This window comes from uncultured Sutterella sp., assembly GCF_937923675.1.
In the GTDB taxonomy this organism is placed as follows: domain Bacteria; phylum Pseudomonadota; class Gammaproteobacteria; order Burkholderiales; family Burkholderiaceae_F; genus Sutterella.
Genome location: NZ_CALDXB010000100.1, coordinates 1 through 43,048, shown reverse-complemented (window position 1 = coordinate 43,048; position 43,048 = coordinate 1). Strand labels below are relative to the sequence as shown.

At 54.6% G+C, this 43,048-nt stretch carries 37 protein-coding genes and 1 tRNA gene; 20 read left to right on the top strand and 18 right to left on the bottom strand.

Annotated elements, in window-relative coordinates; genetic code table 11:
• The coding region (locus Q0106_RS11835; RefSeq protein WP_297613270.1) for a glycosyltransferase at window positions 1-934 on the top strand (934 nt) is incomplete at its 5' end.
• 29 nt (window positions 935-963) lie between these two features.
• Entirely contained in the window at window positions 964-1,992 is a 1,029-nt protein-coding gene (locus tag Q0106_RS11830) for a glycosyltransferase family 2 protein (protein WP_297613267.1), read from the top strand.
• Here Q0106_RS11830 and Q0106_RS11825 read toward each other — a convergent pair.
• From Q0106_RS11825 to rng, 9 genes are all read right to left on the bottom strand, one after another.
• Window positions 1,981-3,045, bottom strand: a complete 1,065-nt coding sequence (locus tag Q0106_RS11825; RefSeq protein ID WP_297613264.1) for a glycosyltransferase family 8 protein — start codon at window positions 3,043-3,045, stop codon at window positions 1,981-1,983. The genes Q0106_RS11830 and Q0106_RS11825 overlap by 12 nt on opposite strands.
• A 6-nt stretch (window positions 3,046-3,051) precedes the next feature.
• Window positions 3,052-6,459, bottom strand: a complete 3,408-nt coding sequence (gene dnaE / locus Q0106_RS11820) for a DNA polymerase III subunit alpha (RefSeq protein ID WP_297613261.1) — start codon at window positions 6,457-6,459, stop codon at window positions 3,052-3,054.
• A gap of 101 nt (window positions 6,460-6,560) precedes the next feature.
• Window positions 6,561-7,691 carry an FAD:protein FMN transferase gene (locus Q0106_RS11815; protein WP_297613258.1) on the bottom strand — a complete coding sequence of 377 codons (1,131 nt, stop codon included), beginning with the start codon at window positions 7,689-7,691 and terminating at the stop codon, window positions 6,561-6,563.
• A 121-nt stretch (window positions 7,692-7,812) separates the two neighbouring features.
• Window positions 7,813-8,142 (bottom strand): FMN-binding protein, encoded by a 330-nt coding sequence (locus Q0106_RS11810; protein ID WP_139688600.1) that lies wholly within the window; start codon window positions 8,140-8,142, stop codon window positions 7,813-7,815.
• A 219-nt stretch (window positions 8,143-8,361) separates the two neighbouring features.
• The gene (locus Q0106_RS11805) at window positions 8,362-10,434 is read right to left on the bottom strand and encodes a glutamine--tRNA ligase (RefSeq protein ID WP_297613254.1); all 2,073 of its coding nucleotides are present in this window, start codon (window positions 10,432-10,434) and stop codon (window positions 8,362-8,364) included.
• 99 nt (window positions 10,435-10,533) lie between these two features.
• A complete protein-coding gene (locus Q0106_RS11800) occupies window positions 10,534-11,436 on the bottom strand; it encodes an NAD(P)-dependent oxidoreductase (protein WP_297613250.1) in 903 nt (300 codons plus the stop codon).
• 90 nt (window positions 11,437-11,526) lie between these two features.
• A complete protein-coding gene (locus tag Q0106_RS11795; RefSeq protein ID WP_297613247.1) occupies window positions 11,527-12,963 on the bottom strand; it encodes an amino acid racemase in 1,437 nt (478 codons plus the stop codon).
• A gap of 53 nt (window positions 12,964-13,016) precedes the next feature.
• Entirely contained in the window at window positions 13,017-14,534 is a 1,518-nt protein-coding gene (sbcB, locus tag Q0106_RS11790; RefSeq protein ID WP_297613244.1) for an exodeoxyribonuclease I, read from the bottom strand.
• 34 nt (window positions 14,535-14,568) lie between these two features.
• Window positions 14,569-16,026, bottom strand: coding sequence for a ribonuclease G (gene rng / locus Q0106_RS11785; RefSeq protein ID WP_297613241.1), 1,458 nt, complete (start codon window positions 16,024-16,026; stop codon window positions 14,569-14,571).
• A 77-nt stretch (window positions 16,027-16,103) separates the two neighbouring features.
• Here rng and rfbB point away from each other — a divergent pair, with 77 nt between their 5' ends.
• Together rfbB and Q0106_RS11775 are read left to right on the top strand one after the other, a co-directional pair.
• Window positions 16,104-17,117, top strand: a complete 1,014-nt coding sequence (gene rfbB / locus Q0106_RS11780) for a dTDP-glucose 4,6-dehydratase (protein ID WP_297613238.1) — start codon at window positions 16,104-16,106, stop codon at window positions 17,115-17,117.
• 2 nt (window positions 17,118-17,119) lie between these two features.
• Window positions 17,120-18,178 (top strand): glycosyltransferase family 9 protein, encoded by a 1,059-nt coding sequence (locus tag Q0106_RS11775; protein ID WP_297613235.1) that lies wholly within the window; start codon window positions 17,120-17,122, stop codon window positions 18,176-18,178.
• Here Q0106_RS11775 and Q0106_RS11770 read toward each other — a convergent pair.
• The gene (locus Q0106_RS11770) at window positions 18,164-19,114 is read right to left on the bottom strand and encodes a DMT family transporter (RefSeq protein ID WP_297613232.1); all 951 of its coding nucleotides are present in this window, start codon (window positions 19,112-19,114) and stop codon (window positions 18,164-18,166) included. The genes Q0106_RS11775 and Q0106_RS11770 overlap by 15 nt on opposite strands.
• Window positions 19,115-19,191: 77 nt before the next feature.
• On the bottom strand, window positions 19,192-20,949 hold the full coding sequence (gene msbA / locus Q0106_RS11765) for a lipid A export permease/ATP-binding protein MsbA (RefSeq protein WP_297613229.1): 1,758 nt from the start codon (window positions 20,947-20,949) through the stop codon (window positions 19,192-19,194).
• A 131-nt stretch (window positions 20,950-21,080) separates the two neighbouring features.
• On the opposite strand from msbA, the gene Q0106_RS11760 reads away from it, so the two are divergent.
• The 3 genes from Q0106_RS11760 to Q0106_RS11750 are packed head-to-tail and all read left to right on the top strand — an operon-like array spanning window position 21,081 to window position 24,249.
• Window positions 21,081-22,133, top strand: coding sequence for a glycosyltransferase family 4 protein (locus Q0106_RS11760; protein ID WP_297613226.1), 1,053 nt, complete (start codon window positions 21,081-21,083; stop codon window positions 22,131-22,133).
• A 19-nt stretch (window positions 22,134-22,152) separates the two neighbouring features.
• Window positions 22,153-23,301 (top strand): glycosyltransferase family 9 protein, encoded by a 1,149-nt coding sequence (locus Q0106_RS11755; protein ID WP_297613223.1) that lies wholly within the window; start codon window positions 22,153-22,155, stop codon window positions 23,299-23,301.
• 60 nt (window positions 23,302-23,361) lie between these two features.
• The gene (locus Q0106_RS11750; RefSeq protein ID WP_297613220.1) at window positions 23,362-24,249 is read left to right on the top strand and encodes a glycosyltransferase family 9 protein; all 888 of its coding nucleotides are present in this window, start codon (window positions 23,362-23,364) and stop codon (window positions 24,247-24,249) included.
• Here Q0106_RS11750 and recN read toward each other — a convergent pair.
• The 5 genes from recN to Q0106_RS11725 form a co-directional block, all read right to left on the bottom strand.
• Entirely contained in the window at window positions 24,244-25,905 is a 1,662-nt protein-coding gene (recN, locus tag Q0106_RS11745; protein WP_297613217.1) for a DNA repair protein RecN, read from the bottom strand. The genes Q0106_RS11750 and recN overlap by 6 nt on opposite strands.
• Window positions 25,906-25,932: 27 nt before the next feature.
• Window positions 25,933-26,841 carry an NAD(+)/NADH kinase gene (locus tag Q0106_RS11740; RefSeq protein WP_297613213.1) on the bottom strand — a complete coding sequence of 303 codons (909 nt, stop codon included), beginning with the start codon at window positions 26,839-26,841 and terminating at the stop codon, window positions 25,933-25,935.
• The gene (locus Q0106_RS11735; RefSeq protein WP_297613211.1) at window positions 26,841-27,602 is read right to left on the bottom strand and encodes a glycosyltransferase family 2 protein; all 762 of its coding nucleotides are present in this window, start codon (window positions 27,600-27,602) and stop codon (window positions 26,841-26,843) included. Before Q0106_RS11735 ends, Q0106_RS11740 begins: the two co-directional genes overlap by 1 nt.
• 102 nt (window positions 27,603-27,704) lie before the next feature.
• Window positions 27,705-28,496, bottom strand: coding sequence for an enoyl-ACP reductase FabI (gene fabI / locus Q0106_RS11730; protein ID WP_152158420.1), 792 nt, complete (start codon window positions 28,494-28,496; stop codon window positions 27,705-27,707).
• Window positions 28,497-28,631: 135 nt separating this feature from the next.
• Complete coding sequence (locus Q0106_RS11725) at window positions 28,632-30,683, bottom strand: LysM peptidoglycan-binding domain-containing protein (RefSeq protein ID WP_297613208.1); 2,052 nt, start codon at window positions 30,681-30,683, stop codon at window positions 28,632-28,634.
• 206 nt (window positions 30,684-30,889) lie between these two features.
• Between Q0106_RS11725 and Q0106_RS11720 the strand changes: the two genes are divergently transcribed.
• From Q0106_RS11720 to Q0106_RS11710, 3 genes are all read left to right on the top strand, one after another.
• The gene (locus Q0106_RS11720; RefSeq protein WP_297613206.1) at window positions 30,890-31,663 is read left to right on the top strand and encodes a class I SAM-dependent methyltransferase; all 774 of its coding nucleotides are present in this window, start codon (window positions 30,890-30,892) and stop codon (window positions 31,661-31,663) included.
• A complete protein-coding gene (rnhA, locus tag Q0106_RS11715; RefSeq protein WP_295488966.1) occupies window positions 31,663-32,136 on the top strand; it encodes a ribonuclease HI in 474 nt (157 codons plus the stop codon). The genes Q0106_RS11720 and rnhA overlap by 1 nt, the downstream gene beginning before the upstream one ends.
• Window positions 32,137-32,225: 89 nt before the next feature.
• Window positions 32,226-32,300: transfer RNA gene (locus Q0106_RS11710), tRNA-Val, on the top strand.
• Window positions 32,301-32,426: 126 nt separating this feature from the next.
• Here Q0106_RS11710 and fur read toward each other — a convergent pair.
• Window positions 32,427-32,885, bottom strand: a complete 459-nt coding sequence (gene fur / locus Q0106_RS11705) for a ferric iron uptake transcriptional regulator (protein WP_174857863.1) — start codon at window positions 32,883-32,885, stop codon at window positions 32,427-32,429.
• A 114-nt stretch (window positions 32,886-32,999) separates the two neighbouring features.
• On the opposite strand from fur, the gene bamE reads away from it, so the two are divergent.
• From bamE to Q0106_RS11680, 5 genes are all read left to right on the top strand, one after another.
• Complete coding sequence (bamE, locus tag Q0106_RS11700) at window positions 33,000-33,569, top strand: outer membrane protein assembly factor BamE (protein ID WP_297613204.1); 570 nt, start codon at window positions 33,000-33,002, stop codon at window positions 33,567-33,569.
• Entirely contained in the window at window positions 33,505-33,708 is a 204-nt protein-coding gene (locus Q0106_RS11695; RefSeq protein WP_226960224.1) for a hypothetical protein, read from the top strand. Before bamE ends, Q0106_RS11695 begins: the two co-directional genes overlap by 65 nt.
• 21 nt (window positions 33,709-33,729) lie before the next feature.
• Entirely contained in the window at window positions 33,730-34,125 is a 396-nt protein-coding gene (locus Q0106_RS11690) for a cell division protein ZapA (protein ID WP_297613202.1), read from the top strand.
• A gap of 339 nt (window positions 34,126-34,464) precedes the next feature.
• On the top strand, window positions 34,465-34,971 hold the full coding sequence (locus Q0106_RS11685) for an EVE domain-containing protein (protein ID WP_297613200.1): 507 nt from the start codon (window positions 34,465-34,467) through the stop codon (window positions 34,969-34,971).
• A 51-nt stretch (window positions 34,972-35,022) separates the two neighbouring features.
• Entirely contained in the window at window positions 35,023-35,838 is an 816-nt protein-coding gene (locus Q0106_RS11680) for a sulfite exporter TauE/SafE family protein (RefSeq protein WP_152158414.1), read from the top strand.
• A gap of 75 nt (window positions 35,839-35,913) precedes the next feature.
• Here Q0106_RS11680 and lgt read toward each other — a convergent pair whose 3' ends face one another.
• Window positions 35,914-36,714 carry a prolipoprotein diacylglyceryl transferase gene (lgt, locus tag Q0106_RS11675; RefSeq protein ID WP_297613196.1) on the bottom strand — a complete coding sequence of 267 codons (801 nt, stop codon included), beginning with the start codon at window positions 36,712-36,714 and terminating at the stop codon, window positions 35,914-35,916.
• Between the two features lie 142 nt (window positions 36,715-36,856).
• Between lgt and thiM the strand changes: the two genes are divergently transcribed.
• The 5 genes from thiM to Q0106_RS11650 are packed head-to-tail and all read left to right on the top strand — an operon-like array spanning window position 36,857 to window position 42,909.
• Window positions 36,857-37,657, top strand: coding sequence for a hydroxyethylthiazole kinase (gene thiM / locus Q0106_RS11670; RefSeq protein ID WP_297613195.1), 801 nt, complete (start codon window positions 36,857-36,859; stop codon window positions 37,655-37,657).
• Window positions 37,657-38,298 carry a thiamine phosphate synthase gene (gene thiE, locus Q0106_RS11665; protein ID WP_297613194.1) on the top strand — a complete coding sequence of 214 codons (642 nt, stop codon included), beginning with the start codon at window positions 37,657-37,659 and terminating at the stop codon, window positions 38,296-38,298. The genes thiM and thiE overlap by 1 nt, the downstream gene beginning before the upstream one ends.
• Window positions 38,295-39,956 carry a phosphoethanolamine transferase gene (locus tag Q0106_RS11660; protein WP_297613193.1) on the top strand — a complete coding sequence of 554 codons (1,662 nt, stop codon included), beginning with the start codon at window positions 38,295-38,297 and terminating at the stop codon, window positions 39,954-39,956. The genes thiE and Q0106_RS11660 overlap by 4 nt, the downstream gene beginning before the upstream one ends.
• 52 nt (window positions 39,957-40,008) lie before the next feature.
• On the top strand, window positions 40,009-41,397 hold the full coding sequence (locus tag Q0106_RS11655) for a DUF2868 domain-containing protein (protein WP_297613192.1): 1,389 nt from the start codon (window positions 40,009-40,011) through the stop codon (window positions 41,395-41,397).
• A 51-nt stretch (window positions 41,398-41,448) separates the two neighbouring features.
• Window positions 41,449-42,909 carry a GTPase domain-containing protein gene (locus Q0106_RS11650; RefSeq protein WP_297613191.1) on the top strand — a complete coding sequence of 487 codons (1,461 nt, stop codon included), beginning with the start codon at window positions 41,449-41,451 and terminating at the stop codon, window positions 42,907-42,909.
• Window positions 42,910-43,048 lie beyond the last annotated feature (139 nt).

Genomic DNA, 43,048 nt, shown 5'->3' with positions numbered 1-43,048 from the left:
GAGTACAAAATTAACAGTTATAATGCCAATTTATAATGGAGAAAAAGAATGGATCGACATTTCAATAAAATCAATACTAACTCAAACATATAGAAAATTTCATTTTCTCATCATAAATGACGGATCCAATGATGAAATATCTAATTATCTTGAACACTACACTCAAGATGCTCGAATAAAAATTCGACACCACCATAAAAATCAAGGATTAACACATACTCTTAATGAAGGATTAAATTTATCCAATACGACATGGGTCGCCAGAATGGATTCAGATGACTGGGCTCATCCCGATAGATTTAAAATACAAATGGAATATCTTGAATCTCATCCTGAGACCACTGTTTTGGGGACCCAAGCGACTTATCTTGAAGATAATAAATTACTTCACCCAAACTTACCATTGTTTTATGATCAAGTTGCCGCCACTCTACCATTTTATTGTTGCATTTGCCATCCATCTACAATATTAAATAGAAAGCAAATTATTGCAGGCAATTCATATCCTGACATCAAAAATGCGGAAGACTATGGCTTATGGTTAAATCTTTTATACGATAAAAAGGTAATAATAAATCTACCCAATATTCTCATAAAATATAGAAAAGGCATTAAGAGACCAAATTACCATGATCAACAAAAAATAAACACCATCAACATTCAAAAGGCATTTGACCAGAAAATAGGCATGCAAAATATACGCCCTGAATTCATACAAGATTCCACATGGGATTATATAGATTTGTGGTATGCCGAATACTATCAACTACTTATCAAACATATACCCTATATAGATCGACACTCATTAACGAGACTTATAACTTATCAGAAAAGGGTTGCAGCAAAAAAGCTTTATAGAAAAAATCAATTACCATTATTTAGATATTTACGACAAAAAATGATATATTTATATTATAAAAACAAGCCTTTTTGATTAACTCAGCCTCTAACGACATACGCTTTATGAACAAAGTTACAGATCTTGCTTTAGCGGTTGTAATACCGGTATTTAATACTGAAGCTTATTTGAAACAATGCCTAGATTCCATATTAGCGCAAAGCTTCCGCAATTTTATAATATATGCTGTTGACGATGGCTCCACAGATAACTCTTTAAGCATTTTAGAGTCTTATGCTAAACGAGATAGTAGAATTAAAGTAATCCGGAAAGAGAATGGTGGAGTCTCATCAGCTCGAAACATAGCTTTAGATCACATTGAAAGCGATCGCATCTGCAACTGGGTTACATACATAGATTCCGACGACGTTATTAGTCCAGATTATTTTTTAAATTTTTATAAAATAGCAGTCAAAAACATTGAAATAGAATATATCTGCACATCTGCCATATACTTCAACAATCAAGGAGACTTTCCTCTAACATATCATTTTCCCGAAGAAACAATATTAAATAAGGATCAATGCTTTGAACACTACTTCTCAGATGCTGCTAAGCAAGAAATTGATCCTACTATTCATTTATTCATTGGGAATAGATTTTTTAAAGTAAAATTAATTGAGGGACTACGTTTTCCAGAAAATGTTCACTGCGGTGAAGATCAAATTTTTATGATTCACGCACTTAATAACATCAAAAAATATGGGGCTCTTTCTCCGCGATCAATTTACAAGTATAGGATGAGGAGTTCATCTCTAACGCACACACTCGGAAAACAAGCCGACACGAATTTTAATCTATATAGCAGAATTTATTTTGCACAAAAAAATATTATACCCAATCAAATCATGCAAAAAGTCTACGAAAAACTTATTGTGTATTGGTGGGGCCTCGTAAAATATAGCGTCTTAAACAATAAGCTAGAAAAACAGCAACAACTAAAATCGGTCTATTCACAAATTATATCAGATAAGCATTATCAAAAACTAAAATTTATTTATAGACTGGGCGATACAGCGGTACGCCTATATTTAAAGTACATCTCAAAACAACAAAAAACGAAGCCGCCAGTTGAAGAATCATTATTCAAATAACTTCCCTGCCCTAATCGCGCTCTTTAGTAAGCACCGCTTTTTCAGCATAAACTTGTAGCAAAAATTTTCTCTAAACAAACTAAATCTAATATTAAATAAATTTACAGTAAAGAAATTCTTGTATTTTGCATAATTACTCTCAATTCTTTTTAATTCTTCTAGCTTATCTGCGTCGTTATGACTAGCAAAAGAGGTCATTATATAATAACTCCACCAAGTAGAAAATCTTTGTCCCATTTCTTGAGGACGCCAGGGTTTAGACTTTCCAGCATAATGAATAATCTTCGGGGAGATATTACATTTCCGGTATAAAATATCTATTTCCGAATCGTCAAACGTCCCCTCTTTATAAAACGGGAAACTATTCCAAGTAGGATCTAGCGGTAATACATCATTCGCAAAGACCCTATTCAAAATATCTTGATCATGATATATGAAAGGTGAATATTCATTTGCAATATTAAAAATCTTCTCATCCAGCTTATATTTTTTTATTTTGTCAATATCCATAAGCAAGACCCCAGCATTAAAATAACGATTGGGATCAACTTTTAGATAGTCAGAAATATACTTTTGTAACGTACTTTCATTATACCCATTCGGTGTAATGGCACCTTCATTAATTAGCTTCTTGATTCCTGGATCCACCACAGCCCCAAGACTATTCTTTTTTAGGTCACAAGCAAATAATTTTCCTAAATCATCTTCCACGACCAAATCAGCATCGAGATAAATCACCTTGCTGCAGTACGGAGAAAGTTGAGGAATGAATAATCTGAAATAGGTCTCTATCGGGAGCGGTCCTCTTCCATCTTCCTTTACCAGTTTTTTAATTTTTGGAACACAACTATGCATATCTAAAATAGTGATCAATGCACGTTTTCCATATTTTTTACAAACAAAATCTCTCAAATCTTCAACCAACTTAGCATTCGGAGAGTCAATTAAAATTATAAAATCGAATTCTTCGCCTGAATTCTCCAGAATAGAAACAATCGTAGTTTCAACTTGAGGAAAATAACTATTATTTATAGCAAAAAATACTGGTATCATATTAATTCACACAATTTCAATATTAAAGCCACGATTCGTCAGCAATGAAATTTGCTCCAAACCCAATCCATTTGGAACATTGAACCCTACTTCGCCGACACTTCCTGCTTTTACACTAAAGAAACAATTAATTAGATTCTGAATCTTAGGCGATTTTTCTGTTTGAAATAAAAGACTTTTTAGTAACTTAAGATTTGTTTTTCTATCAATAAATATGCACAACCTAAGTCCAGCGTTGCTAATATAGTCGCTTAAGCCAGCTATCGAATCTGCAATTACAGATATTTGTTTAGTATAGTCATCAAATTTGACTCGCCCGGCGACAAAGATAAATTGGCCGTTATTTAATTTATATTTAACTTGTTCCCACAATTGACTATAGGCTATGATTTCAACAGCAGAAGTTCCATCATCTATTTTCAGAATACCAAATGCTCCTTTTTTCCCCATAACTTGCCTGACATCTACAAGCAGCCCCGCGCAAGAAATATTCGCCTTTGTAGGTACTAATTCACTAAGCTTTTCATTCTCTAATTGACGAATTGTTGTCCTGACTGAGTCATATGGGTGTCCACTCACCCAAAAGCCATAAACATTTTTCTCCCATTCCAGGTCTTTTGACTCTGTCGTTTCAGCATCTTGAAGCACAGGAGTAGCCACTTCCTCACCAAAAAGCGCATCCTGACCTAAATGGTCCTGAAGCCCTCTCGAGTACTGAATAGCATCACTTACGTTGGCGAGCAGAACATTTCTTCTACGATCGATGGAATCAAAGGCGCCGGCCTTGATCAGGCTCTCGAAAATCTTCTGATTAATCTCCGGCACGCGCTTGGCAAAGTTGAAAATGTCCGTATAGGGACCTTCCTCCTTGCGGCTGCGAATGATGCTTTCGACCACAGATCGATTGATGCCTTTGATGGCGCCGAGACCAAACCGAATCTGCGCTTCATTTGGAACCGAGAAGAACCAGTCACTCTTATTGATATCGGCGATCAGGAAATTAATGCCGTTGTTTTTAGCGTCGGTGACAAGCGCGTTCATCTTGTCGCCGTCGTCCATCACCATGCAGAGGTTGGCCGCATAGAAGGATGAGGTGTGATGCACCTTCAGATAAGCAGTCTGATAGGCGACGTAGGAATAAGCGGCTGCGTGAGATTTGTTGAAGCCGTATCCCGCGAATTTTTCCATCAAGTCGAAGATTTCAGTTGCAACCGATTCCTTGACGTTGCGTTCAGCAGCGCCCTTCACAAAGACGGCGCGCTGGCGCTTCATTTCCTCGACGTTCTTTTTACCCATGGCACGACGCAGAAGGTCTGCGCCGCCAAGCGAGTAGCCGCCCACCACCTGAGCGACTCGCATCACCTGTTCCTGATAAACCATGATGCCGTAGGTTTCCTTGAGCACAGGCTCCATGCGCTGGTCAAGGTATTCCACTTTCTCTCGACCGAACTTTCGATCGATAAAGGACGGAATCAGATCCATCGGGCCCGGTCGATAGAGCGCGTTTAAGGCCACCAGGTCTTCGAGACGATCGGGCTTAGCCTGCTTAAGAAGCGTGCGCATGCCTTCCGATTCAAACTGGAATACGGCAGCGGTATTGCCCTGCTGGAAGAGCTCATACGTTTCGACGTCATCCACCGGAATGCGTTCCAGTTCGAAATGCTGTTCCGGATAGAGCTTGTCGATGAACTCAACTGCTTTTGCCAGGATGGAAAGCGTGGTGAGGCCAAGAAAGTCGAACTTCACGAGGCCGACATTTTCCACGTCCTTTTTATCGAACTGGCTGATCGTATTTTCTGGGCGTCCGTCTGAGTTGTAGAGCGGACAAAAGTCAGTCAGTTTCCCCGGCGCAATCAGCACGCCGCCGGCATGCATGCCAAGGTTTCGCGTGAGGCCTTCAAGAGGCTTCGCGATTCGAATGATTTCCTTATATTCGTCGTCGTTTTCGATCGCATCCTTGAATTCCGGCACTTCGGCAATCGCTTCATCAAGCGTGATGTTCCTGCCGGGCTGCATCGGAATCAACTTCGAGAGCGCGTCCGTTTTCATGTAGGGGACGTCCAGTGCGCGGCCGACGTCCCGCACCACCGCCTTGGCGCCCAGAGTACCGAACGTTGCAATCTGGCTCACCGCATCCGCGCCGTACGCGCGCTTCACATACTCAATCGTGCGGTCGCGGTTGTACTGACAGAAGTCCACGTCAAAGTCAGGCATGGACACGCGTTCCGGATTGAGGAAGCGTTCAAAAAGGAGGTCGAAATGGAGCGGATCCAGATCCGTAATGCCAAGGGAATAAGCGACAAGCGACCCTGCGCCTGAGCCGCGCCCCGGCCCCACCGGAACGCCGTTTCGCTTCGACCAGTTGATGAAGTCCTGAACGATAAGGAAGTACCCCGGGAACTTCATGCCCTTGATGATGCCGAGTTCGTATTCGAGACGCTTGTCGTAAGCCGGTCGCTTCTCTTCCAGAACCTTGGGATCCGGATAGAGGAACTCGAGGCGCTTCTGAAGGCCTTCCTTTGAAAGCTTGTCGATGTAATCGTCAAGCGACATGCCGTCGGGAGTGGGAAAAAGCGGAAGCTGCGGCTTGGAGAGGACGCCGTCCAGATTGCAGCGCTTCGCGATTTCAACGGAGTTGACGAGCGCAGCTGGTATGTCCCTGAAGAGCTCGCACATTTCGTCTTCGCTCTTAAAGTACTGCTCTTCCGTAAAGTTTCTGCTCCTTCGCGGGTCCTGGAGCGTATAGCCCTCTGCAATGGAACAGCGCACTTCGTGCGCTTCAAAGTCTTCCTTGTTGAGGAACTGAATCGGATGGGTCGCGACGACGGGAATGCGGTGTTCGGCGGCAAAGTTCGCGAGACGCGCGGTTGCGAGCTCGTCGGAAGGCCTTCCGGCGCGCTGGAGTTCGACATAGAAGCAGTCCGGGAACCATGCCTTATAGCGCTCGAGCGCCTCTTCTGCGAGCGCCCAGCGCTTCGAGAGAAGGAGCTGACCGAGTTCGCCCTGCGAAGCGCCGGAGAGGCAAATCAGCCCCTTTCCTCCGCCGTTATCAAACCAGGCGGGGTCAATCAGTCCGCGGGCAGCGTCGTTCTTCGTGAGGAACGCTTTCGTGAGAAGCACGCAGAGTGAATGGTAGCCCTCATGATTCATGCAGTAGACGCCGAGCCGGTAAGGCTTCTTCAGGTCCTTCGGATTCATGACCCTCAGGTCGCATCCGAGAATCGGCTTGATGCCGGCGGCGAGCGCATGCGTATAAAAGCGCAGCCCCCCGAAAATATTCATCAGATCGCAGATGCCGATTGCCACGCCTCCGCTCTTTTCCACTGCATGGATCATGGGGTCCACGCGAACGATGCCGTCTGTAATTGAATATTCGGAATGGAACCTGAGGTGGATGAAGCGAGGATCGGTCATGAGGATGCTTGAAATTACGGATGCAAAAAACGGCGCCAGGGTTCAGAACCCAAAGCGCCGTCATGTGCGCCGGTATCGGCGCCTCGCGTGCAGGAAAGGAATCAGCTTCCTTGCTGCTCGACAAAGTGCATTCTGAGGTTCGAATCGTATGGCTGAATTTTATTGCGCAGAGCCTCAGAAACGAGCGCATCCTCAAGATTCTCTTTGAGGAGCACCGCATGCACTTCCGGATGGGCCCTGAGGAAGGCTTCCGCCTTATCCCAACCCATAGCGAAGAGCGCCGTGCAGAGGGCATCAGCGCGAGCCCCATGGCTGTCGACAATCGTGACGGAAGCGATGTCCGTCGTCACCGGGCGCCCCGTTACGGGGCTCAGAATATGGCCGTACCGGCGGCCGTTCTTTTCGAAATTGCGTTCATAGGCGCCCGAGGTAATAACGCTCTCGTTCGCAGCAGAAATGACGGCGAAATAGCTGCCGCGCTCCTTGTCCGGGCTCTGGAGCCCGATGCGCCAGGGCTGCCCGGGGAATTTTTCACCGATGGCGACGACATTCCCGCCGAGATCGAGGAGTCCATGCGTAGCGCCCGCTTCCACGAGTTTTTCAGCAAGCTTCTGGCCGATGTAGCCCTTGGCAATGGCGCCCATATCGACGTTCTGGCCCTTACCGATCTGCATGAACCATTGCCCGTTTTCTTCCCAGACACGGACCTTGCGGTGGTCGACGAGTTCAATGGCCTTTTTGATCGCTTCGTCAGAGGGCACCTCATTTCCGCCGAAGCCGATCTTCCAGAGGTTGACGAGCGGACCGATCATGGGCTCAAAGGCGCTCCCGGTTTCATCCGCAATCTTCAGCGCCATCCTCGACATTTCTGCGATTTCAGGCGTCACCGGCACGGCTTCGCCTGCACGGCAGTTGACTTCGTTCAAGGGCGTTTCCTTATGCACGCTCATCATGTCGTCATAGCGCTTTACTTCCGACTCCACGATTTCGGCATAGTGCTTCACGGCTTCAGGCGTTTTCCCGAGAAGCTTCGCGCTCACCACCGTTCCCATATGAAGGGTCGTCGTGTCGAGCTCGTATTCCGGTGCCTGAGCTTCCTGAGATGCGGCAGCAGGCGCCGCGAGAATGCTTTCCGAAGGGAAGGAAAAGCCGATTGCCGCAGCAGCGGCCAGGGAAACGGCTAGCTTTCGAAGCTTAGTTCCGTGGATAAAGAAAAGAGAATGACGAAGCATGGTTTCCCGCAAAGTGCGGCAGTTCTTCCAGAGAGCAATAAAAAAGGGGGATGGCGCTTTTGTAGCGGTCCCCCTTATGACTGATGAGGCGCTTTAAAAGCGTCTCAGCTCAATCCCGAGATTACTGGGCCTTCGAGAGAGCATCCTTAACGGCAGCCTTGATGCCCTCGGAGGAGAGCGTGGCGCCGCCGACGGAGTCAACACCTTCAACGCCGTTCTTCTTGACGATTTCCGGGATCATCTGTTCGATCGGAGCAGCGATGATCATTTCGGTTTCGCCGTGCTTCACAACCTTGACGTCGGCAATCTTGCCGCCCTTGACATCAACCTGAACGGTGATGACGGACTCACGGCCCTTGCCTTCACCCGTGTAGGAGCCATCCTTGTAGGTGGCAGCCTGGGCGCCGACGGCGAGAAGAGCAGCAGCAGCGGCAACAATAATCTTCTTCATGATATGCAGTACCTTTCAAATGAAATGCGCTTTGGGCCATAGGGCGCCGTGAGAAGAGGAAAATCATTTATCCCTTCGCCTGCGCCCGATCGGCAGAAATGAACCTGGGAGGGTTTTATCCTATCTCCCGGCGACGGCTCATCATATCACAGGGAATTTTCGGAATTTCAGAGAAGCCTCTCCCATTAGAGAGACTTCTCTCGGCTTAGGCAAAACGCCTTATTTCCCCCAGGAATCGCGAAGTCCGACGGAAAGGTTGAAAACAGGGTGTTCCGGCGAATGATCCTTGCGATCGGCCACAAAGTAGCCGCTGCGCTCGAACTGGAACTTTTCGTCAGGGTTCGCAAGAGCCGTGCAGGGCTCCACAAACGACTGAAGAATCGTCTTCGAATTGGGCGTGAGGCGATCGAGGAAGCTTCCTTCACCCGCTTCCGGATTGGGTTCGCAGAAAAGCCGGTCGTAGACGCGCACTTCCGCGGCCTTCGCCGTCCTGGCGTCAAGCCAGTGAATGGTGGCCTTCGTCTTCACGCTCATCGACCCTTCGGTGCCCGAACGCGTTTCAGGAAGGTAGTTTGCATGCACGGCGATCACCTTCCCCGAAGCATCCTTCTCAAACGAGGTCGGGACGATGACGTAGCCGTAGCGCAGACGCACGGGCTTGGCGGGAGAACCGTCGGCCGGAATCGTGAGACGGCGGAAGCCCTTGAGCGGCACTTCCGCAAAATCGCTCTCCTCAATCCAGAGCTCGCGCGAGAACGTGATTTCACGCGTTCCCATTTCGGGCTTCTGCGGATGATTTTCCGCGATCAGCGTTTCGGACTGGCCTTCCGGATAGTTGTCGATGATGAGCTTCAGGGGATGAAGCACCGTCATGCGGCGCTCCGCACGGGCTTCGAGGTCCTCGCGCAGGCACTGCTCGAGGACGGAATAGTCGATCCAGCCGCCTGCGACGCGGGAGACGCCGCAGCGCTCCGCAAAAGTCTGCAGGCTTTCCGGCGTGAAGCCGCGGCGGCGCAGACCCACGATCGTGGGCATGCGGGGATCGTCCCAGCCGTCGACGTAGTGTTCGGTCACGAGCTGAATGAGCTTGCGCTTGCTCACCACCACGTAGGTGAGGTTCAGGCGATTGAATTCGTACTGGTGCGAGAGGAGGAAGAAGTTCTTTCTCACCGTCGCCGAGAGCGCAGCCTGAAGAAGCGGCGTGAAGTTTTCCGGGTGCGCGGAGAGTACTTCAAAGAAGCGCTTCACGGACGCATCCGAGAGGTCGGCGGGGACGCCTTCCTTCCAGCCTTCAAAAAGCTTCGCGAGTTCCGCTTCCGGAGCGCTCTGCCCGAGCTTCTCGCGCGCTGCATAGGCGGCCGCTGCGAAAGCCATGGCTCTCGCGTCCTCGCCCTTCGCCATCGCGGCAACGAGCTTCTGCGCTTCCTCGTACTGGGGAGTACGGAGCACCGGAACCACGCGCTCGAGCGCCCAGTCGTAGAACGCACGCTGGTCTTCGAATTCGAGCGTGCAGATCGAATGAGTGATGTTTTCGAGCGAATCCTCGATCGGGTGCGCAAAGGTGTACATCGGATAGATGCACCACTTGTTGCCCGTCGAATGGTGTTCGGCAAAGCGGATGCGGTAGATCGCCGGATCGCGCAGGTTGATGTTGGGGCTCGCCATGTCGATGCGGGCGCGCAGAACCATCGAGCCTTCGGCGTGCTTGCCGTCCCTCATTTCGCGGAAGATGCGCAGATTCTCCTCAACCGAACGATCGCGGTAGGGAGAGTTCTTTCCCGGTTCCTTGAGCGTTCCGCGGTTGTCGCGCATTTCGTCTGCCGTCTGCTCGTCAACATAGGCATAGCCCGTCTTGATGAGGTGCTCGGCAAAGGCGTACATGTACTCAAAGTACGAGCTTGCAAAATAGAGGTTCTTTTCGTTCCCGTGCTCCCAGGAGAAGCCGAGCCAGCGGACGCTGTCGAGAATGCCGTCGACGTATTCCTGATCCTCCTTCACGGGATTGGTATCGTCGAAGCGCATGTGGCAGCGGCCGCCGTAATCGCGGGCAAGGCCGAAATTGAGGCAGATGCTCTTCGCATGGCCGATGTGAAGGTAGCCGTTCGGCTCCGGCGGGAAACGCGTGCGGATTTTCGCCGTATCAGGCTGGCCCTTCTCGAGCTCCTCGGAATAGGGAGCCGGATAGCCGCACCAATAGCGCGGCTGATTGGCGCCTTCAGCCAGATCCTCTTCGATGATGTTGCGAATGAAGTTGGTTGCACGCCCGGTCTGGGCTTCCGTGTTGTCGCTCATCGCGTTTCTTGAATCCTGGGAAAGAGAGAAAAAACCGACGCCGACCTATGGGCGCCGGTTGAAGATGAAAGTATGAATTTTAGCGCGGCGTTTGTTTTCTTACGCTTTGCGGGGAAGACGCAGAATGAGGCTCGAGGTGTCGAGCCTTCCGTCGCCCTTGGCGCTCAGCTCGTCATAGAAGCCGAGAACCTGGCGCGCAACGTCGAGCTTCGAGCCGTTCCTCTCCGCTTCATCGAGCGCAATGCCAAGGTCCTTCCTCATCCAGTCGATCGCAAAGCCGAAGTCGAACTTCCCTTCGACCATGGTTTTGCTGCGGTTGACCATCTGCCACGACGACGCAGCGCCCCCCGACAACGCGGAAATGAGCTTATCCATGTCAAGTCCGGCATTCATGCCGAAGGCAAGGCCTTCGGCAAGCCCCTGCACGCACCCTGCGATGCAGATCTGATTCACCATCTTGGCGAGCTGCCCGGAGCCGACGGCGCCGAAATGCGTGATCTGACTGCTGTAAGCCCGGAGCACCGGATCAATCCGGGTGCAAACTGACGCTTCGCCTCCGAGAAGAACCGTGAGGCATCCGTTTTCGGCGCCTGCCTGACCGCCCGATACCGGAGCATCCACCCACTCGACGCACCTCTTCTGCGCTTCCGCTGCGAGCTCGCGCTCGACCATGGCGCTTGCCGTCGTGTGGTCCACAAACACCGCACCTTCCGCCATGCCGGCGAGCGCCCCATTTTCACCAAGGACGACGCTTCTCAGATCATCGTCGTTGCCGACGCAGGCAAAAACGATCTGAGCGCCTTCTGCAGCCTCACGCGGCGTTTCTGCGATCCGACCTTCGAACTCAGCCGCCCAGCGTTCGGCCTTAGCCGTCGTGCGGTTGTAGACAGCGACTTTGTGGCCTGCGCGCGCAAGATGACCGGCCATGGGATACCCCATGACGCCGAGTCCGATGAAGGCAACCGTCATGGGTTCGGTCTGAGGATAGTTTTTGGTCTGCATAGGAATCCGTCCGGGAAACCGGCAAAAGGGAGTTTCCGCCGTACGCTAGGCCACTGACCCCGCGTGCGGCGGCGGTAATTTTCGAGTCGATCAGCGAATGCCGGTGTGCTCGAAAGCTTCTTCGGCGGTCTTCACGACCTTGCGCGCAAGCGCAGCAGTCGGGTCAATAACCACAACATGCGCGCCCGCGACTTCAAAGTCGTCCGATTCATCGAGAATCAGCGGGAGTTCCGTGCAGCCGAGGATCAGGCAGTTGCAGCCGTGGTCGCGCACGAGCACTTCTGCCGCTGAAAGCAGATCATCGCGGCAGACGCCGTCGGTGAAGCCCGCCTTCGCCCCCTTAGGCCCGTAAATGGCCGCCATGACGCGCTCCTGATGTTCTGCATCGGGCGCAAACATGGCAAGTCCCATGGCCTTCGCCTTGTCGGAATAAATGCCCGTCTGAACGGTGCCGGTCGTGGCAAGAAGTCCGATCCGGGCCTTGTCGCCAAGCTTCGCCTTGATTTCATCGAGCGCAGCCTGCTGCATGTTAATGAAGGGCGTGCGGATGAAGCGCTGGAGATAGGGAAGGAACGCATGCGCCGTATTGCAGGGAACGATGATCGCGTCGCATTCGTCATCCTCGAGGCGCTTCGCGCAGTTGAACATCGCGAGCGTCGGATCCACGCCGCCGTGAAGAAGCGATGCCGTACGGTCGGGGATCTGCGGATTCTGCTCAACCACGACCTTGATGTGTTCCTGGTCCGTCTTCGCGGGCGTCGCCTTCACGATCTTGTCGTAAAGGTCCACCGTTGCCGCCGGCCCGAGACCGCCGATGAGACCCACCTTGAAGGGTTTAGGAAGGCGCTTGGGCGTAGCCTTGACCGCTTCCACTGCGGCATTTCTCAGGAGGTCGATGACGGGGAGTCCGCGCAGACGCAGCTCTTCGGCAAAGCGCGCCATCTGCGTGCAGTTGGGGATGAGCACTTCAGCGCCGGCTTCAAGGAGCTTTTCGCCCGCCTTCATCATCATCTCTTCGTTTTCTGACGAGAAGCCGTGCTTTTTGAGCGCGTTGCCCGGGCTCTGGAGGATGTCGTAGATCGGCGTCAAGTCTTCCACAGGCTTCACGAACTCAAAGTCGGCACCGAAAAGCTTCTCGTAAAAGTCCTGCGGGACGGCGCGCCCGAGGAGACCAATCCTGCGGATGCCTTCTGCCTTAAGGCTTTCCGGAAGTCCTGCAAGGAGCGAAATCACCGGCACCTGAAGCTCCTTCTGGAGTTCAGGAAGGAAGGGCTCCGTTCTGACGTCCGGAATGATGACGGCTTCGCAGCCGGCTTTCTGGAGTTCCGAAGCCGCGAGGAAAGCCGCAATCTTGCGGTCGCCCAGAGCGATCCTCGGCGTCGGAGCCTCAAGCGGCATTTCCTCAGCGGATTCGACGACCTCGACTTCCATATCGAGGTCGGAACCCGTTGCAATAAGCCAGGCCTTGATCTTCAGCCCCGGGAGCGGATTGATTCCGCACGCGACGCCAATTTTTTTGAATCCCATGTTGTCTCTCCTCAACAAACTACTTTCGGCCTCATACGGGCTTCGATCTCACTTTAGTCCTCGCTCGCGAATTCGCCAAGGCGTTCGCCCCACTCATAGAGGGCGCCCAGGATTTCCTGGTGCATTTCGTCGTCAAACTGACCGCTTTCCTGAGCCCGATCAATTTCTTCAAAGTATTGGCTCACGGTAAGCGCCCGGTCTTCTCCTTCCATCAGGCGTCGACGGCAAAACGCCTTCCAGTGCGCTGCGTCCTCTGGAGACAAGGTTTCCGGCCAGTTGCGGGCGCGGTAGCGAAGAAGCATTTCACTGAACTGCGGATCATCAAAGTGAAGCGCTCCGCTTTCAGCGAGGTTTTTGAGTTCTTCTGGGCTCGATTCGCGAATTTTTGCGAACTGCACCTTGTCGTTTGCACTCGCAAATCCTGACGAATAAAGCGACGTATCAGGATCCGGATGGACATCAAGCTTTTCATCGGCAAAGCGCATCCCCAGGACTTCCGCAAAAACCGTCTGAATAAGCGGAATGATTTCCCGGAGCTTGGCAAGGTTCTGCTGAACCACCTCGAAATCGATGCCGTACTGCTTCGCCCGGTCCTGCGAGAGCACGCGAAGATTGGAGCAGACAAAAGGCGACGCATTTGCCTTCAATTGCTTGATTGGCAGGCGCACTGTGCCTGCCGCACGATCCTCAGCCGTCGGGAAGGCACGCTTGCGGAACTCTTCGAGCGACAGCGTGCGCAGAATCGTGGGATCTTCCATCAGATCCCACATCCAGCAATCGTTCTTGTCCTGATAGAAGCAGGCGGCAATGCCGGTGCATCCCCGCGCAATGCCGAAGCGGGGCGTCACCCATACGACGGGCTTTGCGCCGCTGATGGCGGCAAGGACCTTCTCCTTCGTTCGATTTTCAAAGGCCCACTGCCAAAGGCGCGGTTCTTTTTCCGCGAGAAGTCTCGCGAGGCCGATCGTCGCCTCAACGTCTGAAAGCGCATCATGGGCATGGCCATGTTCAATGCCGTTGGCCTTGGTCAGAAATTCGAGCTTGAAGCAGACGCCGCTTCTGCCGGCAGCCTTCGGGTACACCGCCGGATCAATTTCTTCCCACTTCGGCCAGTTGATGGCGTCGCCCCGCAGCGCCCAGGCAGCGCAAACGACAGGAAAGAGATCCCACCGGGAGCAGCCGTTCGCCCAGCTGTGCTGATAGGCGTCGAGGAAATTCCGCCAGAAGAGAAAGCGATTGACTTCATCGTCGAATCCGAGCGTGTTGTAGCCGATGCTCACCGTACCAGGGGCATTAAGCCGCTCCCAGACGTCCTGCGCGAACTCGGTTTCCCTCAATCCCTTTTCTTCGCAGAGCTGAGGCGTGATTCCGGTGAGCAGAGAGCTCTCCGGGCTCGGGAGCTGATCCATGGCCGGGCGGCAATAGAAAACCTCGCCCTCCGACACGGGTTCAAAATTGAGGCCCGTGCGGCGGCCTGCGAACTGTGCGGGGCGATTTCTCTTCGGATCCACACCGAAGGTTTCGTAGTCGTACCAGTAGAAAGTGGGGTTCCGGGGCTTCATTTGCGTCATCTGCTTCAAGTTTCCTGTCTTTTGCTCTGTCGACTTAGGCGAGGATCACGTCCCACTCTTCCTGCGAATAGGCGGCTTCCACTTCGAGAAGAATGGGTCTTTCAACCGACTGCTGAAGGAGTTCGAGCGCCTGGGATTCCTCTTCGAGGAGAAGGTCGATCACCGTCTGACTGGCCAGAATCCGGTACTCCTTCATGTCCTTATATTGCTTCGAAAGCCTCACGATCTCACGGAGGATCTCATAGCAAACCGTCCTTGCCGTCTTGATTTCGCCGCGTCCCCCGCAGATCGGGCAGGTTTCACAGAGCACATGCGCAAGAGACTCCCGCGTGCGCTTTCTCGTCATGGCGACAAGTCCGAGCTCATTGAAGCCGCTCACGGTCATCTTGGTGCGGTCGTGCGCGACCGCACGCCGCAGCTCGCTCAACACCGCCTCACGGTGCTCGTCCTTCGCCATGTCGATGAAGTCGACGATGATGATGCCGCCCAGGTTCCTGAGCCTCAGCTGCCGCGCGATGACCTGCGCCGCCTCAAGATTGGTTTTGAAGACGGTGTCGCTGAAATCGCGCTTTCCGACGTAGGCTCCGGTATTGACGTCGATCGTCGTCATCGCTTCCGTCTGGTCGAAAACGAGATAGCCGCCGCTCTTCAGATCCACCCGGCGCCCGAGCGCTTTCTCGAGCTCAGCGTCAATGCCGTAAAGCTCAAAGAGGGGCGTCTCGCCTTCATAGAAATGAAGCTTCTCAGCCGCCGTCGGCACAAACTGCCGGGCAAACGTCTGAAGAGCCTTGAATTCGCCTCGTTCATCCACTTCAATTGAAGCGGTTTCTTCGTGCACAAGATCGCGAAGCACTCTTTGTGAAAGCGTGAGATCCTGGTAGAGGAGTTTCGGCCCCTTCGCTTCACGCGCCTTCTGCTGAATTTCCTTCCAGAGGTGCGCAAGGTAGGTCATGTCCGTGCGGAATTCCTCTTCCGTCGCGCCTTCCTCAGCGCTCGTTCGGACGATGTAGCCGCCTTTTTCTTCCGGAGGCCGAAGCGCCGTCACTTCTTCCCGTAGTCGTTCTCGAAGCGCTTCGTCATCAATGCGCTGAGAGACGCCGATGTGCGTGTCGTTGGGAAGGTAGACGAGTTTCCGGCCGGCAAGCGAAATCGTTGTCGTGAGCCTCGCTCCCTTCGTTCCGATCGGGTCCTTTGCGACCTGAACCATCAGGCGCTGCCCTTCGTGAAGAAGGGTTTCGATCGGGCGAAGCGCACCGGTTTCGGTGCGCGCTCCTTCTATTTCAGCAATATGAAGGAAGGCCGTGCGCTCGAGGCCGACATTCAGAAATGCGCTCTGCATGCCCGGAAGCACGCGGACCACCTGACCGTAATAGACGTTTCCCACCAGACCCCGGGCGCACATGCGCTCAACGAGGATGTCCTTCAGGATGCCGTCCTCTAAAATGGCAACTCGCGCTTCCTCGCGGGAGCTGTTGATAAGGATTTGTTCCACGAATTTTTCAGCGCTTTACTAGAAGCGCCCCTTGATTTTCACTGCTGCGCTCATTCTATAGGCGCCCGACATCCTGCATGATCCTCATTACCGGCGGAGCCGGCTTCATCGGCTCAAACTTCATTCTTGAATGGCTTCAGCACCACCAGGAACCCGTGGTGAACCTTGATGCGCTCACCTACGCCGGCAACCTTGAGAACCTGAATTCCGTCAGAAACGATCCGCGCTACCGCTTCATCTTTGGGAATGTGGCCGACGCTGATGCGGTTGCCGAAGCGTTCGACCGCTTTCATCCGAGAGCCGTCATCCATTTCGCGGCGGAAAGCCATGTAGACCGCTCTATTTCGGGCCCCAAAATCTTCATCGAAACCAATGTGCTCGGCACGGCCACGCTCCTTGAAGCGGCGCGCCGCTACCGGGATTCATTGAGCGAGGAGGAGCGTTCAGCCTTCCGCTTCATCAACATTTCAACGGATGAGGTCTACGGGTTCCTAACGAAGGAAGCCCCGCCCGCTGTTGAAGATACGCCCTTCGACCCGAGCAGTCCCTATTCGGCAAGCAAAGCTGCGCAGGATCAGCTAGGCCGCGCCTATGCCCGGACGTACGGCATGCCCGTCATCACCGTACGCTGCACGAATAACTATGGGCCGCGTCAGTACCCCGAGAAGCTCACGCCGAGCGTGATTCAAAAAGCGCTCTCCGGCGAACCGATACCCGTTTACGGAAGCGGCCTTCAGATCCGCGACTGGATCCATGTTTCGGACTTCTGCCGTGCAATCACGCTGATTCTCGAAAAAGGTCTCCCGGGAGAGATTTACAACGTGGGCGCAAACAACGAGCTCACGAATCTCGACTACATCGAGCGCATCTGCACTCGTCTCGACGCGCTGAAGCCCAGCCCGCAGGGGTCTTATGCTGAACTCATCAGACATGTTTCCGATCGTCCGGGGCATGACGTTCGATACGGGCTCAATGCCGCGAAGCTTCGCCGGATGCTCGGCTGGAAGCCGCAGGTAGACTTTTCAGCCGGCCTGGATGCAACACTCCGCTGGTACCTCGCTCATTTCTCCCTGCAAGGCAAGGAACAATAAAAATGAAAATCCTGATCGTCTCCCTGCGTTATCTCGGCGACTGCCTTCTCGCGGCAGCACTTGCTCCGGCAATTAAGGAGAAGCTCCCGGATGCTCAGGTTGACCTTCTGACCTTCAAGGACAATCGCGGAATTCTTGAAGGCATTTCAGCCATCGACAACGTCATCGGCGTTGAGCACCATCCCAATAAATTCCGGCAGGCGCTTGATCACATCCGGTCATGGAACAGCTATGACTGGGCGCTCTCCACCATGAACAGCACTCGCTGCACGTTTTACAGCTGGTCGAGCGCCAAGCATCAGGTGATGCCTCAGACCTTTAATAAAACGAAAGATCTGTGGATTCATCTTCTCATCAGCAAATTTGTTCCATGGGCGCCTGGACATATGCTGGACACCTTTACAGCATTGGCAGAACCTGTTGTCGGGTCGATCCCTCCCCTCAAGCCTGTTGCGCCGGATGCCCCGCTCTCTGATGATCTATCACAACTTTTAGCTCCGTTAGGAGACTATGTCGTCTGCCATCCCTGTTCACGCTACCAGGATAAAAACTGGTCTAAGAATGAATGGCAAAAGCTCTTTGGCAAAATTCTGGAAAGCGGAAAAGGAATCTGCCTGACGGGCGGTCCCTCTGCTTTTGAGCGCGACTACATCAGTGAAATTTCTGCCGGGTTTCCCTCTGACAAGGTGGTTTCCATTGCCGGGAAAGCCTCTTTCGGGCAAACCGGAAGACTCATCAGGAATGCATGCGCCTTTGTGGGTGTTGATACTGCAACGGCTCACGTTGCTGCAGCCACTGGAACACCGTCGTTTTTCCTTTTTGGTCCCACATCTGCTCGGGTATGGGGACCCTCACCCAAAGATGGGCGACCCGCTCATTTTTCCGGCCTGCAGGATATCCAGACTGTTCTCAACGTAACCATTATCCGACAGGATCAACCACAGCCCTGCGACGGTTGCAGCAATCACCGCTGCGCACATTTTGATCCGCCAGAACTGTCCCGGTGCATGCAGAGCATTTCTGCCGAAAAAGTCTGGCGAGCACTTTCAAATGTCCTTTGAATGCTGCTGGAACACGCGAACGGACATAAAGACCCCAACGAGAAGCAAAATCATGCCGACGCTCATGAGTGTCGTCGGCATTTGCTCCCTCATGATGTGCGCGTAGATGACGGCAAAGATCGTTTCAAAAATAATCATTTGTCCTCCAAGCGCTCTCGGCAGACGCTGACTCATGGCATTCCAGAAACAAATCGCAAGCCATGAACAAACCACCCCCAGAAAAAGAACGCCAGCCGCAAACTTTTCGGGGGTTTCTCCGAGCGCATGCATGATCCCGCCGTCATTCCAGACATACCAGACCAGGCCAATCAGTGATGCCGGCAACGCTGCTGCGCCCTGAGCGGCCGTCCAGAACATCGGCGACATCTTGCCTCGATGACGAATAAGCCATTCCGCATTGCTTAAGGGATACCAGGTCCAGACCAACAGGCTGAGAAACGCATAGAAAACGCCCAGCCAGAATCCTGAAGGAGGTTCAGACGATGTCTGAAGAAAGTATGCAAACTCCGTCCAGTTGAGGCATACCATCCCGGCACCCACCACTGAAAGCGGAAGGACGAGCTTCCCCCACGCAACCCCGTGTCCGACGCGGGCTGCGGAGAGATTCGCAACAATTGCCACGCTGATGGGAATAACTGCCGTAAAAGCTCCAGCGATCGGAGCGCCGGCGAGCTGTACAGCTGAAGCCAAAAGCCAGTAGAAAAAGAGGTTGCCGATGACGCCCAGAGCGATTGCGCTCCACCAGTCCCCTGCAGTCATCTGACGCACATACCGCAGGTTGAAGAAAAGCAAAACTGTCGACAGCGCCCCGAAAATGGTATAGCGCGCAAGTGCAATCAGCAGGGGATCATAGGCGGCAAGCCAGAGCGGGATCATGTAGACCAGCCCCCAGAGCGCGCAGGCGACCACACCGTATATGAAACCGGTCAGCATCATGATTGTGTCTAAGGATCCCTTACAGAAAAAGGCGCGCCTCTCAGAGCGCGCCCTTCGAACATTACCCGTTCTTTGCGTCAGCTGCTTTTGCTGAACTGAATCGTGTAGAGATGATGGTAGAACCCCTGACGTGCGAGGAGCTCTTCGTGACTGCCGATCTCGGCAATGCCGCCGTCACGCATGACCACAATACGGTCTGCATTGATGATCGTCGATAGTCGATGAGCAACCACAAAAGACGTACGTCCTTTGAGAAGCGTATCGAGCGACTTCTGAATATGCTTCTCGCTTTCCGTATCAAGCGCACTGGTCGCTTCGTCAAGAAGCAACACAGGAGCATTTTTAAGGAAAGCTCTTGCAATGGAAATGCGCTGGCGCTGGCCGCCCGAAAGCATGCTGCCGTTCGCGCCGACCTGCGTATCCAGACCGTCGGGCAAAGTCTTGATGAAATCCGTAAGCGCTGCAGCATCCGCCGCTGCCTCAATCTGCTCACGCGTCACAGTGTCTTTGCAGCCATAGGCAATGTTGTTTGCGATGGTGTCGTCAAAGATCACTACGTCCTGACTCACCAACGCGATCTGCCGCCTCAGACTTTCAAGCGTCAGCTCCCTCTGCGGAATACCGTCAAAGTAGATTTCACCTTCAGTCGGATTCCAGAATCTTGGGATCAGGTTGATGAGCGTCGATTTGCCCGCGCCTGAAGAACCCACCAGAGCGATCATTTCGCCGGGCTTCACATCAAGCGTGAAGTTTTTTAGAGTCGCCTTTTCTGCCCCAGGATACGTAAAGCCGACATGGTCGAAAATGACCTCGCCTTTAATGCGCTTGACGTCCCGAGTACCCTCATCCTTCTCCGGAAGCTCGTCAATCATTTTGAAGAGGCTTTCCGCTGCCGCAGTCATGGCTGCGGTCGACCCCATCACATTGGAAAGGTGCTTGATCGGCGGAAGCAGAAGCAGCATCGCAGAGAGGAACGTCGTGAACTCGCCGATTGTGAGAATGCCGGCCTGCGCCTGAAGAAGCGCAAACACCACGACGATGGAAACGCCGCACATAGAGACCAACTGAGTGAGCGGAGTGCCCGCCGCCTTGATCTGCTGAGTCTTCAGCGTCAGATCCTTGAGAAGTTCGTTGACCTTGCGGAAGCGCTGACGCTCGTATTCATAGCCGTTATAAATTTTGACGACGCGCTCACCGTTATACGTCTCCTGAATAGTGCCGATAAGCTTGCCGAAACTCTGCTGCTGCTTTGTTGTTAGCTGCTTGATGTGTTTCGTGATCCAGCGAAGAATGATGTAGAGCAACGGACACGTCACAAAGGTAACGATCGTCAGCATCCAGTTGTGCCAGATGAGAACGCCAAGCAGACAAGCAATCTGAATGCAGTCGCGAATGATGGTCGTCATCACCGAAGCGGCATTCGAAAGCGCCGTAGCGGCCTCATTGATGAACTTTGACTGGACTTCGCCGCATCGGTATTTGAAGAAAAGCTCATCGCCCCAGCGGAGGATGCGATCGAACATCAGGGTGCGGATCTCGATTAAAACGCCCTGAGATACGCGAACCAAAAGATACTGGCTCAGATACTGCGTACCGCCGTGCAGAATCGAAATGCCGATGAGTGCCAAAGGCGCCAGATAGAGAACAATCGTGTCCTGCTTGTAGAACCCCATATCCGTTAATTTGCCCAGCACTAAGGCAATCAGAGAAGAAGCTCCGCCCCCCAGAATCATGCTGACCGCAGCGCCGATGATGTACGCCTTATAAGGAGGCAAGTACCGGAAAAGCCTCATAAGCTGAGGATTGCCGAAGATGGGAAGTTGCTTAAGGTTCATGGCCGCTCTGCATCTTGAGAATGCGCCATGATACTAGGCCTCGGGGTACAATGTGAGGCCATTATAAATTTTTCTTGTATTTCAAATAATTTGCTTAAACAGCAACATTGCATCCGCACCTGGGGCGACTGATGAGAATTGGCATCTTTTGTAATACTTTCGGCCGCTCGGGCGGCATGGAGACTTATGCTCTGAATATGGTCAAGGCCTGTCTGCAGCTGGGCCACACACCCGTAGTCTTCTGCAAAAAAGCCGACCGTTCACTTCCCTTTGCGGATCAGTGCGAAATTCATGAATATTCGCTTCAGCTCCTCCCCAACAAACTCTACCTGTGGCTATTCCATCGCTGGCTGAGCAGAATAACGAAGCAAGTGCCCGTCGAGTTTTCCATAGGCTGCTGTTTGGGAGGGTTCCCCGAAGTCATTGCATGCGGCGGAACTCGAATCGGCTACCTGAAGGCAATGAGGAAGCCTCTTATGCCGTGGGACCGCATGCTGATCAGCATTGAACGTGCATCGTATGGCAACGCCAAATTTGTGGTGGCCCATGCCCAAACGATGGAACGTGAACTCACAGAACTTTACGGCATTGATGCTTCTAAAATTTCCGTAATTTATCCGCCCCAACATTTTCCGGAAATCAAGCAAAGTCCAGATATTGCTGCACTCCGTAAAAAATATGGGCTGCCGGAAGACAGAACAATTTTTCTTTTCCCATCTTTGAGCCATAAAAGAAAAGGGTTTGATCTTCTTAAGCAATACTTCACATCCACAAAACACAACGAACTTCTTGTTGTAGCCGGGAAGCCTGTACCTGCAGGCTGCCGGAATATTCTGCATTTAGGCTTTTGCACCAATATGCAGGAAATTTATCAGCTATCTGATTACACCATTCTGGCGAGCTTTTATGACCCGCTAGGCACTGTTGGCATTGAAAGCATCTGGAATGGAACTCCTGCGGTTATGGCTAATGGAATTGGATGCCACGAAGTTATTGATCCATCTGTTATCAGAGGTTTTGACCCTTATAACTACGAGAGTCTCTGCCAATGCATGGAAGACCTGCAGCAGCATCCTATTCCCAAACTAAATCAACCCTACCAAAGATACCTGAATTATCCTGTCGATAAAACACCTGAGCTTCATCTGCAGGAAATTATACAATTAGTGTCAGCATCGAAATGATGAACAGAGCTTCAAAGTCATGCAAGATTACATCTCGAAAGCTCTTCTTCAAATAAAAAAATTAGGGAATCACAGAATAGCGCGGCGTAAAAAACAAAAATGTGATTCCATTATTCAAAAAATAAATTCCGACAGCAGTATTGTGGACAATAGATTGAAATCTATTCCACAAAATGTATCTTCCATTTTATTTCTGGACACCTTGGATTGTTTTGGCGATGCTCTTTTCATTAACAGCATCATTCATCAACTCAACCTAACGCACCCTGAAATTGACATCACTGTTGCCACTAGTCATAAACTAAACGCAATCTACGCTACATCGATTTGCAAAATCATAGATCTATCCGCGCAGCTGCCGCCAGCAGACATCATCATAGATCTCTGTTATTCGGACAATGCGTTAATCGATTTTCGTTTAGACAAACTAAAATCTTCCACCTCGTTCATCATAACTTGCTCCAAGTTGGTGTCCGCTGCAAAAATATACAGCGCATATTTCGATTTTTCTAAAACCAATCATTTTGGCGAAAGAACTCAGCAGATTACTTCCGTCATTCAAAAGTTATGCACGCATAAAATTCAGCCGACGCAGAAGAACATTGCCATCAATGCAACAGAGCCAGATAACGTCCTTCCTCCTTACATACCTCACATTAAAGCCACAAAAGATAGCCATAACTATATTTACATAAATACCGAAGGGCGCACTAAGGATCGAAATATCTCTCCAGATCAGCTATCTTATTTAGCAGAATACTTATCGCAACATTATCCTAATCTGCACGCTGTCGTTTATTCGAATAACCAAGAATCAATTGAAATAATAAAAAATAGTTCAAACTTATCCCTAGCTCACACTCAAAATTTCTTAGACGCCTGCATTCTGGTAGAAAATTCTCTCTTAACGATTACTCCAGATACGTCGATTGTTCATGTTTCTTCAGCCTATAACATCCCCGTAATTGCTTTATATTGCGGCAATGATCTTGAATATTTCAGAGAATATTCTACCTCTCAAATCTGGGCGCCCCTTTCTAAACAGCACATTTTGCTAAAACCTCCTGTTTATTGGGTAAAGCAAGTTCCCATCAAAAGAATTAAACCCGCTAAAATAACAGAAGCGGTGGACATTCTCCTGACTCAACTCATTTCAAACCCTCATTAAGCTTAGTTACCCATGTCGGATATTTTGTGCAGACTTCCCAACCATGTCGGCGACTGCTGCATGGCACTGCCTGGTCTCAGGCTTCTGGAGGCGAGCGGCCTCACCCCGGTTCTGACCGGCAAGCGCTGGGCAGAAGATCTTCTTGCGGGTACAGGATGGCGCTTCGAACCGATTGAAGGTCATGTCACCGAAGACTTTTCGCGCATCCGGAATATTGCGCGGCACTTTGGTCCGTCGCCCAGGGGATTGCTTTTCCCTAACTCTTTGAGTTCTGCACTTCTCTACGCTCTAGGCGGCATTAAAAGCGCCGGCTATCCGACCGACTGGCGCCGCCTGTTCCTCGATAAGTCCGTCCCCGAACCCGGGAAAATGCACGAGGTAGAACGGTTCTTTACTCTGGCTCACGGTGCACTCGAAGCGTGGGGCATCAAACCCGCATGGGATAAGGTTCCGCCGTCTCTTGGCCTCACGCCGCTGAAGCGCCATGAAGCGGGCGCACGCAATCTGATGCAGGAACTCAAAATCCCCGAAAACTTTGCGCTTCTTGCGCCTATTGCCCGCGGCCTCCATCACGGCAAAAAGAAGCATTGGGAGCACTTCAATGCACTCTGCGCGCCTTTGAGAGATCTTGGCATTGAACCCGTCGTCTTCCCGTCAGTACGCGAAGCTGATTTAGCCCGTGCCGCATGTCCGGATGCCATGATCTGCCCGCCTACTACGCTCGGCACGCTTGCCGCGCTTGCCAAGCGCTCCCGCATGGTTATTGCGAACGACTCAGGTCTCAGTCATGTGGCAGCGGCTGTCGGTGCTCCCCAGATTACGCTGATCGGCGTCACGGATCCTTCCCGCACCCGTCCCTGGAACCCCAGAGCAATTGTGCTCGGCAAGGAAGGCGCCTGGCCGACGTTGGACGAAGTGCTGGCAGCCGTCAAGAAGCTTGCTTCATGAGACTTCGCCCGCCTTCACCATTTCCTCTGCAAGGACTTTCGTTTTCTGCGTGATGAGAAGCCCGCCCAGCATGCGGGCTATCTCATCCACACGCGCCTGACCGAAAAGCTCCTTAAGGTAGCTTACCGTCTCAAATCCATCAGATATTTTTTCAACCTTGAGATGATGGTCGCCGCAGGCGGCAACCTGAGGGAGATGCGTCACGCAGAGCACCTGACGCGATTCCCCGAGCTTCTTCATCATTCGGCCGACCACTTCGCCGGTTGCGCCTCCAACACCGCTGTCCACCTCGTCAAATATGAGCGTTGGAACCGTGGTATTACGCGAGGAAAGCGTAAAAATAGCGAGTCCGATGCGTGAGAGCTCGCCGCCGGACGCTACTTTAGCGAGCGGACTCACATCCACACCCGGATGCCCGGCCATAAGAAACTCGCATTTTTCCGAACCATGTTCCGAAGGTGCACACGCCTCGAGCGCCACTTCAAAGCGGCCGCCCTTCATTGAGAGCTGCTGCATTTCCTCTGTGACGGCTCGAGCAAACTTCTCAGCCGCACTGCGGCGAACTTGAGTAAGAAGCTTCGCCTTGGCGTCGTATGCCTTGCGCGCAAGCGCTTCAGCCTTGCGAAGCGCTTCCAGATTTTCTTCCCCCTTAAGCTCCTCCAGACGCTTTCTGCTCTCGGCTTCGAGCTCATAGAGCATTTCGGGCTCCGTCCGGTATTTCCGTGCGAGGTTGAAGTAGCGCGAGACGCGCCTGTCGACTTTTTCAAACCTTGCGCCGTCAGTATCCGTGCGATCCAGAATGTTCTCTAGGTCTCCTGCCGCATCATCAATAAGTTCCGCAGCAGTCGTCAGCGTTTCACTGATATTTTTGAGCCGCACGTCATATTCGGACAGCGACTCAACCCGCATCTGAGCCTTTGTCACCAGGTCTCCCGCAGCATTTTCCCCCTGCGTCAGCCATTCAATCGACTCATTAAGTCCTTCGGTAATGGAAACAGCATGTGCGAGGCGAGAATGCTCCTGATTGAGTTCTTCCCATTCGCCTTTTTTGGGGGAAAGCGCATCCAGATCCTCAAGGAGCCAGTTGAGCTGCTCAATCCTTGCGGTACGAATATCCGCCCCTGAAGTGGCCTCTTCTAACCTGCGCGCAGCTGCGCTCCACTCTGCATGCGCGTTTTTAACTTCGCTGAGAATCGCCGCATCGTCGGCATATGCATCGAGAAGCTTCAGCTGGCATTGAGATTTGAGAAGGAGCTGGTGCGCATGCTGCCCCTGAATGTCGGCAAGCGTGTCGCCAAGCTCCCGGAGCTGCGAGAGCGTCACGGAAATGCCGTTAATCCATGCCCGGGAGCGTCCGCTACGGTCAATGGCGCGACGCACCAGCACGCTCCCGGCACCGGACTCAAGAAGATCATTTTCCTCAAGCCAATGACGGGAGGCGTCGCCCAGGGAAAATTCCGCAATGATGTTCGCTCGCTCGCATCCCTGCCGCACCAGATCCGCATCGCCTCTGCCGCCTCTAATGAGCTGAATGGCATCAATCAGAATTGATTTGCCGGCACCGGTCTCGCCCGTAAGCACCGTAAAGCCTGAAGAGAGATCAAGCGAAAGCTGATCAACAATGACGAAATCCTTGAGATTGAGCGTTGTGAGCATGAAGGGCCCCTCAGGCCGAAAAAGAGATTACTGAGCAGGCTCCGCAGAGTCCTTTCTATGCACGCTCGCCGGGGAGAAATTCCATTTGAGCTTGCGACGAAGCAGCTCGAAATAGTCGTAATTGAGCGGATGAAGGATTTCAATCGTTCTCGACGACTGTTCGATTCTCAGTACGTCGCCCGGGATGACGTCGCAGAATTCCTGCATATCGAAGTAGGCAACGGCATCTCTGGCGCTCACAAGCTCAATTTCGATTTTGAGGTTGGCAGGGAGAACAATCGGGCGGTTAGAAAGCGTATGCGGAGCAACCGGCACCAGCTGCACGGCTTCAAGAGACGGATGCAGAATCGGGCCGCCTGCTGCAAGCGCATAAGCCGTGGAACCCGTTGAGGTTGAGCAAATAATGCCGTCAGCAGACTGACTGCTCATCTGACGCCCGTCTACATAAATGATGAAGTCCACCATGCCGCCGGCACGACCGTGGCTGAAGCCAATGTCGTTGACTGCAGAATTGCCGCAAATCTCTTTTCCGTTGCGAAGAACAACACCCTCGAGGAGATGTCTGCGATCAGACGAACATTCCCCGCGGAGCATTGCCGGAAGAACGGTATCCACGTCCTCCAGCACCACGTCGGTAATAAAGCCCAGACGCCCGGCATTGACGCCGATAAGCGGGCATTCGCAGCCGGCGATTTCTCGCGCGACCCCGAGAATCGTCCCGTCGCCGCCAAGCACGACTGCCGCGTCGCAAAGTTCTCCAAGCTCTCTGCGCTCATAGCCTTTGAAAGCCATGCGGCCTTCAAGGGTTTGAGCCGCACGCTCTTCAAGCAGAACTTCATACCCCTGAGAAGAGAGCACCCTGACAATATGCTCGAGAGGAACGCAAAGACTTTCCGTAGGCTTGACGAATACGCCGATCTTCTTCATGTCGTGCATCAGAGTTCACCGGAATAATTTTTAAGGAAATAGTATTTGACGTACTTGTTCATCGTATAGACGGCATTGTTGACTGAGAACATAAAGCCAACCTTGCCGTCAAGGAATCCCTTATTAAGGAAATAAATCTTGATGAACGACCAGAGCGGACGGCAAACAATGTCTTTAAACACCGAAATGCTCTTCCCCTCTGACAAATACCGGTCCGCAGAAAGTTCGCTGTAAGTATTGAGCTTGTTGAGATACTGCCCCCAAGTTCTATAAGGGTAGTGAATCATCCCGTCGCCCTCGATTTTTTCCTTGGTACAGGAAACTCTCACTTCTTCATGAACCTGACCATAAACCGTAACGAGCGCTTTAGGCACAAAGCGGCAAACCCAGTCAGGGCGCATGTTTCCATGTTCAGCGCGGATATGCTTGAAGCGGTTGTGCCTCTGCACTTCATAAGCACGATCGCCGCCCTTAGATCTTTCAAGAATTTTGGCAGCGAGATCCGGCGTCACGCGTTCATCGGCATCAATCAAAAATACCCAGCGGCAGGAAGCCTGCGCGATTGCGAAGTTTTTCTGCTGCGCCCAGTCTCCGTTGAGCGCGCGATGAAAAATCCGGGCGTTGTGCTTTTCTGCAATTTCTATCGTGCGATCGGTACTGCCGTCATCCACAACGATGATTTCATCAGCAAAAGTACAGGATGAAAGACACGCATCAATGTTGATTTCCTCATTGCGAGTGAGAAGCACAACCGATATCCCGTTTTCCACAGCGCACTCCTTCCATGAAGCATGCGTTATTAAAAGAAAGGCCCCAGAGAATTGCTCCGGAGCCTTCCTCTGTCAGCGAATGAAGCGCTTTCAGCCGCTCAATTACTCTTCGTCAACGACGCCCACGGCCACAGCGTGGAAGCCTGCGTCAACGTAGACGATGTCGCCCGTAATGCCGCTCGAGAGATCCGAAAGCAGGAAGGCAGCCGTGTTGCCGACTTCCTGAATCGTCACCGTACGGCCGAGAGGCGCCGTCTTTTCCATCACATGGAGGAGCTTCGAGAAGCCCTTGATGCCGGAGGCGGCAAGCGTCTTGATGGGACCGGCGGAAATGGCGTTCGCGCGGATGCCTTCACGGCCGAGGCTCGCAGCCAGGTAGCGGGTCGAGGATTCAAGCGCCGCCTTGGCAAGGCCCATCGTGTTGTAGTTGGGAACAACGCGTTCGCCGCCAAGATAGGTGAGCGAGAGGATGGACGCCTGACGGCCCTTCATGAGGGGAAGGAACGCCTTCGCAAGGGCGGGATAGGAATAAGCGGAGATGTCCATCGCGACGCGGAAGGCTTCGCGCGAGATGCCTTCAAGGAAGTCGCCAGCGATCGCTTCGCGCGGCGCAAAGCCGATCGAGTGAACGAAGCCGTCGAGGTAGCCCCACTTTTCTTCAAGCGCCTTTACAGCGGCGTCAATCTGCTCATCCTTCGACACATCGATTTGGAGGACGATGTCGCTGCCGAATTCAGCGGCAAAGTCCTGGAGACGCTCACGGAAGCGTTCGTCCGAATAGGAGAAGGCAAGTTCCGCGCCTTCACGATGGCAGGCCTGAGCGATGCCGTAGGCGATGGAACGGTTGGAAATCACGCCCGTAATCAGAATCTTCTTGCCGGTGAGGAAGCCCATGCTGGATCTCTTGGATAAATATTGTTTAGGAAACTTTATTCCGGCAGAAAGATGCTCTGCCGGAGAATGATCAGTCTTGAAACAATCAATTTTAGGCGGACGAGGACAACATTCGCCATACTGAGCGGCAATCGATCAGGGGAGCTTCAGCTCCTGGCCGACCGACAGGCGATTGCTCCGAAGGTTGTTCACACGCCTCAATTCCGCTACAGACGTGTTGTTTGCCGCAGCAATCGCCGAAAGCGTATCCCCTGAACGGACGATGTAGACGCGATCCGCGGATGCGTCATTCTGAGCATCCAATCGGCTGGCTGTAGCCGGAATCACGAGGCGCTGGCCGACGGAAAGTCGATTGGAGCGCAGACCGTTTGCGGACCGAAGCTTGGCAACGGTCGTGCCGTAGCGGCCGGCAATGCCCGAGAGCGTGTCGCCGGAGCGCACGACGTGTTCAGTTGTTCTGGGGCTCGAAGCCGTAACCGGCTTCGGCGGTTCTCTCGGCTCATCCCCTTCAGGAATCTCCAGACGCTGACCAACCTGAAGCCTTGACGAGGAAAGGCGATTCACGCGGCGAAGCTTCGTCGCGGAGACGCCGTAGCGGCCGGCGATGTTCGAAAGCGTATCTCCTGAGCGAACCGTATAAATCACGCTCGAAGGCTCCACGTTCGCTTCACCCGTTCTCGGAATGCGCAGGCGCTGACCGGCACGAATGGTATTCCCGGAAAGCCTGTTCGTCATTCTGAGGTCATCTACGGAAACGCCGTAGCGGCGGGCGATGTTGAAGAGTGAATCACCACTTCTCACGGCATAAATAATATGACCGCCCGAAGCCTGACTCTTCGAAGACGTTTTCGAGGAGGCAACAATCGGCGAGCGCGCCACATTGGGAACCGTGAGGACAAGGCGCTGGCCGATGCGGAGGCTGTCGGAGCGGAGGCGATTGGCCTGCACAATCGACTTCACCGTGATGTGCCAGCGTCGCGCAATGGTGGAGAGCGTATCGCCGCTTCTCACGCGGTAGGTCACCCGGCGCCAGGTCGTAAGCGGCGAAAGCCGCAGACGCGCATCGGCTTCCTCTGCGGAAATATCCGCCTGCTCATCGCCTTCGGCAAGGACAAGGAGCGTCGAATTTTCGAGCACCTTCCGGCCTTCCGGAATGCCGTTCACTTCGCGCAGGAAAGACTCCGTCATGCCGGAGCGTTCGGCCACTTCGGCAAGCGATTCGCCGCTCCGAAGGCGATAGGTCGTCCAGTGCGAAAGGGGCTGCCCGGAATCCATCCAGCTCGCGAGGTTGTCCACGAAAAAGTCGAGCCGATCGGCCGGAAGCAGCATCACGTTGTTGTGTGAAGCCACGATCACCGGAAGCTTAAAGCTTGGATTCAGCGCCCGGAAATCCTCTTCGGACATTCCAGCGAGCTCGGCCGCAGTCTTGAGATCAATGTCGCGGGGTTTGGTAACGCGAACGAAGAAGGGTTCGTTGCCGACATCAGGGAGTTCAATGCCGTATTTGCCCGGGTCGCTCACGATGCGCTTGATGGCTTCGAGCTTCGGCACATAGTTTGCCGTTTCCCGGGGCATTCTCAGATGCGCATAATCCGTCGCTCTCTTCTGGCGCTTCGCGCGCGAGATAGCGCGCTGCACGCTCCCTTCGCCCCAGTTGTAGGCAGCAAGCGCAAGCTGCCAGTCGTTGAAGAGCCCGTGCAGATATTCAAAGTAGTCAAGCGCCGCACGGGTGCTTTCAAGCACATCCCGGCGGTCGTCGCGCCAGAGATTCTGTTCAAGCGCGTAGTTTTTGCCCGTTGCCGGCATGAACTGCCAGAGGCCGGAGGCCTTGGCGCGCGACAGGGCTTCCGGCTGGAAGGCGCTCTCAACAAAAGGAAGAAGCGCGAGTTCGGTCGGAAGGCGCCTTGCCTCCACTTCCTCGACAATGTTGTAGAGGTACCGGCTCGCGCGCAGGGCCATGCGCCGGACATAATCCGGGTCCTTCGCGTAAAAGTCCGTCCAGCGGTCCACCGCAGCGGAATTGAGATTAGGAATGGCGAAACCCGATCGAATGCGCGCCCAAACATTCGCCGGGATGTCGGACTCGCGCGAAAGCGCCGCTTCGCTCGCTGTCTCCTCTACCTGCACCGCACCTTCCTCGGGAGGAATGGTTTCATCCGTCGTCGCAGCCGCTGTCGAAAAACTCAATGAAACGAGCGCGCCCAGAAGGGTCAATGAGCGAAGTGCATAGAAACCAGAAGGCATGGCGCTGAAAAGAAAGAGAGGAAAAACAAATCGGGTCAATAAGCGATTAATCTTAATGCCTGCATGGATGCGGACTTCGACTGAAGCCGCTCAGGATTCCTGGGAACCACCCCAAATTACGCAACGAATTGTTATTCCCGCCTACTCTGATGCCCGCACTCACTTTTCAGGATTTTCTGCTTTCCGCCCCCGGCAAGCTCCTCCTTGAATGGGAGAAAACCGCCTACAGCGAGCTGACGGCAGATGTCTTCGGCTCCTGCGCGCTTCAGGTCGGCATGCCTCAGCTCGATACGCTCGCCGCCAACCGCATGCAGGCGCACTGGCTGATTGACCCCCGGGGAGATCTCTGCGACCCGAAATTCACGCTCAACCGGATCGTTGCGGATCCTGTGCAGCTGCCGATTCAGAGCGAATCCATGGATCTGGTAACGCTTCCCCATACGCTCGATCTTGCCAAAAATCCGCAGCAGGTTCTTCGCGAGGCGGTGCGCGTCCTGGAACCCGAAGGCAGGCTCATCCTGACGGCCTTCAATTCGCTCGGCCTCTGGTGGCTGCGGCAGCAGACCGTGAAGCTCGGCTGCAGGCCCTATCTTCCGACGGAGCTCGTGCCGATATCGCTCTATCGCCTCAAGGACTGGCTTACGCTCCTGGGTCTTGAGGTCGACCGCGGAATCTTCGGCATCTATGCGCCAGGCTTTCGAAGCCTGAAGAGACTCCATGCCTGGTCATGGCTCAACAAGGCAGGAGACCGCTGGATGCCGCAGTTTTCCAACCTGTTTCTCCTTTCTGCCGTGAAGCGCCTTCCCGGCCCCCGCATCGTCAGCTGCGAATCAATGCAGAAGCTCCCGGCTAAAATTCCTGCCCCCGGAGTGCCTGCGGCATCTTCGACAACCCACTCCACGCTTCTTGGGAAAAAACTCTGATGGCTGATTCCTCGCCTAAAGTGCTCGAAATCTGGACCGACGGCGCCTGCAAGGGCAATCCCGGGGTCGGCGGCTGGGGCGCATTCCTCGTCTGGGGAGAGCATCGCCTCGAACTTTACGACGGCGCAAAGCTCACCACGAACAATCAGATGGAGCTCACAGCCGTCATCTCCGCGCTCTCTGCCGTGAAGCGCCCCTGCCCGATCATCATCCACACCGACAGCAGCTACGTGAAGGACGGCATCACAACGTGGATTCACAACTGGAAGCGGCGTGGATGGAAGAAAGGGAGCAAAGGCGAAATCAAGAACATCGAGCTCTGGCAGGAGCTCGATCGCCTTGCCTCGCAGCACCAGATCGAATGGCGATGGGTCAAGGGCCACGCCGGAAACCCGGGCAATGAAAAAGCCGATCAGCTGGCGAATTTAGGCGTTGAAGCCGCGCTCGGCAGAAGACCGGCCAAGCGTTCCTGACGCCCGGAGAAGTACCGCAAATGCGGTATGCTCAAGAACTTTTCCTTGCAAACTATCGTTCTTCAGGTAATATTTCGCTTCTCGCAAATGCGCGGTTAGCTCAGGGGTAGAGCACTGCCTTCACACGGCAGGGGTCACTGGTTCAATCCCAGTACCGCGTACCAGAATTCTTCAGAAGGCCTGTTTCCGCATGGGAACGGGCCTTTTGTTTTTCCGGATGCAGACATGACGAAGGAGCGCTCGCGCGCTCCTTCCATGGGATTTCTGAGTTTCAGACGAAACGCAGGAACTCAGACTTCTTCCTTGCGCTTGCGTTCCTTCTCGCGGCAGTCGTGGCAGACGCCGTAGAGAACGAGCGAGTGATCGGTCATTTCGTACCCAAGGCGGGACGAGACCTGCCGCTGCGCCTTTTCGATTTCAGGGTCCACGAACTCCTCGACCTTGCCGCAGCGCACGCAGACGATATGATCGTGGTGACGGCCTTCCTGGAGCTCATAAATGGCTCTGCCCTCGTCGAAATCGTGGCGAACGAGAATGCCGGCGTTTTCAAACTGCGTAAGCACGCGGTAAACCGTCGCCAGCCCGATATCGCTGTTTTCGTTCAGGAGAAGCTTGTAGACTTCTTCGGCAGAAAGATGGCGCTTGCCGGCTTCCTGCGACTCAGAAAGCTTCTGAAATAAATCTAGAATTTTGAGGCGAGGCACCGTAACCTTGAGACCCATGGTCTTCAAGTCGGCGGACTGCTGCATCTGTGTTGCTTCCTTCACGGCAAAGCTACCCTGTCTGAGTTCTTTGAGTTCTTTATCATACGGGGTCAGGGCTCATTTGAGAACCCGGCCTGAAATTCTTATTTTATTCGGTTTATGTTCAAGCGACATCTCCTCATTTTATGCACCACGCTTGCGGGCGCCGTCGGCCTTACGGGCTGCAGCACGGTCACCGACACGGTCTCGAGTGCCTGGGAAAGCGCGACTGACTTCGTGCCTTACTTCCTGAAACCTTACCGTGCTGATGTCCACCAGGGCAATCTGGTCACGAGTGAAATGGCGCTTCAGCTCGAAAAAGGCATGACGGACGCGCAGGTGCAGTTCCTGCTCGGCGTTCCGCTGGTGCAGGACCAGTTCCACCAGGGCCGCTGGGACTATGTCTACTACCTGCGCCGCGGCGACGGCGACGAGCAGATCCGGCGTCTGAGCGTCTACTTCAACGCGGACCGCCGCGTCGACCACTGGACGTCCGATCCGATGCCCGACGAACAGCAGGCGGACCAGCTGATTCTCGGAACCATCCGCTCCTTCGAGCCGCGTCCTCCGAAGACCATCATTCCGCCCGCGCAACCCAATTCTTCTCCTTCGACAGCAGATGCCAATGAAACAGGAACTCGAGAGGCTCAGAGCCCTGATAACGCAGCTCATCAACCGGCTGCAGAGTGAGCGCGACGCGCGCATTCAGCTTGCCAATCAGCTCGAAGCGCGCGATGCGGAACTGAAGCACAGCCGCGAGCAGATTCATGAAATGAAGCGCAAGCTTGACGCTTTTCTGTCGCAGCTTCGCGACGGCGGCAATGCCTGAAGCTTGTGGGAGTCACTCGACATGTCTGAAGTCACCGTCACTATTTTTGATCGCGACTACCGCCTTGCCGTCTCGAGCGGCGAGGAGGAGCTCCTCAAGGACTGCGCCCGTCAGGTAGACGAGCAGATGCAGACCGTCCGCGCGGCGGGCCGCGTCATTGCGAACGATCAGATTGCCGTGCTTACGGCGCTCGAATTCGCCTATGAATCTAAGAAGCGGGAAGAAGAGGCTAAGGACGGGAGTGCGGGAGCCTCGCCTGCTCCCGCACCCGACGCCGCTCAGCCGGCTCCGGCAGCGCAGCCCGCTCAGGCGTCGGAAGACGCTGAGGCGCTTAAGGAAATTCGCGCGCTTTGCCGGCTCTGCGAGGATGCGCTCTACCGCGACGTCAAGATAGGCACCATCGGCTCGCTTTTCTGACGAGGAAATTCCGAATCATTTTTGCCCTTTCGCATCAGGACGGTTCTTTACGTTTCCGCCCCTTTACAGACGATGCGAAGCAGGTACAATGATTTCAAGCCTGCAGCGGCAAAGCATCAGGGCTCCAAGGTACCTAGAACCAATGCCATGCGCAATAGGTTGGCCTACTCGAGAGCCGATAGAGTGCCGGTCACGCCGTGTCCAGCCCGTTCCGCTCCGGAGCCGACCGCCCTGAACTCTCGGTTCAGGATACGTAGCCCCGCCCCGCAGCAGGCATCCTTTTTCGAGAAAGGGCAGTCTTTTCTGAGGCTGCCCTTTCTGCTTTCCCAAGAGCAGAAAATGTCCGCAAAAGAGAACGTTGAAGCGCTCATCAGGCAGGCCGGAAACTTCTGGCTCATGAAAAGCGAACCCGGCGAATGCTCCATCGACGATGCGCTGTCCGCACCGGACCATAAGGTTTCATGGTTCGGCGTCAGAAACTATCAGGCAAGAAACTTCATGCGCGACGCCATGAAGCCCGGAGATGCCGTGCTCTTTTACCACTCGAGCTGCCCCAATCCCGGGATCGCCGGCATTGCCCGGATCGCCTCGGGCCCCTACCCTGACGCCTGTCAATTCGACGAATCAAGCGAGTACTTTGATCCCAAAAGTACGTCTGCTTCCCCCAGGTGGGTAGCCGTGGATGTGGAAGGACTCGTTAAGATTCCTGTTATCCCGATTGCTGAACTGCGCACGCACCCGGAACTCTCCGAAATGGTGATATTGAGGCGCGGCAACCGGCTCTCAATCACCCCGGTGACGAAACGAGAGTTCTGCTTCATCGCCGAAAACCTTGCGTCCCTTTAAAAACTACAACGTACTGACGCTTCAAGACCTTTACCCTCGAAGGATCCTCCCATGTCCATACAGATCATTCTTGCCTTAGCCGCCCTCGGCTGCTGCACGGGCTTTCTCGCCGGCCTTCTCGGAATCGGCGGAGGCATGGTTCTGACGCCGTTCCTCACGCTGCTCCTTGCCTATGCAGGCATCCCCATTGAACACATTGTTCACGTGGCCATTGCCACCTCAATGGGCACGATTCTCTTCACGTCGCTTTCCTCCGTGCGCGCGCACGCGAAGCGCGGCGCCGTTCTCTGGAACGTCGTCTTTGCAATGGCCCCCGGCATCCTGGTGGGCGGGCTCCTGGGCGCCCAGATTTCCGGCGCGCTCCCGACCTTCTGGGTCGCGATGATTTTTGCGGTCTTCGTCTACTTCTCCGCCGCGAAGATGTTCCTCAACACCAAGCCCACGCCCTCGCGTCATCTTCCGGGGACTGCCGGCATGTTCGGCGCCGGCACCGTGATCGGCGTGATCTCTGCGCTCGTGGGTGCGGGCGGCGGCTTTATTTCCGTCCCCTTCATGACGTGGTGCAACGTCAAGATGCATAACGCCGTGGGCACTTCCGCCGCCTTCGGCTTCCCGATCGCATTCGCCGGCACCATCGGCTACATCATCAGCGGCTGGGGCCTGACGGGGCTTCCGGGCTGGCCCTACACGCTCGGCTACATTCATCTCCCCGCGCTCATCTGCGTCGCCGCAACGAGCATTTTCTTCGCGCCCCTCGGCGCCAAGGTCGCGCATGCGACCGACACGAAGCCTCTGAAGCGCATTTTTGCCTGCATGCTCTTCGTGCTCGCCTCCTACATGCTCTGGAAGGCCATCAGCTCGCTCTGATTGAGCTCCTCCACAGGTCGAAAAAAGGGTGCTCCGGTTTCGGATGCACCCTTTTTTATTGATCGCGGACCTCTGTCAGGACGCTGTTTTGCTTCTGCGGCCCGCCCATACCCACACCGCAATGCCGCAGATGAGAAGAGGGAGCGTGAGCCACTGGCCCCGTGAAAGGCCGAGCGCCTGAAGGCCCAGGAAAGCATCGGGCTCGCGGAAAAATTCGCACGCGAATCGCGCAACGCTGTAGCCGATCGCAAAGAGTGCGCCGGTCCGGGCAAGCGGCCGGGGCTTTCTGGAATAAATCCAGAGCAAAAGGAAAAGCGCAAGACCTTCGAGGCCGGCTTCATAGAGCTGCGACGGATGGCGCGGAATGCCGCCGTCCTCAGCCTGCGGGAAGATCATGGCCCAGGGGAGATCTGGAGCAGCCGGCCGCCCCCAGAGCTCGCCGTTGATGAAGTTTCCGATGCGCCCGAAAAAGAGCCCGATCGGCACGAGCGGAGCGACAAAGTCCGCCACGCGCCAGAAGCCCATGCCTCGCACGCGCCCGTAAATCCCCATCACGATGAGGACCCCGATCAGGCCGCCGTGCGCGCTCATGCCGCCCTGCCACATTTTGACGACGTCAAGAGGGTGCGAGAGATAGTAGTCCGGCTGATAAAAAAGACAGTAGCCCAGCCGGCCGCCGAGAACCACGCCGAAAACGCCCCAGAAGAGGAGGTTCTCAACGTCGTCGCGCGTAATGCCGCGCCAGGGATCATCCGCCCGGCGGCGGCCCAGAAGCCAGAAGGCAAGGAACCCGAGGAGATACATCAGCCCGTACCAATGCACGGCAAGCGGGCCGACGGAAATCGCGATGGGGTCGAACTGCGGATGAATCAGCATCTGAAAAACTCACTGGAGAGCAGTTGAGACGGAGAGCGTCATTCTAAAGACCTGACCGCCTCGTTCTGCAAGCGTCTCTCCGGCTTCTCTCGTGTGATACTGTTCACTCCGTTAAGCCCCGGGCTTTTACTTGTTTACGAAGATGCAGATCACTCCGCTTTCCCCGCGCGCCGCTTCTGAGGCGCTTGACAAACTTCGTCGGCTTCGCCCGCTCGTTCACTGCCTCACAAACGACGTCGTGCAGGAAATTACGGCGAACGTTCTTCTTGCCGCCGGCGCCTCGCCGGCGATGGTCGTGGCCGAAGAGGAAGCGCCCTATTTCGCCGGCATCGCCGGAGCGCTCCTCGTCAATGTCGGCACCCCCGTGCCCGAGCGATTGAAAAGCATGCAGCTTTCTGCCAAAGCCGCCCGGGAAAAACACGTGCCCTGGGTGCTCGATCCGGTGGCTGCAGGCGTTATTCCCTGGCGCGACGGTGAAATCAGAAAGCTGATGGCCCTTCACCCAACGGTGATCCGCGGAAATGCGAGCGAAATTCTTGCCCTTGCGGGAGCCGGCAAAGGAGGCAAAGGCGTCGACAGTACGGACTCCAGCGCGAGCGCCGTCAATGCCGCGGTGGAGCTCGCCCGAAGCACAGGGTCCGTCGTCTGCGTGACGGGTGAAACCGACTACGCAACAGACGGCGAACGCGTCCTTTCCGTCTCAGGCGGAAACGTCATGACCACGCTCGTCGTCGGCACCGGCTGTTCGCTTTCTGCGCTCACGGCCGCCTTCTGCGCCGCCGAAAAGGATCCCGTCACGGCAGCAATTTCCGCCTGTGCGCTTGCAAAGCGCGCCGCCTTCATTGCCGGGAAGAATGCAAAGGGACCGGGGAGCTTCCACGACGAATACCTCGATGCTCTATACAGCATTCAGCCTCAGGACTTTCTCGGAGAATCGCTCTGATGCCGCGCTTTGATCTGAGCCTCTACCTTGTTCTCGACCCTGACCAAAGCGAACGTTCGGGCGGCCTGATGGAAACCGCCCGCGCTGCGATTTCGGGCGGCGTCACGATCGTGCAGCTTCGTGCGCCCCAGTGGAAAAAGCGCCGCATGACGGAAGCCGCACGCGCGCTGAGGACGCTTCTTGCGCCCAGGGGCATCCCGCTCATCATTGACGACCATGCGGACGTCATGCTGGCTTCCGGAGCCGAAGGCCTTCATGTAGGACAGGATGATCTCTCGGCCGAAGATGCAAGACGCCTCATCGGTCCCGAAAAAATCCTCGGGCTTTCTGCCGGGAATCTCAAGGAGCTTCGCGGCACGGCCCCCGAACTCGTTGACTACTACGGCGTTGGACCGGTCTTTGCCACCCGGTCAAAAGCAGACGCAGGAGCCGCCATTGGCATCGCCGGGCTTCATGAGGTTGTCGCTCATGCTCAGCATCCCTGCGTTGCGATCGGGGGCATCACGAAGGAAAATGCCCCGGAAGTCGGCGCGGCGGGTGCTGACGGCATTGCCGTCATTTCCGCCATCTGCGGCCAGCCCGATGTCGAGCTTGCCTCCCGGAATCTCCTTCAGGCTTTCCGCAGCGGAATCCGGCATTGAAAGCGCTTTTCTCTCCTTCAGGGCGAACCGCTCTCGCCGTCCTCGCCCTGATTCTTCTCGTCGCGCTCCTTTATCTTGCAACCGGGGACTTTAAGCGCGGCCTTCAGCTCACCGTCTTCATCTTTCCCTTTATCGGCATCAGACTTGCCGCGCTGGGGAGCCGCCTGGAGAAGCCGGCGCTCCTCCTTGCCTCATCAGGCATCATTCTTGCCTCAGCAGATGCCGGCGTCCGCCTTTTTCTAAGACGCGTCTATACGGCCGAGCCGATGTCGACCTTCGTTCTCGAAGCCGTCGCCAACACCAGTTCTCAGGAAGCCCTCGAATTCGCCAAAACGCTCTGGAGCGAAATCCTTCTCTGGGGCGGCCTTGCCGCCTGCGTCTGCGCGCTCAGCGTTTTTCTGCTTCTTCGCTGCCGTACCGGAGAACCGATGGCGCGGCGCTCGCTTAGGATCGGCTGGCGAATTCTGCTTCTCCTTCTGACGACTGCCGCCATTCTGAGTTTTGCCAAGTCTTCCTGGCGATCCCACTATCCCCTCTGGTTCTGGCCCCATTGGCAGGAGGCAGTCAGCACGCTTCAGAGCGAATGGATGAACGCAAAACGAGAAAGAACGAAGGAGCTTTCGCTTGCAGAGGGACTCATTACGCGCGCTGAGACCGCTCCGCGCACGCTGGTGCTCGTCATCGGCGAAAGCACGACGCGCACCAACTGGAGCCTTTACGGCTACGCACGCAGCACCACGCCGAAGCTCAAAGCCTTTGCGCATTCCGATCGTCGTCTTCAAGTCTTTTCAGGTGCCTGGTCCGTTGATGCCGCGACGGTCGGCGCTTTCCACTCCATGTTCACCTTCCCGCTCGAAGAAAGCGGCATTGCGTTAAGAGAATCCGGCGTACTCAGAGACGGGATGGACTCCGGCAATCTTTTTGCCTTCTTCCATGCTGCCGGCTGGAGAATTCACTGGATCAGCAATCAGGATGACATCGCAATCAACACCCGGTATGCAGGATGGGCGGATAAGCCTGTCTTTTTAAACCGCATGAGCGGGCGCACGAGCGTTTCGCTCGACGGAAGCGTCCTCGCGCCCTTTGCCGCCGCGCTCCAGGATCCCGCCCCGAAAAAACTCATCGTCGTCCACTTGATCGGCGCTCATCCGCACTATGCCTTGCGCTACCCTGCAGCCTTTGCTCCCGACTGGGGCGACGACCAGATTTCAAAGCACCTTAAAACGCTCGGACGCTATCCCTGGGTCATCATTTCCCGAAATCAATACGATGCCGCCATGCGCTACCAGGACGAGGTGCTTTACCAGCTTCTGACAACCACCCGGGAGAACGCTCTTCTCACCGGCACCCCGACCGACTGGCTCTTTCTTTCCGACCATGGACAGGAAACCGGGGACTTCATCAACCGAGCCGGTCATTCAACCCAGACGCCCTCCGGCTTTCGCATTCCGCTTCTTTTCTGGTCGTCGGATGATGCACCGCATATGGCAGCAAATCGTCCGTTCCGCGCGGATGGTCTGAGTCCGCTCCTCCTTTCGCTCGCCGGCATTCACTGGCTGCGGGAAAGTCCAGCAGAAAACTTTGCTTCGAGGGATTACCGCTGGCGTCGCCCAGCAATCTCTGCTCATGACCCGGAACTGCCGCCCTCGGAAAAGTAGCGACTCGCCTATACAATCGAACGACAGTCCTATTTATCCCAGGTCCACTGCAATGTCCGAGTCGTCCGCTTCATCCGTCAGGATTCTCCGCCTTACACCTGAGGATGCCGAAACCATTCTTTTTGCCCGGGCGCTCGAATCGACTTCCAGGGACAAATGGTCTGAGGAGAAGCTGAGAGCGCTTTCGCGCGACGCACGCTCTGTTGCGGGCGACGAAGCGCCTGCGGAGGCTTTTCTTCTTACGCGCGCGAGGCTTCTCATTTCCCGAGCGAGGAATGAAGACCCCGGGATTAAAGTGCCGCGTCTCCCTTCGGCTCCCGCGCTTGCGCTCAAAGGCGCGGCAAGCGTCGTCATCTTTCTCGGCTTCTTCACCGGCGCTGTCGCCGACCAGCTCACAAGCTCGGGGGCGACCCTCAATCTGCTCTCGCCCCCGTACCTCGGCATTCTTCTCTGGAACGCTGTCGTCATGCTGATTGCGCTCGTCTCATTCTTCCGGGCCGGGAGCATGGATTCGGGACTTTCCTTCGCAGCGGCGAGGAGCCTCTCCGCTCTTCCCCGATTCCGAATCCGGACGAAGCCTTATGCGGGCGAATTTTTGAAATGCTGGATGCCGCTCAGGGTTCCGGAGCTCGCCTGGCGCTTCCGGGCCGTGCTCCACCTTGCGGCGCTCGCCTTCGGCGTGGGACTTGCAGTCAGCCTCCTCGTGCGCGGCATCGGCACCGCCTACAGTGCAGGCTGGGAAAGCACTTGGTTCGCAGACCGCCCGGATATCATCGCGACGATTCTGAATGTCCTTTATGGATGGCTTCCCTCGTTCCTCCCCGGAATCTCTGCGCTTCCCGGAGAAGAGGCTCTGAGCGCCATGAATCTGACTGCCGGAGGCGGTGCTCCGGGCGCGGACTGGCTCGCCCGCATGATCTGGAGCCTCTTCATTCTCATTATTCTTCCCCGTACGGTTTTTGCCGCAGCCTGTCTCTGGCGGGCGGGAAAGGAAGAGAAACATCTTCGGGTTCCGTTTGACGCCGGCGAACTCAACCGCCTGCAGGAGGAAGGGAAGGCGCGGGCGGTCAGAACCTTTATCGTTGCCGACGCTGCCGACAGGGAGCGTCCAGAAATAGACGGTCCTTTCCGCAAACTGGTCGTCAATCCCTGGGAAGCTCCGGACTTTGCTGCCCTTGCGGATGCAGACATCGCCGCCGGCGACCGGGTCCTGCTCGTACTTGACCCGGCTGCAACCCCCGAAAGCGAGGTTCATGGGGCATTAATCCACGCGCTCACGCTCCGAACGCCCGACGTAGAGCTCAGCCTCGACTTCTCTCAGCTCTCCGCACGCTTTTCAGACACTCCTGAAAGATTGCAGTCCCGCCGGGCGCTCTGGGAGCATTTCGCTTCCGAAATGGGTGTGCCGCTTCGCATTACCGGGCTTGCCCCGGCAGCGTAAAGCCGCGGGATAATGAAAGATTGAGAACAGCGTTCCTTCTTTTGACACGACATGTCTTTTTCTCCGGATCCTCTGCGCATTCATCTGAGCCTTGTGAGCCATACCAACATCGGCAAGACAACGCTCGCTCGCACGCTGCTGATGCGCGACGTTGGCGAAGTGGCAGATCGGGCGCACGTGACGGAATCCACGTCCGACTACGTCCTTGCACGCGGCCCGGACGGGAGCGAACTGGTTCTCTGGGATACGCCGGGGTTCGGGAACTCCGTAGCGCTCGCACGCCGGCTTGAGGGACGCAGCAACCCTATCGGATGGCTTCTTTCCGAAGTCTGGGACCGCTTTGCCAACAAATCCTTCTGGCTGGATCAGAAAGCAGTTCGCCATATCCGGGATATCTCAAGCGTCGTTCTCTATCTCGTCAATATCGCCGAGCTTCCCGACCGCGCTCCCTACATCGCGGCCGAAATGAAGATTCTCTCCTGGATCGGGAAGCCCGTCATCGTGCTCCTCAACCAGATGGGAAAGCCCCGGGAGCCTGAAGCCGAGAAAGCTGAACTCACCATCTGGAAAAAAGCACTCTCAGACTATCCCTTCGTCAAAACCGTTCTGCCTATGGACGCTTTTGCACGCTGCTGGATTCAGGAAGAGATGCTCTTCAATGCAATCGGCGACGCGCTCCCTCAGGATCAGCGCTCTGCCTACAGAACGCTTCAGTCCGTCTGGAGACGAAGCCGTCAGGCCGCGTATGCGAGCTCAGTCGACGCCATGGCGCGTCATATCTGGCATGCCCTTGCAGCGCACATGCCGCTTGAAGCGCCGAGCCTCAAGGAACGCGCCATTACGATGGGACAGCGCTTCGGCTTCTTTAAGGATGAACACAATGCCGTAGCCGATGCTCAGGCGGCGCTCGCCTCGCAGGCGGCTGACAGCTTCTGCTCCCTCACGGCGAGGCTCATTGAAATCAACGGGCTTCACGGCTCCGGCGTCTCAAAGGAAATCTTCAGGCGCATGAAGACCGACTGGGACCTCGCGGTTTATTCCATGGATCCTCAGAGCGCAGCCGCCATCGGCACGGGCATCGGAGCGGCATCCGCCGCTGCCGCCGGTCTGGCGGTGGACCTGTCATCAGCAGGGCTGACCCTCGGACTCGGAACGCTTGTGGGCGGTCTCATCGGTGCAGTGAGCGGCATCGGCGCAGCGCATGCCTACAATCTGACGCGCCAGAAGGCTGGTGCGGATCTCACTTGGAGCAGTCAGGCCGTTAACGGCTTTCTCCTCGAAACCATCCTGCTTTATCTCGCCGTAGCGCATTTCGGCCGCGGACGCGGCGACTGGGAGGAAAGTGAATCTCCCGAATTCTGGAAAAAAGCGGTAAGCGACGCAATCGCTCAGGAAAAAATACCGCTTGCGGATATTCGCAAAAATTCGCCTGATATTGGCGTCAGCGAACTCACGAAGAAAATAGACAGCACCTTAAAAAGCGTATTCGAAAAACTTTATCCGCCGGAATAAAAATAAAACTGTCGCGCCTTTCCTCTCATCACAATTAAAAATTAAAACTAACCCTTATATTCATAAATGAAGACTGAGTGCAACAACAGGGCGATCGCAGAATCCGAAAAGTTAATGAGTGCTTCTCTTTGCAATTTTC

What these genes read in the sequence shown, in the direction of transcription:
- lgt (WP_297613196.1), bottom strand. Translation starts at nt 36,714, where the DNA reads ATGCTGATTCATCCGCAGTTCGACCCCATCGCGATTTCCGTCGGCCCG.
- Q0106_RS11750 (WP_297613220.1), top strand. Translation starts at nt 23,362, where the DNA reads ATGGCACTGCCTGGTCTCAGGCTTCTGGAGGCGAGCGGCCTCACCCCG.
- thiE (WP_297613194.1), top strand. Translation starts at nt 37,657, where the DNA reads ATGCCGCGCTTTGATCTGAGCCTCTACCTTGTTCTCGACCCTGACCAA.
- Q0106_RS11770 (WP_297613232.1), bottom strand. Translation starts at nt 19,114, where the DNA reads ATGATGCTGACCGGTTTCATATACGGTGTGGTCGCCTGCGCGCTCTGG.
- Q0106_RS11655 (WP_297613192.1), top strand. Translation starts at nt 40,009, where the DNA reads ATGTCCGAGTCGTCCGCTTCATCCGTCAGGATTCTCCGCCTTACACCT.
- recN (WP_297613217.1), bottom strand. Translation starts at nt 25,905, where the DNA reads ATGCTCACAACGCTCAATCTCAAGGATTTCGTCATTGTTGATCAGCTT.
- fabI (WP_152158420.1), bottom strand. Translation starts at nt 28,496, where the DNA reads ATGGGCTTCCTCACCGGCAAGAAGATTCTGATTACGGGCGTGATTTCC.
- Q0106_RS11740 (WP_297613213.1), bottom strand. Translation starts at nt 26,841, where the DNA reads ATGCACGACATGAAGAAGATCGGCGTATTCGTCAAGCCTACGGAAAGT.
- Q0106_RS11650 (WP_297613191.1), top strand. Translation starts at nt 41,449, where the DNA reads ATGTCTTTTTCTCCGGATCCTCTGCGCATTCATCTGAGCCTTGTGAGC.
- Q0106_RS11815 (WP_297613258.1), bottom strand. Translation starts at nt 7,691, where the DNA reads ATGCTTCGTCATTCTCTTTTCTTTATCCACGGAACTAAGCTTCGAAAG.
- Q0106_RS11805 (WP_297613254.1), bottom strand. Translation starts at nt 10,434, where the DNA reads ATGAGCGACAACACGGAAGCCCAGACCGGGCGTGCAACCAACTTCATT.
- Q0106_RS11755 (WP_297613223.1), top strand. Translation starts at nt 22,153, where the DNA reads ATGCAAGATTACATCTCGAAAGCTCTTCTTCAAATAAAAAAATTAGGG.
- Q0106_RS11825 (WP_297613264.1), bottom strand. Translation starts at nt 3,045, where the DNA reads ATGATACCAGTATTTTTTGCTATAAATAATAGTTATTTTCCTCAAGTT.
- Q0106_RS11775 (WP_297613235.1), top strand. Translation starts at nt 17,120, where the DNA reads ATGAAAATCCTGATCGTCTCCCTGCGTTATCTCGGCGACTGCCTTCTC.
- Q0106_RS11680 (WP_152158414.1), top strand. Translation starts at nt 35,023, where the DNA reads ATGTCCATACAGATCATTCTTGCCTTAGCCGCCCTCGGCTGCTGCACG.
- dnaE (WP_297613261.1), bottom strand. Translation starts at nt 6,459, where the DNA reads ATGACCGATCCTCGCTTCATCCACCTCAGGTTCCATTCCGAATATTCA.
- rfbB (WP_297613238.1), top strand. Translation starts at nt 16,104, where the DNA reads ATGATCCTCATTACCGGCGGAGCCGGCTTCATCGGCTCAAACTTCATT.
- Q0106_RS11795 (WP_297613247.1), bottom strand. Translation starts at nt 12,963, where the DNA reads ATGGGATTCAAAAAAATTGGCGTCGCGTGCGGAATCAATCCGCTCCCG.
- msbA (WP_297613229.1), bottom strand. Translation starts at nt 20,949, where the DNA reads ATGAACCTTAAGCAACTTCCCATCTTCGGCAATCCTCAGCTTATGAGG.
- Q0106_RS11690 (WP_297613202.1), top strand. Translation starts at nt 33,730, where the DNA reads ATGTCTGAAGTCACCGTCACTATTTTTGATCGCGACTACCGCCTTGCC.
- Q0106_RS11830 (WP_297613267.1), top strand. Translation starts at nt 964, where the DNA reads ATGAACAAAGTTACAGATCTTGCTTTAGCGGTTGTAATACCGGTATTT.
- Q0106_RS11720 (WP_297613206.1), top strand. Translation starts at nt 30,890, where the DNA reads ATGCCCGCACTCACTTTTCAGGATTTTCTGCTTTCCGCCCCCGGCAAG.
- Q0106_RS11800 (WP_297613250.1), bottom strand. Translation starts at nt 11,436, where the DNA reads ATGCAGACCAAAAACTATCCTCAGACCGAACCCATGACGGTTGCCTTC.
- Q0106_RS11695 (WP_226960224.1), top strand. Translation starts at nt 33,505, where the DNA reads ATGAAACAGGAACTCGAGAGGCTCAGAGCCCTGATAACGCAGCTCATC.
- Q0106_RS11760 (WP_297613226.1), top strand. Translation starts at nt 21,081, where the DNA reads ATGAGAATTGGCATCTTTTGTAATACTTTCGGCCGCTCGGGCGGCATG.
- fur (WP_174857863.1), bottom strand. Translation starts at nt 32,885, where the DNA reads ATGCAGCAGTCCGCCGACTTGAAGACCATGGGTCTCAAGGTTACGGTG.
- rnhA (WP_295488966.1), top strand. Translation starts at nt 31,663, where the DNA reads ATGGCTGATTCCTCGCCTAAAGTGCTCGAAATCTGGACCGACGGCGCC.
- Q0106_RS11685 (WP_297613200.1), top strand. Translation starts at nt 34,465, where the DNA reads ATGTCCGCAAAAGAGAACGTTGAAGCGCTCATCAGGCAGGCCGGAAAC.
- Q0106_RS11810 (WP_139688600.1), bottom strand. Translation starts at nt 8,142, where the DNA reads ATGAAGAAGATTATTGTTGCCGCTGCTGCTGCTCTTCTCGCCGTCGGC.
- bamE (WP_297613204.1), top strand. Translation starts at nt 33,000, where the DNA reads ATGTTCAAGCGACATCTCCTCATTTTATGCACCACGCTTGCGGGCGCC.
- thiM (WP_297613195.1), top strand. Translation starts at nt 36,857, where the DNA reads ATGCAGATCACTCCGCTTTCCCCGCGCGCCGCTTCTGAGGCGCTTGAC.
- sbcB (WP_297613244.1), bottom strand. Translation starts at nt 14,534, where the DNA reads ATGACGCAAATGAAGCCCCGGAACCCCACTTTCTACTGGTACGACTAC.